Origin of the sequence: Ligilactobacillus ubinensis, from assembly GCF_024160875.1 — a bacterium.
Classification (GTDB): Bacteria; Bacillota; Bacilli; order Lactobacillales; family Lactobacillaceae; genus Ligilactobacillus; species Ligilactobacillus ubinensis.
On sequence record NZ_JAIULA010000003.1, the window covers coordinates 1 to 57671 of the forward strand.

General features: G+C 33.3%; 58 protein-coding genes and 1 riboswitch (1 of these 59 running past the window's edge). Of the genes, 7 read left to right on the plus strand and 51 right to left on the minus strand.

Annotation, left to right across the window (positions count from 1 at the left end):
• Positions 1-214: 214 nt before the first annotated feature.
• From LB941_RS01975 to LB941_RS02005, 7 genes are all read right to left on the minus strand, one after another.
• Entirely contained in the window at positions 215-1549 is a 1335-nt protein-coding gene (locus LB941_RS01975) for a dihydrolipoyl dehydrogenase family protein (protein ID WP_253359282.1), read from the minus strand.
• 118 nt (positions 1550-1667) lie between these two features.
• The gene (locus tag LB941_RS01980; protein WP_253359067.1) at positions 1668-2150 is read right to left on the minus strand and encodes a GNAT family N-acetyltransferase; all 483 of its coding nucleotides are present in this window, start codon (positions 2148-2150) and stop codon (positions 1668-1670) included.
• A 30-nt stretch (positions 2151-2180) separates the two neighbouring features.
• Positions 2181-2600, minus strand: a complete 420-nt coding sequence (locus LB941_RS01985) for a DUF3021 domain-containing protein (protein WP_253359068.1) — start codon at positions 2598-2600, stop codon at positions 2181-2183.
• 11 nt (positions 2601-2611) lie between these two features.
• On the minus strand, positions 2612-3064 hold the full coding sequence (locus LB941_RS01990; RefSeq protein WP_253359069.1) for a LytTR family DNA-binding domain-containing protein: 453 nt from the start codon (positions 3062-3064) through the stop codon (positions 2612-2614).
• 5 nt (positions 3065-3069) lie between these two features.
• Positions 3070-3930 carry an ABC transporter permease gene (locus LB941_RS01995; RefSeq protein WP_253359070.1) on the minus strand — a complete coding sequence of 287 codons (861 nt, stop codon included), beginning with the start codon at positions 3928-3930 and terminating at the stop codon, positions 3070-3072.
• Position 3931: 1 nt separating this feature from the next.
• On the minus strand, positions 3932-4804 hold the full coding sequence (locus LB941_RS02000) for an ABC transporter ATP-binding protein (protein ID WP_253359071.1): 873 nt from the start codon (positions 4802-4804) through the stop codon (positions 3932-3934).
• 201 nt (positions 4805-5005) lie between these two features.
• Positions 5006-5947 (minus strand): NmrA family NAD(P)-binding protein, encoded by a 942-nt coding sequence (locus LB941_RS02005; RefSeq protein ID WP_253359073.1) that lies wholly within the window; start codon positions 5945-5947, stop codon positions 5006-5008.
• 114 nt (positions 5948-6061) lie between these two features.
• Here LB941_RS02005 and LB941_RS02010 point away from each other — a divergent pair, with 114 nt between their 5' ends.
• Positions 6062-6973 carry a LysR family transcriptional regulator gene (locus LB941_RS02010; RefSeq protein ID WP_253359075.1) on the plus strand — a complete coding sequence of 304 codons (912 nt, stop codon included), beginning with the start codon at positions 6062-6064 and terminating at the stop codon, positions 6971-6973.
• 129 nt (positions 6974-7102) lie between these two features.
• Here LB941_RS02010 and celB read toward each other — a convergent pair whose 3' ends face one another.
• The 7 genes from celB to LB941_RS02045 form a co-directional block, all read right to left on the minus strand.
• Entirely contained in the window at positions 7103-8458 is a 1356-nt protein-coding gene (gene celB / locus LB941_RS02015) for a PTS cellobiose transporter subunit IIC (protein WP_253359076.1), read from the minus strand.
• Between the two features lie 121 nt (positions 8459-8579).
• On the minus strand, positions 8580-9644 hold the full coding sequence (locus LB941_RS02020; RefSeq protein WP_253359077.1) for a serine hydrolase domain-containing protein: 1065 nt from the start codon (positions 9642-9644) through the stop codon (positions 8580-8582).
• Between the two features lie 237 nt (positions 9645-9881).
• A complete protein-coding gene (locus LB941_RS02025; protein WP_253359078.1) occupies positions 9882-10676 on the minus strand; it encodes a Cof-type HAD-IIB family hydrolase in 795 nt (264 codons plus the stop codon).
• Between the two features lie 127 nt (positions 10677-10803).
• Complete coding sequence (gene ndk / locus LB941_RS02030) at positions 10804-11226, minus strand: nucleoside-diphosphate kinase (protein ID WP_253359079.1); 423 nt, start codon at positions 11224-11226, stop codon at positions 10804-10806.
• A 275-nt stretch (positions 11227-11501) separates the two neighbouring features.
• A complete protein-coding gene (locus LB941_RS02035; RefSeq protein ID WP_253359080.1) occupies positions 11502-12911 on the minus strand; it encodes an IS5 family transposase in 1410 nt (469 codons plus the stop codon).
• 160 nt (positions 12912-13071) lie between these two features.
• Positions 13072-13728 carry an alpha/beta hydrolase gene (locus LB941_RS02040; RefSeq protein ID WP_253359081.1) on the minus strand — a complete coding sequence of 219 codons (657 nt, stop codon included), beginning with the start codon at positions 13726-13728 and terminating at the stop codon, positions 13072-13074.
• A 144-nt stretch (positions 13729-13872) separates the two neighbouring features.
• Complete coding sequence (locus LB941_RS02045; protein WP_253359083.1) at positions 13873-14688, minus strand: undecaprenyl-diphosphate phosphatase; 816 nt, start codon at positions 14686-14688, stop codon at positions 13873-13875.
• 327 nt (positions 14689-15015) lie between these two features.
• Between LB941_RS02045 and LB941_RS02050 the strand changes: the two genes are divergently transcribed.
• On the plus strand, positions 15016-15555 hold the full coding sequence (locus tag LB941_RS02050; RefSeq protein ID WP_253359085.1) for a hypothetical protein: 540 nt from the start codon (positions 15016-15018) through the stop codon (positions 15553-15555).
• A gap of 87 nt (positions 15556-15642) precedes the next feature.
• Here LB941_RS02050 and LB941_RS02055 read toward each other — a convergent pair whose 3' ends face one another.
• From LB941_RS02055 to LB941_RS02090, 9 genes are all read right to left on the minus strand, one after another.
• Positions 15643-18174, minus strand: a complete 2532-nt coding sequence (locus tag LB941_RS02055; protein ID WP_253359087.1) for a M1 family metallopeptidase — start codon at positions 18172-18174, stop codon at positions 15643-15645.
• A gap of 123 nt (positions 18175-18297) precedes the next feature.
• The gene (locus LB941_RS02060; protein WP_253359089.1) at positions 18298-18885 is read right to left on the minus strand and encodes a DNA-3-methyladenine glycosylase; all 588 of its coding nucleotides are present in this window, start codon (positions 18883-18885) and stop codon (positions 18298-18300) included.
• Positions 18886-18960: 75 nt separating this feature from the next.
• Entirely contained in the window at positions 18961-19398 is a 438-nt protein-coding gene (locus LB941_RS02065; RefSeq protein ID WP_253359090.1) for a P-loop NTPase family protein, read from the minus strand.
• 25 nt (positions 19399-19423) lie between these two features.
• Positions 19424-19960 (minus strand): GNAT family N-acetyltransferase, encoded by a 537-nt coding sequence (locus tag LB941_RS02070; RefSeq protein WP_253359092.1) that lies wholly within the window; start codon positions 19958-19960, stop codon positions 19424-19426.
• Positions 19961-19985: 25 nt separating this feature from the next.
• On the minus strand, positions 19986-20486 hold the full coding sequence (locus LB941_RS02075; protein ID WP_253359094.1) for a GNAT family N-acetyltransferase: 501 nt from the start codon (positions 20484-20486) through the stop codon (positions 19986-19988).
• A 33-nt stretch (positions 20487-20519) separates the two neighbouring features.
• Positions 20520-21485 carry a S66 family peptidase gene (locus LB941_RS02080; RefSeq protein ID WP_253359095.1) on the minus strand — a complete coding sequence of 322 codons (966 nt, stop codon included), beginning with the start codon at positions 21483-21485 and terminating at the stop codon, positions 20520-20522.
• Between the two features lie 24 nt (positions 21486-21509).
• Entirely contained in the window at positions 21510-22004 is a 495-nt protein-coding gene (locus LB941_RS02085; protein ID WP_253359096.1) for a YbaK/EbsC family protein, read from the minus strand.
• A gap of 218 nt (positions 22005-22222) precedes the next feature.
• A complete protein-coding gene (locus LB941_RS12520) occupies positions 22223-22354 on the minus strand; it encodes a hypothetical protein (RefSeq protein ID WP_275979981.1) in 132 nt (43 codons plus the stop codon).
• A 13-nt stretch (positions 22355-22367) separates the two neighbouring features.
• Positions 22368-22619 (minus strand): GlsB/YeaQ/YmgE family stress response membrane protein, encoded by a 252-nt coding sequence (locus LB941_RS02090; RefSeq protein WP_253359097.1) that lies wholly within the window; start codon positions 22617-22619, stop codon positions 22368-22370.
• Between the two features lie 207 nt (positions 22620-22826).
• Positions 22827-22871, plus strand: a riboswitch (PreQ1 riboswitch).
• Between the two features lie 18 nt (positions 22872-22889).
• Here LB941_RS02090 and LB941_RS02095 point away from each other — a divergent pair.
• A complete protein-coding gene (locus tag LB941_RS02095; protein WP_253359098.1) occupies positions 22890-23891 on the plus strand; it encodes a nucleoside hydrolase in 1002 nt (333 codons plus the stop codon).
• Positions 23884-24447 (plus strand): ECF transporter S component, encoded by a 564-nt coding sequence (locus tag LB941_RS02100; protein ID WP_253359099.1) that lies wholly within the window; start codon positions 23884-23886, stop codon positions 24445-24447. The genes LB941_RS02095 and LB941_RS02100 overlap by 8 nt, the downstream gene beginning before the upstream one ends.
• 70 nt (positions 24448-24517) lie before the next feature.
• Here LB941_RS02100 and LB941_RS02105 read toward each other — a convergent pair whose 3' ends face one another.
• The 6 genes from LB941_RS02105 to fakB form a co-directional block, all read right to left on the minus strand.
• Positions 24518-24943, minus strand: a complete 426-nt coding sequence (locus tag LB941_RS02105; protein ID WP_253359100.1) for a universal stress protein — start codon at positions 24941-24943, stop codon at positions 24518-24520.
• 90 nt (positions 24944-25033) lie between these two features.
• Positions 25034-25444: a peptide deformylase gene (locus tag LB941_RS02110; RefSeq protein WP_253359101.1), complete on the minus strand. Its 411-nt coding sequence runs from the start codon at positions 25442-25444 to the stop codon at positions 25034-25036.
• 161 nt (positions 25445-25605) lie between these two features.
• Positions 25606-26196: a signal peptidase I gene (gene lepB, locus LB941_RS02115; RefSeq protein WP_253359103.1), complete on the minus strand. Its 591-nt coding sequence runs from the start codon at positions 26194-26196 to the stop codon at positions 25606-25608.
• A gap of 24 nt (positions 26197-26220) precedes the next feature.
• Positions 26221-26616, minus strand: a complete 396-nt coding sequence (locus LB941_RS02120; RefSeq protein ID WP_253359104.1) for a hypothetical protein — start codon at positions 26614-26616, stop codon at positions 26221-26223.
• A gap of 94 nt (positions 26617-26710) precedes the next feature.
• Positions 26711-27535 (minus strand): TIM barrel protein, encoded by an 825-nt coding sequence (locus tag LB941_RS02125; protein ID WP_253359105.1) that lies wholly within the window; start codon positions 27533-27535, stop codon positions 26711-26713.
• A 152-nt stretch (positions 27536-27687) separates the two neighbouring features.
• Complete coding sequence (gene fakB, locus LB941_RS02130) at positions 27688-28554, minus strand: DegV family protein (RefSeq protein ID WP_253359106.1); 867 nt, start codon at positions 28552-28554, stop codon at positions 27688-27690.
• Between the two features lie 237 nt (positions 28555-28791).
• On the opposite strand from fakB, the gene LB941_RS02135 reads away from it, so the two are divergent.
• Entirely contained in the window at positions 28792-30504 is a 1713-nt protein-coding gene (locus LB941_RS02135; RefSeq protein ID WP_253359107.1) for an Rqc2 family fibronectin-binding protein, read from the plus strand.
• A 180-nt stretch (positions 30505-30684) separates the two neighbouring features.
• Here the strand turns inward: LB941_RS02135 and parC are convergent, their stop codons facing one another.
• A complete protein-coding gene (gene parC / locus LB941_RS02140) occupies positions 30685-33102 on the minus strand; it encodes a DNA topoisomerase IV subunit A (protein ID WP_253359284.1) in 2418 nt (805 codons plus the stop codon).
• A 53-nt stretch (positions 33103-33155) separates the two neighbouring features.
• Positions 33156-35177 carry a DNA topoisomerase IV subunit B gene (gene parE / locus LB941_RS02145; protein WP_253359108.1) on the minus strand — a complete coding sequence of 674 codons (2022 nt, stop codon included), beginning with the start codon at positions 35175-35177 and terminating at the stop codon, positions 33156-33158.
• A 242-nt stretch (positions 35178-35419) separates the two neighbouring features.
• On the opposite strand from parE, the gene plsY reads away from it, so the two are divergent.
• The gene (gene plsY, locus LB941_RS02150) at positions 35420-36040 is read left to right on the plus strand and encodes a glycerol-3-phosphate 1-O-acyltransferase PlsY (RefSeq protein WP_253359109.1); all 621 of its coding nucleotides are present in this window, start codon (positions 35420-35422) and stop codon (positions 36038-36040) included.
• 55 nt (positions 36041-36095) lie between these two features.
• Here plsY and LB941_RS02155 read toward each other — a convergent pair whose 3' ends face one another.
• The 18 genes from LB941_RS02155 to dapB all read right to left on the minus strand — a co-directional run bounded on the left by LB941_RS02155 (position 36096) and on the right by dapB (position 55757).
• Positions 36096-36968, minus strand: a complete 873-nt coding sequence (locus tag LB941_RS02155; RefSeq protein WP_253359111.1) for an aldose 1-epimerase family protein — start codon at positions 36966-36968, stop codon at positions 36096-36098.
• A gap of 18 nt (positions 36969-36986) precedes the next feature.
• Positions 36987-38405, minus strand: a complete 1419-nt coding sequence (gene hslU, locus LB941_RS02160) for an ATP-dependent protease ATPase subunit HslU (protein WP_253359112.1) — start codon at positions 38403-38405, stop codon at positions 36987-36989.
• A gap of 13 nt (positions 38406-38418) precedes the next feature.
• Positions 38419-38961, minus strand: a complete 543-nt coding sequence (gene hslV, locus LB941_RS02165) for an ATP-dependent protease subunit HslV (protein WP_253359113.1) — start codon at positions 38959-38961, stop codon at positions 38419-38421.
• Between the two features lie 37 nt (positions 38962-38998).
• Positions 38999-39898 carry a tyrosine recombinase XerC gene (xerC, locus tag LB941_RS02170; protein WP_253359114.1) on the minus strand — a complete coding sequence of 300 codons (900 nt, stop codon included), beginning with the start codon at positions 39896-39898 and terminating at the stop codon, positions 38999-39001.
• A 239-nt stretch (positions 39899-40137) separates the two neighbouring features.
• The gene (gene trmFO, locus LB941_RS02175) at positions 40138-41448 is read right to left on the minus strand and encodes a methylenetetrahydrofolate--tRNA-(uracil(54)-C(5))-methyltransferase (FADH(2)-oxidizing) TrmFO (RefSeq protein ID WP_253359115.1); all 1311 of its coding nucleotides are present in this window, start codon (positions 41446-41448) and stop codon (positions 40138-40140) included.
• Positions 41449-41465: 17 nt separating this feature from the next.
• Complete coding sequence (topA, locus tag LB941_RS02180) at positions 41466-43592, minus strand: type I DNA topoisomerase (protein ID WP_253359116.1); 2127 nt, start codon at positions 43590-43592, stop codon at positions 41466-41468.
• A gap of 206 nt (positions 43593-43798) precedes the next feature.
• Positions 43799-44674, minus strand: coding sequence for a DNA-processing protein DprA (gene dprA / locus LB941_RS02185; RefSeq protein ID WP_253359118.1), 876 nt, complete (start codon positions 44672-44674; stop codon positions 43799-43801).
• A 63-nt stretch (positions 44675-44737) separates the two neighbouring features.
• Entirely contained in the window at positions 44738-45511 is a 774-nt protein-coding gene (rnhB, locus tag LB941_RS02190) for a ribonuclease HII (RefSeq protein WP_253359120.1), read from the minus strand.
• Positions 45504-46370, minus strand: coding sequence for a ribosome biogenesis GTPase YlqF (gene ylqF, locus LB941_RS02195; RefSeq protein WP_253359122.1), 867 nt, complete (start codon positions 46368-46370; stop codon positions 45504-45506). Before ylqF ends, rnhB begins: the two co-directional genes overlap by 8 nt.
• A gap of 188 nt (positions 46371-46558) precedes the next feature.
• Positions 46559-48019 carry a S41 family peptidase gene (locus LB941_RS02200; protein ID WP_425270480.1) on the minus strand — a complete coding sequence of 487 codons (1461 nt, stop codon included), beginning with the start codon at positions 48017-48019 and terminating at the stop codon, positions 46559-46561.
• A gap of 16 nt (positions 48020-48035) precedes the next feature.
• Positions 48036-48257 (minus strand): YozE family protein, encoded by a 222-nt coding sequence (locus tag LB941_RS02205; RefSeq protein ID WP_275979983.1) that lies wholly within the window; start codon positions 48255-48257, stop codon positions 48036-48038.
• A 10-nt stretch (positions 48258-48267) separates the two neighbouring features.
• Positions 48268-48900, minus strand: coding sequence for a YpmS family protein (locus LB941_RS02210; protein ID WP_425270481.1), 633 nt, complete (start codon positions 48898-48900; stop codon positions 48268-48270).
• Positions 48896-49825: an SGNH/GDSL hydrolase family protein gene (locus LB941_RS02215; protein ID WP_253359126.1), complete on the minus strand. Its 930-nt coding sequence runs from the start codon at positions 49823-49825 to the stop codon at positions 48896-48898. Before LB941_RS02215 ends, LB941_RS02210 begins: the two co-directional genes overlap by 5 nt.
• A 505-nt stretch (positions 49826-50330) precedes the next feature.
• Positions 50331-50840, minus strand: coding sequence for a dihydrofolate reductase (locus LB941_RS02220; RefSeq protein ID WP_253359127.1), 510 nt, complete (start codon positions 50838-50840; stop codon positions 50331-50333).
• Between the two features lie 10 nt (positions 50841-50850).
• Positions 50851-51807: a thymidylate synthase gene (locus LB941_RS02225; protein ID WP_253359128.1), complete on the minus strand. Its 957-nt coding sequence runs from the start codon at positions 51805-51807 to the stop codon at positions 50851-50853.
• 14 nt (positions 51808-51821) lie between these two features.
• Positions 51822-53711, minus strand: coding sequence for an ABC-F family ATP-binding cassette domain-containing protein (locus LB941_RS02230; protein ID WP_253359288.1), 1890 nt, complete (start codon positions 53709-53711; stop codon positions 51822-51824).
• A gap of 49 nt (positions 53712-53760) precedes the next feature.
• Positions 53761-54972, minus strand: a complete 1212-nt coding sequence (locus LB941_RS02235) for a CCA tRNA nucleotidyltransferase (protein WP_253359129.1) — start codon at positions 54970-54972, stop codon at positions 53761-53763.
• On the minus strand, positions 54969-55757 hold the full coding sequence (gene dapB, locus LB941_RS02240) for a 4-hydroxy-tetrahydrodipicolinate reductase (protein WP_253359130.1): 789 nt from the start codon (positions 55755-55757) through the stop codon (positions 54969-54971). The genes LB941_RS02235 and dapB overlap by 4 nt, the downstream gene beginning before the upstream one ends.
• Positions 55758-55967: 210 nt before the next feature.
• Here dapB and LB941_RS02245 point away from each other — a divergent pair, with 210 nt between their 5' ends.
• Positions 55968-56804, plus strand: a complete 837-nt coding sequence (locus tag LB941_RS02245; protein ID WP_253359290.1) for a YitT family protein — start codon at positions 55968-55970, stop codon at positions 56802-56804.
• Positions 56805-56911: 107 nt separating this feature from the next.
• Here the strand turns inward: LB941_RS02245 and yaaA are convergent, their stop codons facing one another.
• A complete protein-coding gene (yaaA, locus tag LB941_RS02250) occupies positions 56912-57664 on the minus strand; it encodes a peroxide stress protein YaaA (protein ID WP_253359132.1) in 753 nt (250 codons plus the stop codon).
• Positions 57664-57671, minus strand: partial view of a peroxiredoxin gene (locus LB941_RS02255; RefSeq protein WP_253359134.1) — the 3' portion only. 436 nt of this gene lie beyond the right edge of the window; the window shows 8 of its 444 coding nt (coding positions 437-444); its start codon lies off the right edge, out of view — the gene reads right to left on this strand; the stop codon is at positions 57664-57666. Before LB941_RS02255 ends, yaaA begins: the two co-directional genes overlap by 1 nt.

Sequence of the window (57671 nt, forward strand, 5' to 3'; positions counted from 1 at the left end):
GCAATTACAATTGTAACAGAGAGTTATTTCTCTTTTTTGTCTTTTTTTATTTCTACCCACAAATACTTTACACTAACGATACTTTTTATAACAATAAGAAGATAGATACTAAAAAAGTTCAGGATTTTTGTCCTGAACTCGTAAACCATAATGAAGTATGTTAATCTTAGAAGCCTATATTACGCATCTAAAGCCAAACTTTGAGTTAATTCTTTTAACGTATTTTATGCCAAGCAGAGGCACTGATTGAAGGAAAGATATGTGCTAATTGCCACATTTGTTCTTTAGTATAATTAAATACAACTGCTGGTAATAACGTATTTATTGCATCCTCTGCTTGTTCACTAAACTCAGTAGCTCCAACTAGATGTTCTTTTTCATCAAATATTAGAATACTCTCTCCGGTAGTTTGTTTATCAATTTGACGATACCAATCATTTGGAATTTTATTATGCACTAAACGCATATCTTTAGCATCTTTACTGTCAGGACTTAATCCCACTTTAGCTATGCGAGGTGAAGTATAAACAGTCGATGGAATTGCTGGATAAGTAATTGGATCAGCAGTTTGTTCACTAAACAGCTTATACAGATAATATGATTCAAACGTTGCTGTTGGTGTTAATTTAGGTTGTAATTTATCGAGTACATCGCCAGCCGCATAGATATTTTCAATGTTTGTTTGAAGATATTGATTGACTGTAATCCCCTTTTTAGTATATTTGATACCAATTTCAGCTAGATTCAAATTTTCAACATTAGCTATACGACCTGTTGCATCTAAAATCCAATCGACTGTTTTTACTTGTTCATTACCATATTGAATGGACAATTTATCTGCTACTTTTTTAAAGGACTTGATATTTGCTTCTTGAACGAATGAAATCCCTCGTTTTTGCATATCAGCTACCACTTGTTGGACAAACGGTTGATAAAAATTACGTAAAGCCACATTATGATGCATAAAAATAGTAACCTCTGCACCTACAGCATTTGCAATTGTTGCAAATTCCATACTAATATAACCAGATCCAATAATTGCAATTCTTTTAGGCAATTGTTCCAATTTCATAAAGTCATCACTAGTATGTGCTAATTCATTTCCTGGAATATTTAAGCGATTAGGTCTTAGTCCCGTGGCAATTACTATTTTTTCTGCAGTATATGCGACATTATCAACTAAAATGGTATGCTTATCTTTGAATTTGCCATAACCATGAATTAGTTTAACACCGGCATTAGTTAGTCCTGCTGCAATATTAGTAGGTAATTTTTCAATCACTTCTTGTTTATGCATGACTAATTGTGACCAATTAATTTTAATGTCACTTGAAACAATTCCTTGCATACGCTCAGCTAATCTTTGTAAAACAACCGGTGCATCTAAAGTTATTTTTGCATTACAACCCCTATTTGGACAAGTACCGCCCCATAGGCCTCCTTCAATGACAGCGACTTTTTTACCTACTGCAGCTAGTGGCCCTGCTCCATCAAAAGCAGCATGTCCACCACCTAAATATAAAACATCATAATCATAATTTGAACTCATCATTTGGCCTCCATCCATTAGAAACAACCATCTTATATAGCTGTATAGTATAACACTCAAAAAAGAAGGTAAAGTAAAACAACTTGTTCAAAGGTCAAAATGAGCAACAATTTTGAATTTATTTAAAATATTTTGTCATTTCAACAAAAGGATAGATAGAATTGTTGGCTTCTTGCATATGCCTTTTTGTTATTACAAAACCACAACGCCTATATACCGTTTGCGCACGAATATTAAATTCAGCAACATCTAAAATCAGTTTGTTAACTGGAAAGTTTTTTGTTGTATATTCGATAATTGTTTTTAGAAATTTTTCACCTAAGCCTTTACCGGTTAAGTTAGGTGCTAATCCTAAGCCAATTTCAAATACGTTAGGTGCAGTAGCAATCGATTCAAGCATAAAAAAACCTATTAACTTGTTATCTAAAGACAAAACTTGGTAGTAATTATTTTTACGTAATTGCGGGGTAACGATTTCTTCATAATCTTCTAAATCGGCTGTCATATCATAAAATGAATAAATGCCATCATAATGCCATTTGTCAGCAATAATTAAAGCATTTTCTTGAATCAATTGTTCAATTTTAAAATCTGTTTGCATAAAGATAGCCTATCCTTTCAAATGCTTGACTTAATTAGCCCTTTTTTTTTCTTTATTACGTTTTTGAATTTTTTCATTAGCTTTTCTAAGCGTTAACGACATCTTTAGTTTTACATAAAACCAAATAATTAAGTATATAAATCCAAACTCTAAGAAAAATTGTAGCGTATCTGACCAGGGAACCCAATTATTTAAATGCATTAACAAGAGCATTAATACAAAAGTACCAGTAAAGTGAATTAATAATAAAAATAAAAAGGGCATATCAATTAAATCAAAGATTACTGAAAGGATCCCCACCATTCCGCTGATAAACAGAACACTAAGAACAGTAAAACTAGTTAAATATTCCGGCTTTGAGAAAGAAAATACAATAAATAGCAAAAAAGTTGTTGCGCCAATACCAACACCTATAAAAAAACTGTTAAGAATTTCTTTTATAAATTTCATTAACTTCCCTCCTATAAACCTAAATGTTTTTCTAGATCACTAAGATATTTGCGGCTGACACTTGTGCGTAATTCGTTTTCTAAACGAGCAGTCATCGTTCCCGCAAAGTTGTCTTCTAGTGCTAGCAAATAATCTAAGTTGATGATGGCATGTTTTGAAACTTGCACAAATAATTTATCGGGTAATTTATCCATAAAGCGATATAATCGTTCTTGAATTACATAACTGGCAGTGACGGTATAGATTGTTAAACTGTCTTTTTGAACATCAGCAAGAATGATATCATTGATTTTTATTATTACTATTTTTTCAGTTGTCTTTATTGGTATAAGCTTAGCGATGTCTTCGTCAAACTTCTCAATATGAGTAAGTAACTTCTTGACTTCATCATTAAAATCTGCAGCCTTTACAGTGATATCAATATCTTTCTGTAATGAAGCATCTTGTTCAAAATGAACTTTCATTAGCATCACTCCATACGTAATTTTATTTTTTTATAAAAGCCTTCAGTACTCATAAATAGTGAGATAAGCAACAGAACAATTAATATTCCCATTAAGATCATGGCATTTTGAGAGATTGTAGTCAAATGGCCGTTCAAAACTAAACCCACGCCTAATTCTTTTTTGATTGCTAATGCTCCAGTTACGTTATTTAAACTATCGTGCATCAGCAACTGTCTATACAATGCTGCTGCATATGCTCCAGGCGTTATTTTAACCAAGTTTTGTGCAAAAGTAGGTAAGATACCAACTGGAATATAAGTTCCAACGAGAAAACCTGACATTGCACCGACAATAGATGATAATTTGCCAACTGTATCAATACTTTTCATAAAGTAAATTAGAATATAGTTTAAAACACTACCAACAAACGCTGCTAAAATTGCAATACCCAATAATTTTCCGTACAAGGCTCCGGAAATATTTAAATTGTCAATATGTTTAAAGTAGATAGCCATCACAATAAATAAAATGATTTGCATTACTGTGCCAATAATTGTTGCACTTATTATATAACTAAATTGTATCTTTGAGTTGGTTATCCCAGTTAATCTTATATCATCATAAACATTTTTTTCAATATCAGCAACCATTTGTGAAATTGAATTTAATGTGGCGGTCATGCTAGTTACTGCTAATGTACCACCAATCACCCATAAATCTAGCATTTTAGCCGGATTTTCTAACTGACTCCACGAGTGTAACATATTATTTTTTAAAAAAATGATAAATAATACAAATGAAATTAATGCTCCTAAAACTGAAAAAAAGACTCCCGCTCTTTTTCTAAAAAATAAAGTGAAATTTCGTTGTATAAGTGGTAACATTTTATTTCATCGCCTTTCCTGTCAAGTTCATGAATGCATCATTTAATGTTCCTCGATGGTATTCAAAGTGCTCAATTTTATTTTTGTTTTCTTGTAAAAAATCAATTGCAGCTAAAACTGAAATATCCGTAATTCTGATTTTTTGTTCAGTTACTTGCTCATATTTTCGATTAATGCTATCCATAAAATTATCTTCAGGATTGTAATCAATCTCTAAATAATCCTTGGTATTTTCATTTATTATTGTTTTTGCTGGTCCTTGCGCAATAATTTTTCCTTGGTCAATAACGTATACCATATTTGCATTTTCAGCCTCTTCTAAATAATGAGTTGTTAAAAAAATCGTTAAATTATTTTTTTGGCGCAAATTATCTAAAAAATTCCAGATGGCAAATCTAGTTTGAATGTCTAACCCCGTTGTTGGTTCATCTAAAAAGAGAAAATCAGGTTTAATCAGTAATGCTCGTGCAATATCTGCTCTTCTTTTTTGACCACCTGATAAAAGACCATACTGCATGTTTTCAAAAGCACTAAGCCCAAGTTCTTTGATAAGATATGCAACATCATTAAGTGTCACATTACCTTGCATTTTGGCACGAGAAATTAGATTTTCTTTAACGGTTAGAGCATCATCTAAGACACTACGTTGAAAAACAACACCTATCTTGGGCTTTTTGTTATTTGGTGAAATAAATTTAATTTCGCCAGAAGAAGGCTGCATGATACCAGTCAGCATTGAAATTGTTGTTGATTTTCCTGCCCCGTTATGGCCTAAAAAAGCAACTAAAGAATGTGTTGGGACTTCAATATTTAAATTATCAACTGCAATTTTATCATGATATTTTTTGGTTAAATTATGTGTAATTAGTTTCAAACTATGTTCCTCCAATCATTTGTATATAAGGAGCTTAGCAAATAAACTAGGGATTAGGTGCCATAATTCGACAACAGGTTTGTTAATTTATATAAGATGCAATATAGCAACTATGAATTTCAAAATAAAAAATAAGCAAGACAACAGGTTTTAACAACTTGTAATTCTTGCTTATGTAATACTACTGAATTATATTTTAAATTATCTTATCCAACTATTCCAAAGCGGTTGATATTCATACACAATATCCTCTAGTGTTTTAGGGTTATTCCCAGTTAAATCTTTAACAGTTGTAGTATTAATATTCATTTGACCTGTAGCTACACTGCCTTCGTTAGTTACCATATCGTTGCTTACTAATTTGAATGGTGCTTTACTGAAATCTCCTGAAAAATCGCGTGGAATATGAATAGAATCCATGAACTTGTAATACTCTTCAACACTTACCGGCTGATATTTTAATTCAACACCTGATTTTTTTGAAACAAAGTCGCAAATTTCTCGTTCAGAATATGCGATTGCACCAGTTACATCATAAGCAGTATTTTCACTACCTTTTCCATATAATAAAGCAGCAGCTACATCACCTGAGTCATCCTTGGGAATAAATGTCGCTTTGCCCTCACCGGCTGTTGTGCGCCAAATATTGTTAGACATAAATGCTAATTTAGGTAAATCTGTTAAATAATTATCTAAATATAAATTATTACGCATAATATTGAATTTCAAGCCAGAGTTAGTTAGATATTTTTCCGTGAATCTATGGTCATCTAATACATATTGTGTGTATTCTGGTCTATCTGCGCCTAAAAATGATGTGTATGTTAAATGAGATATGCCTGTCTTTTTGGCCGCATCAATTGCATTTTTGTGTTGTTGTTGTCTTGTTTCGCCGATTGCAATTGATGAAATCATGTATAAACGATCGCCATTTGAGAAGGTTTGTTCCATTTGCTTTGAATTATCATAATTTGCTTCAAGAACAGTAGCACCAATATGTCTAAAAAAAGCCCATCTTTCTGGTGAAACAAACTTTAAATCTGGTGTTGTAAGAATTAAATCCGATCCTGAAACATAGCGTAATATACCATTGATTACTTTTCCAACTAATTTTCCATCTGCACCTGTTACAATATATTTCATATAAAGCGCCTCCATTTATTTTATACAACTAAATTTTAACATCTACTATAGGAAAGTCTAATTGAAATGATTTATAATATATAATGATTTGTTATTGAAAGTAGGTCTTAAATTATGAATTCTAAACAACTAGAAGCATTTATTAATGTAGCTCAGTCCTTAAATTTTTCAAAGGCAGCCCAAAGAATGTTTGTTACGCAACCAACTGTATCAAATCTGATTAAAACATTAGAACAAGAGTTAGGCGTAGCGCTATTTGAAAGAACTGTTCGCAATGTGCATCTAACTCCAGCTGGTGAAACATTCTATAGTGATGCAAAAGAAATTTATACTCGTATTATTATGGCTACAGATAGAGCTAAACAAGAAAATAAAAAATTTTCAGCAAAGATTTCAATAGGATTGAGTTTAAATAGGTTTGAAAAAGATTTCTTGCCAAATTTTATAAAAAAATTTAGCCAAAAAAATGAGGAAACTCAACTTTTTTTCTATAAAGTAAAATATAAAAAAGGAATGCAAGATTTATTGGAAAGAAAAATCGATATTCTTTTGTTTAACACAAATGAAGTAATCGATAATAAAACAATAAAATCGATTACTTTATATAAAGATGATTTTGTACTACTTATTCCAAATGATACAAAATTAGCCACGCAAACGACAATAACTATCGCAGATTTGAATACTTCTACTATAATTATACCTAAAAGAACAGATAGTCATCCAGAATTAGAAGAACTACTCAAATATATTAAGCAAAAAAATGAATATGCTCACATTATTTACTGCGATGATATTCAAGTTGCTCAATTATTGGTTTCCTGTGGATTAGGTGTGTCAATTGTCCCTATCTTTGAAGTTGACAATAATAAAACAATTACCGTTATTCCATTAGACATTACTAAAATCACAAATATTAATCGAAAAATTCCATATGGAATTGCTTGGAATTCTTTTGAAAAAAGAAAAGAAATTACTAATTTTGTTAAACAATTTCAACAACACTTCAAAAAATGGAGTAATTAGAAAAAAACTGCTTTTTAGTACAAATAGCATAACCTATATACTACATAGATTATATATCTTGACTAAAGGCAGTTTTTAAGCTATTAAAATTGTAATTGGATGTCCTTATCATTCATCAAAATCAATCTTTTATTGTTCTACTTCTTCTTGTTGTTGCTCTTGTTTCAATAGTGTATTATCATAATGTTTGATAAACGGATACCATACAGCAAATGCAACTAAGGCACAAACTATAGATAATAGTCCACCTTTCCAACTAGCAGTAGCAAACAGTCCACTTAATCCAATAGGTGTTGGCCATGGTTGTTGAACTCTAATCTTAGGTACCAAATGGGTTGCAATTGCAAGATAACCGACTATCCCTGATGCAAGTGGAGCACAGATAAATGGAATGAGTAGTTGAACGTTATAAACAATTGGTAAACCAAATAGAATTGGTTCATTAATATTAAAAATTGCTGGAACAAGTTCAACCTTACCAATTTCTTTTAACTGGACAGATTTAGCACGAAAAGCAAGCCACATAGCCATTCCAAAAGTAGCTCCTGAACCACCAATGATAACAAAAGCGTTCATAGGGTCTCCTGCAAAGAAGTAAGAAGCCCCTTTTACATTAGCTGCTAAATTAGCCAAAACGATTGGTGTATAAAACGAACTTATAATTGTGGCTCCGTGAATACCAAACCACCACAAGAAATGAATTAAGAAAATAATAATTAAAAAACCCCACCACGTATTTGCAACGTTACTGATAAATGAAAATGGAATATACAGGATCTTGAAAATATCCGTACCAGCAACAATAAGTATCAAGTCAAGAAACGCAACGACTATCGCTACACAAAAACCTGGAATTAAAGAACTAAATGAATTAGCAACACCGGCTGGTACAGAATCAGGCATCTTAATTGACCAATTATGTTTAATCGTAAAACGATAAACTTGAACCGTTATCCAACCAACGACTAAACCTGTAAAAATACCTACAGCAGCAATTCTAGTTATTCCAGATGCAGAAACTGCATACCCTCCACCAATAATATTTGTCTTGCTTAATGATTGTACAACTTGAATGTTGCCACTCTTCCAAACAAGCTGTGGGACAGTAATAAACATTGCCATTAAAAACATCAACATTCCATTAAGCGGATTCAAATTAAGATGTTCCTCATCGCGGTATATTTTAGTGTAACTATACGTAAATGTACCTGCAAAAATCAAAGCCAAAATACCCATAGTTGAATTATATACGACTTGAAATAAGTTAGTAAACCGACCTAATGTATCTGCATAAAAAACAGCAAACCAGTTGAATGTAATAACCTGTGGTAAAATTTCAAGAATCAAAAAAACAGCACCAATAATTGAAAACGGAATAACACTATATCCAGCATCCATAATTGCACGTACAAATCTTGTACTAGCAAATTTTCCCGCTGCATTTGTTATTTTATCTCTAAATGAACCAGAACTTTCATCAACCATAAAGTTTTCCTCCTCGAAAATCTGTTATCTTGAATTATCAAGTCTGGACATCCAATTACATACTTATTATAAGCATTCTTTTTTATTATGACAAATATTCGATCCCTTTATAAAACAGCTATTAAAAACTGTCTTTCTTTTGTAAAATACTACTAATTTGGTCAATAATCTTCACGCCTTGGCTATCTGAGCCACCTTTATTCATCATAAACACAATATTAACATTATGCTTTCTATCACCATAATAAAAAGTATAGTATCCATTATCAGCACCTTGCGCTCTTTGACCATTCTTAAAATAATAGAATCCGCCAGAATAAAGACCGCCTCTATTTCTGGATAACTGTGCAAAGGATTCCTGTGAAAGTAAATTTCCATTTTCTAGTGCTGTAACAAATTTAAAATATTCAGTTGGCGAAGTATACAAATTTCCACAACCTAGCTCACCTGAGATTAATTTATATGAAATAGGGTGTTCTTCAATCTTATTTTGAGCATAATATGATATTGCAGCTTGCTTTTCTTGTTGCCCTATGTACTCATTAGTATCAGCCAATCCTAGTGGCTTTAAAATAGTAGTATTTAATACTTTTGAGTAAGGTTCTTTTGTGATTTTTGTTATGATTCCAGCTAAGAGCACATAGTTAGCATTTGAATAATCCCAAGTCATCTTGCCGGTAGATTTCAAATTTTTTAGTGTCCAATCAACGATACTTGAATCGCTAACCAAAACTTTATTTGGAATTGGCTCTCCCATTTCAATCCCAGAAGTATGATCTAATAATTCTCTAATTGTTATTTTACGTGCATATCGAACTTTCGGATAGTATTCACTTAATTTGGTATCCATTGTTAACAAATGTCTATCTATTAATTTTTGAATTATTACAGCTGTATATCCCTTTTCAAGTGAAGCAAGTGGATATAACGTTGAACTTGAATTTAATTTTCTTTTAGCATAGTTTGCATATCCAACCGAAATGGTTTGTATTTTTCCTAGTTTGTTATTAAAAACAACGGTTCCCCAAAGCTTGTTTTTAGTTAATAACTTTCTGATTTGCTCACTTTTTGAATTATGTACTTCATATTTTTCACTTTTTTTAATACTGGCTTTATTAATAAAGCCATATGAAAACATTAGCGCAAATGTCATTATAAACAAGCCAAACTTTTTTTGTTTAACCATCCATAGCACCTTCTTTAACCCTCTTTTTAATATTAGCAGATACTACAAAAAAACAGCTTACATAAAGTATGGCCTTTTTAAAACTGGACTAAAAGCTGTTTTTATGATTAGTATAGAAATATTTTACTTCATATAGTCTACCAACTAATTATTATATAATCTTGTACTCAAATTTAAACTTTATATTACAATAAATTAAGATTTCATCTAAATTATCACGAAATTTTGGCTTCATCTCTATATATTTAATAATTTTTCGATAATCTGTAAAACACCACTTTCATTATTTGAAGGAGCAATGTTACTTGCATGTTTTCGCATATCTTTTTTAGCATTTTGCATTACATATCCCATTCCAACATGATCTAACATTTCTAAATCATTATCGTTATCTCCGAAAGCCAATATTTCTTTTTCAGATATTTGCCAGTGCTTTTGTAAAATTTTTAATCCATTAGCTTTGTGCAATCCAGGAATTATCAAATCAATATAACCATTGCCACTTACTACAGCAGTTACTTCATCCTTAAATGTATGCTTTAAATGCCGATGATATTCACTAAATGGTGTATTTTCAACTAATAAAGCAACTTTAAAGATCATATCCTGTATATTATCAAAGTTGGGTACTTCGGATAGCTTGTGATAATAGTTTATAGCATTTTGCTTGAAGTCTAATGTTTCATTTTGTAAAACATAGGCACTTTTCTTCCCGCATATAATAGCATGTATATGCGGGTTCTCTAAAATTTCTGTATAAATTCTTTGTAGCACATCCATATTCATTGCGCCGCTAAATAATTCTTTGTTTCCTGCTACAACAAATGCTCCATTTTCTGCAACGTAACCAATCTCATCTTTAATCTTTGGGAAACAATCTTGTATTCTATATAATTGACTACCACTTGCAACTACAAAATGAATTTTTTGCGCTCGTATCTTTTCATATATTTTGGTAAAGCGCATTGTATCGTAAGTTCCTTGATCGTTTAGAAAAGTTCCATCCATGTCAACTGCTATTAGTTTTATCATACATAACCTCACATTTAATATTCATTGTTCCACTGGCATATTATATATTTTAGTTGAGCTAAAGTCCAAAAAAAATTGCCTCCGCTATTTTAGAAAGCAATTTTTAGTTTATTGTTATTTTAATATATTACATTTCTGGAAACCAAATTTTTATTTCTTTTTCAGCACATTCCTGTCCATCTGAACTATGCACAACATTTCTCAAATTGCCGTCTTCCCATTCACAACCAAAGTCACCTCTAATTGTTCCTGGAGCAGCTTCAGAAGGATTCGTTTTACCAGCCATTTTATGAAAGGCATCAATCACATTGATTCCACGCGCAACTATTGCAACAAGGGGTCCCTCTTTCATATAAGATGTAATTTCAGCAAAATAAGGTTTATCAACCTTTTCGGAATAGTGAAGCTTTAATTTTTCATCTGTTGCCATTGTTACTTTTAGTGCTTCAATGCTATACCCTTTCCGTTCAATTCTCGAAATAATTTCACCAATGTGTCCTGCTGCAACACCATCAGGTTTAACGAGAATCAGTGTTCTTTCTAACGTCATCTTCATTCCTCCAATAATTTCAGAATACATGATACAAATTTATTTTCACACTATCATTCAAAAAAAGCAAGCATCTGTCTAAAATAGAAATTACATTGATTTTCCCCCTTATATTCATAAGTTAAAGTTTATCATAAAAGTTAGTGTGCAATTATTACTACGTACCTTTGAATTTGTTTAATTTATTAAAATATATTTATCTGGCATATAATTGTGTTTTAATCTCATAAAAAAACAACTTCCTAATTAGTGGCTACTGAATTAGGCCCTTGAATTTAATCTATTTGGTTTGTTTGATAACTGATTTTTAAATAAATATCGTTAGTTTTGATGGTAAGCAAAAGTTTCCAAGAAAAAAAGCGTAAAACTGTTTCAATATTGGCCACCATAATCCCCAAATCAATTGAAACGGCGACAGTGGAGGCTGTTTTAGCGCGCACTAATCCTAGTCCGCATTTGTGCTTGATGAAGGAGAAGTATCGCTCAATTTTTCCACGACGATTTTCAGCGTCCCGGGCAGCTGCATTAGCTGCTCGCTGTTCCTCTTGAGTAATATATTTGGGCTTGCGTCCCAGTTTGGGCCCAATTATTTTAATCCCATGTTCCTTGGCAAACGCGATGTTTTCGCGGTTTCGATATAATTTATCGGCAAGAACTTCATCTGGATAGTAACCATGAACATGATGGTATCGCTCAATTACGGTTTGAAAGTCGGTACTCTCATTAAACGCATTGAAATCAACCCGTTCAATTTCAATGATGCCATTTTGAATGGAAGCATCAATCTTAGGGCCAAACTCTGTATTCTGTCGGGCTTTTCCGCGCTTGATTGGCCGCACATAGGGTTGTGCCAGACTAACAATGCGATCCTTAACTTGATGAGTCTTATTTTCATACATGAAATTCTGTTGTTCAAACAACTGTTGGATCGTCGCCAGCTTAACTAATTGACGTTCTGACAACTGACCACCTTGTTCACGAAGTTCGTGGACATAACGTAAGTCACGTCGCACATACTGCAGTTGCGCTTTAACCTGATTCCGGGTTTCTTTAGCTGAACGCCGGGGCTTTTTGGTGAAACGAACATAAGCTTTATGAGCTTCCCGCTTGTATGTTCGGGGAATCTTAGTGTTTAACTGGTGAGCCAACTCAGTAATGAACTTTTCAAGCGTTGTGCGAGCTTGGCTGAGTAGTGAATAGTCTTGCGGAAAGCGAATATTTACTGGTACGACCGTCGCATCCACGATGATTGTTTGGTCATCATCTAAAGAATGATTCAGTTGTTGTTTGGCCCAATCACCAATGATTGTTCGCAACTCAGAGCTAATGGGCGCAATTCGTTTGCGAAAGACCGTCATGGCAGAAGAACTAAAAGGTAACTCGATTTGATACTTGGGAAGTCCAATGAAGTATTGGTAAGCTGGTGTATCACGAATCGCATTAACCAGTTCAACATCCGACAGGTTAGTTGCCTGTTTAATTAATTGAGCACCAAAAAACAGGCGAAAAGGTTTTCCGGCCCGACCGACTTTTGAAGGAAAAACTGTAGTATAAACGGTTTCCAAGTTAGACCAAGGCAACTGATTGGCCAACTGAACCCACTTATTTTTAGGACTTAAAGCAACACCTAACTCTTGTCCAAAAGAATCGATTGAAAGTTGAACTGATTTAATCCGATAAACCATTTTTGGCACCCCGTTTTCTAAAAAATGCATGGGAAACAGCGAATTAACGTCATATCACATGCATTTATTATATAACTAATATGAAGTAATGGCTATTAAAATAGTTATTACAGGATTATTAAGTGCCCACTAATTAAAAAAAGTTGTTTCTGTTACTATTTTATTGTTTACTAAAGTGAAGTTTATTAGCCCATATAGCTGCATCTTGCATTACTTCTGCTGAAACGCCATGGCCAAGCTGATACTGATGAAACTCTGTGCTAAGTGCATAGTTTTCAAAGAATGTTGCTAAGTGTTGCCCAACTTGTGGTGCAAAAATGGGATCTTGCAACCCTTGAGAAATAAAAAATGTAGTTTTAATTTCGTTAGGCTTCAATTCTTTTTTAGCATTTATTTCAATAAAATCAGGTAGTCGACCACTTAATATAACAGCTGCTTGTAGCCAATTTGGATGCAAAGTGGCTAAAGTACTTGCTAGAATTGCACCTTGACTAAATCCAATAATACCTAGTGGATGCTTTTGCAAATCATTTTCTATTAAAATCTGTTTGATTTGTGCATAAATATTTTCTGCAGCCATACCAACAACTGTGGCTTCTGAGCTTTCTTTAAAATCAGGTATATAAAAAGTAAATCCGGTTTGAAAGGAAATTCCACCTTGTACATGTAATTCAATAACAGACTTACCAAATATTGGCACAAGGGGGCGTAAATCTAAATAATTAGACCCCATTCCGTGTAATGTTATGATTACAGGAATATCAGGTACAGTCTTATATTTTTCTAAACCTAGTAATTCGTACTTCAAAGTATTCATAGTTGACTCTCCCAAACTATTAATGTATTTTTCTAAAATGTAAATTTTATTATATACTTCTCTAATTCAACAGTAAAACAATATTATTCGCAACTTACATTGTTTTTGAGAAGAGTCAATTGATACAGCATACTAAATTTGCAATTAGAGAATTTTTGAAAGAACAACTCCTGCTCCCATAATGATGCAGTATAAAGAAAAAGGTCCCATGGTGTTGATTTCTTTACGATTAAACCAGTGCATTAAAAAGTAAACACTCAAAAAAGCAAAGAATCCAGCGACTACACCACCTGTTAGGGATAGACCAACTAGTCCAGCAGGATGATGTGCCACTAATTTAGGGACTTCCATTACAGCAGCACCAGCAATTACAGGTGTTGATAATAGCATAGAATATTTAGCGGATTCTTCGTTTGATAATCCCATCCAAAAACCGGCTGTCATACTGGAACCAGAACGTGAAAAGCCTGGAATTAATGCGAATGATTGAAAAACACCAACGATTATTGCTTGCCACCAAGTTAAGTCATCCATTGATTTGGTTCCCTTTTTTCTAAGACGTTCACCTAGAAAAAGTAAAATACCATTTACAATTAAAAAAGATGCTGCTAAAAAAACATTGCTAAATGCATTTGTAATTGTTTTTTCAAATATTGCGCCTAAGATAACGGCTGGAATAGTACCCCAAATGATTAGCATTAAAGATTTCCTAGAATCACGTGCATTAAAGATTGAATGAATTATTTTTATCCAATCTTTTCGAAAATATAGAAGTAATGCAATCGTTGTTCCTAAATGCATCATCACAACGAATTCTAAAAAATTATCCTTTAAAAAAGTTGGATTAAGATGCCATCCAAATAAATAGGGAATAATTACTGAATGAGCAACACTACTAATTGGGAATAGTTCTGAGATTCCTTGAACAATTGCTAGAATAATTGTTTGAAATAAAGTCATACACACAGCCTCCTTTACTGCATGCTAATTGTACTATGTTGACTTTATAAAACAGACCATTCTTACTGATTTTTAAAAATGTTTGTGCTATTTTTACTTTTATTTAGATTAAGTTAAACATTTATTATGAAAAGGTTTAATTTGGTGATTTATTAAAAAATAGTACTATTATGTATCCTTGACCTTTGATAGTAAAGTAAATATAAATATTTTTATTATTCAAGTAAGATTTTCTTCCAAGTCTCTTTGTCATAAGATAGAAATGATGTTATACTAATTAGGATAAATAATTTTATAGGTTAGATTGACATATTGGGGAGAAGCGCAATGTTACAAAATAAAGAAAATAAAAAGATGGATAACCATCTTAGCGAAAAACCACTATATAAAAAGCCTTGGTTTTGGATTTTTGTCGTTGTATTTATCTTTGGAGTTTCTCAAATTGGACGAACCGATAGTACTACTTCAACTAATAATTGGGAAACAAAAACAAGTAAAAAACTTGTTATTTCTTCTTCAAGTTCAAAAACAAGTAATAGTTCGGTAACTAAAGCTACTTCAGAATCAAATACCACAACAACTAATTCTAATGCACAAAAAGCAAAAGAATCTGGATTAATTCAAACTTCAATCGTTAACAATCAGAATACTTTTCAATATACTACATATGTTAATGATAAAGTTAATTTAAATGCCAATCATCAAACACAGGCTAATAAAAACATATCTGTATGTCCTGCTTCAAATAGCCATAATAACTGTACTGTAGTAAATCCAAACTATATTAATAATAAAAAGCAAAAAAATATGCCTATAAAGAAAAGTATCCCAGAAGTAGTTTATAAAGTCTCTCATTCGAATGAATAAGGAGCTTAAAACTCATAGTAAAAAAGCCGAGCTAGTTAGACAGCATCTTCATGCTACATAACTAGCTCGGCTTTTTAATGATTATTTTTACTTGACTTGTTTAGCAACCGCTGTATTTACGGATATTGCTTCAGCTTCTACTAAAGCAACCCGACTGCTAATAATATTGATATCCATCTGGATTTCACGTGTTAACCCAGGAGTGTTGATCTTAGGTTCAAAGAATTCTTTGAATTCTACTAATCTTTGCGCATTCTTAAAGACTCGTGCTGTTACAGTAATATAAGTTGTAAATTCCATATCACCACCAACTTTAGCTTCAAGCCAACTCCAGTTATTACGGATCCAATCCCAGGCAATTTGCTGTCCATCACTATTAGCTAAAGTACGATAATACCATGCCCTTAAATCCTGTGGTTTAATCGTATTTACATCTTCAAATTTTTCAACTAATTGACTAATCAGTTCAGAATCAGATGTACTTGTTAGTGCAGCACTTAAATCAGCTTTATAACTAGCATCAGTTGCTTTAACATACTCTAACAGTAATTGGTCAAATAGAGCCTTGTTTCCAAAGTGTTTTATTTCATTAGCTAAAACTAAAGCACGTGTTGCAGCGGGTAAATCAATTAGGTTAGCCTGCTTACCAAATATTTCATGTGCAGCGGCAATAGCTTCTTTATTTTTAGCATATAAAGCCGCACTTAAAACATAAGGCCGTGTTAACTTATCATCATCAGATTCACTTGGTGCTGATTGCCAACCTAAGCGTTTGACAGCTCTTTGACTCAATTGATCAAAGAATTTTTGTAGTTGCTTTTCTTCTATGGTATTAGGCTCAACAAATTTTTTCAAATTATTGGCTGTTTGGTATAATGCCGAATTAACAATTGAGAAATGACTATCTTTAAACTTAGACAATAAAGGTACAATCTTTGCATATGATATTTGCCGACTATCTGCTAATAAACGCAAGTCTTGCAGTAACTGCAACTGTGCTATTGCATCTAACTTTTCAATGTTATCTAAGATGTCATTCAATAAAACATCATCATATTTAACAATAAAGTGTGAATCGTTACCAACATTTATTCTAAAAGGCTTAGCATATGTTTCGCGAAGTTTTTGATAATCACCTAAAACGAGGTGCTTTTCTTGCATGATTGTTGGAACATCCGCATAATTTCCATGTAATGGGATTGGCCAACTTCTATCAGCAAGTTTTCCTTCACCAATAAAGAATTGTTCTTGCGTTAAAGTTAATTGTCCATCTTCAACAGTTACTGCAACGACTGGATAGCCTGGTTGCTCCAGCCATGAGCGCATGATAGAGCCAACATCTATTCCAGCAGCTTCACCAAGAGCTGTCCATAAATCGTCTCCAGTTGCATTTGCATATTGATGAGCAGCAAAGTAATGCTTTAATCCAGTACGTAAAGCATTATCACCAATTAAGGCGCGCACCATGACTAACATTCGAGCACCTTTAGCATAAACAATTGCACTATCAAATAAGGCATCTATCTCAGCAGGATTATTTACTTGAACATGCACTGGTTGCACTCCATCAGTTGCATCGCGTTGTAGCGCTGCTGCAACATCTGTTTCTTGAAACATTTCCCAAATTCGCCATTCAGGTTTAATTGCATCTACAGCAACATATTCCATCATATTAGCAAAACTTTCATTTAACCATAAATCGTCCCACCATTTCATCGTGACTAAATCACCAAACCATTGATGGGCAAGTTCATGAGTAATAACAGTAGCAACTAGTTTTTGTGTATCCAATGCAGTATTCTTAGGATCTAATAGCAAGTAGGCTTCTCGATATGTTACTAACCCCCAGTTTTCCATTGCTCCTGCTGAAAAATCTGGAAGAGCTAATTGCCATGAATGTGGCAATGGATATGGTGTTTGGTAGAAGTCTTCATAAAACTCAATTGCTTTTTTAGAAATTTCTAAGGCGAAATCAAGTTCATGTGCTTGATGTGCTTTAGTAGCAAAAACACCAATTTTAACGCCACTTTTAGTTGATGTTATTTTACTTTGTAGTTCACCAAATGCAAACGCTACTAAATAAGTTGACATTTTAACTGTTTTTTCAAAGTAATGAATACCTGCTTCATTTTTTATTTCAGGCATATTACTTAAAATAGTTTCTCCGGCATGTTCATCAAATTTAATTGCTAAATTAAATGTTGCCTTAGCTTCTGGTTCGTCTATACAAGGAAAAGCTTGACGTGCAAAGTTAGTTTCAAATTGAGTTCCAATAATCTGCTTTTTGACACCAGCTACTTCATAATAGGAAGGATATATTCCCATCATAGTATCTGTTAGAGGTGCTGTATAGCTAATTGTGAAGATGGTCTCACCACTTTTTGGCAATTCAATTTGTACAGCATTTGCAATATTATCTATCGTGTATGCTAATTGTTGCTCACTAGATTCAACCTGCGTAATTTTTAAATCCTTTTGATGAATTGAAATAGAGGCTTGTTTTGCAAAACCTGTAATGGTTGTCTTACCCGTTATTTTTTTTTCTTGCCGGTTAATATCTAAGAAAATATCATAATTTTCGGGTTGAAATGAATCATAAAAACGTGTTATTTCAGTCATTATATCCTCCTAAATAAAACAGAATAAAGTCATTATACAACTTTTAGTAAGTAATCTGCCATATAACAAATAAAAATAATTATTCATTAATGAATAGCTTGTTTATATTCTACATTTTTTATATTAATTTAGCCACGTTTGATCATCAGAAATAAAATTTTGCTTTGCTATTTTTGATACATGTTGATTCCCTACAACATAAAAACATAAAGGTCTATTTTTCCATGAATCTGTACATGTAACCCCTATTCTTGAGCGCGAAGCTATTTTCTTAGGAATAGATCCGATTTTTAACTGTAAATTTGAACTAATAATATCTTCACCATTAAGTTGGCGTGTTATTTCAGCCATTTTAGTTAATTTCCCTGGCCCATTTGCTATACATTTGCCACCGGGTATTTCAAGAGCTCGAATTAACACAGCTTCAGCAATATTAGCCGGCCTAGTTACAAAATTAAGCATATTATATCCATAGATTTGATATACATACCAGTGCCCTGCAGATAAATACATAGCTTCATTTTTAGGTGTTCTATGTCCTCCTGCACTATGGCTAGCACTATCTTTACTTCCTAAGTAAGCTTCCGTTTCGACTATTTTTCCTAATAGTTGGTTATTAAAAATTAATTTCATTCCTAATAAAGCTTTAGCTGTTTTTACCGTATCTGTTTGCATTATATTTTTAATTTTAGTTGGTATCTCATATTCCATTAAGCTATTCAATCCACCTTATAAACTAAATTTACATCGGTCAAAATTTTTGTATATAGATTTCCAAGAGTATTCTCAGTTAATTTTTTGGTCATTATCACTTAAGACATCATTTTCAATCCACCAATCGTTGAGAAGATCTTCTCCAAAAGAAACCGACTTTTGTTTATCATGAGCTAGCGTCATTTTAAAAGGTATATCTAAATAATAAACTAGGGCATTTGATCCAAATTTTTGACAATTTCTTTTTAACATTGAGCCATAAACATCTTTACGTAAAATACCTTCAAGAATGATAATTTGATAGTGTTTGATACCAAATCCAATTAGCGTGTCAATTAAATCAACTGCGGGAGTATTCACAGTATCATGTGCATGCAAAATTTCACGTCGCAACACATCTTGTTGTAATAACAAACATTGATGTGTCCCAAAATGTTTTTGCAAACATTTAGCTAATGTAGTCTTACCACTACTTGAATTACCTCTAATTAAAATAAAAATATTTTTCATTATTTTGCCTCGATATTGATAAGGATCATACATTATCTTTTTGCCACTCTTCACGTAAAACACCATATTTAACAGAATCAAAATATTGTCCTTGCCAATAGCGAACTTTTCTTATTTGGGCTTCTTTTTTTAATGCTAACTTTTCTGCTAAACCAAGCATCCGGTAGTTTCCAGACCATGTAGTTAATCCAATATGTGGCAAATTTGTTTTTTCAAACAATTCAGTTATCCATAAGGTTAGTGCTTGATAACCGATATTTTTATGCCAATTAGTTTGCTTATATATACAAATTCCAACATCTAGCCACTTTTCTAACTTGCCATCTTCAAAATAAGCAGAAACCATCCCCACCATTTTTCCATCTAACCAAATCACTTTTTTTAAAGGATTATTTAGATAACTATTTGGAATATTATTTTGTAAAAATTCCTTTTTATTTGGTAATTTGTCATGAAAGTATGGACCATTCCATTTAGTCCATTCTGCATTAATATCACTAAACGCTAATTCCCAAAACATTTGAGCTTCGGTTTGTGTTAATTTTTTAAGTATTATCGCCATATTGATCCTCTTTTTAAAAATGTAATTAGTTTGAAATAATTTTCCCCATGTAGTACTCATCAATATAATGTCCTTCTTGGAAAATCGAATTTCTTTTACATCCTTCAATTTCGAAACCGTTTTGTTGATATAAATGTAATGCCACTAGATTATTAACCATAACGGTTAGTTCTAATTTTGTAACTTGATTCTGAAAAACCCATTTAAACAACTCTTCAAATAATTTTTTTCCTACTCCCTGATGACGAAACTTTTTTCTAATCCCAATCACTATATAAGCAATATGCTTTATTTTTTGCATATTACTACGCGTAGCACTGATAAAACCGAGAATATTATTCTTATCTTGTGCAACTAAAATAACTCCATTTTGTTGATATGTCTCTACAATTTGTTGTTGCATTTCTAAATTAGTTGTTCGTCTTTCATCAGGGTTGAATAACATGAAGTTTGTTTCATAGTCTAACTGACGCAAAAAAGTTAAAAATGCTGTTGCTTCTGTCGCTGTTAATTTTTTTATTTCCATTACTTCTCCTAAAGTTAATCTTATATGTTTTCATTAAAAATCTGAAAATTCAACCTTCATCTTAGTCGCATTAAAAATAGCTCGTGCACCTAATGGAGTTGTTAACATTGGAATTGTATGACAACTGTCATAATTATAAATTATTGGCATAGTAGTGTCATTAAGCACTTCTTGCAAAATATCTATTGGTTGTTTTTTAGAGCCTAAATCATCAAATAATGCATGCTTGCCCAGCACGATTCCTTTTACTTTAGTGAAAATATCTGCATTTTTTAACATCGCAAAGTTTTTTTCAATTGTAGCTGCATCTTTTTCGGCATCCTCAATAAATAAAATATTATCATTTGTTAAGTCTGGGAAATATTTAGAAGCTAAAATACCATAAATTGTATTTAAATTTCCCCCTATAACTCTACCCTCTAATGTTGAACAATTAATAGCATGCCATGCATTAACTTTTTTAATTTTCTGATGTTCATATTCTTCCCAATTTGCTTGATCATCAGACCAAAATCTGGGTGCTGTTAACTCTACAACTGTATTGTATGTAGCAGAATAAACCTTGTAAAATGCTGCCCATGTTTCTTCTACAAATGATTCTGATTCTCCAAATGAAGCAACTAAGGCAGGTCCATATAAAACACGGCAAGTAGGCGCCATTTTTTTAATTGCTAATAATAACGCTGTTGTATCAGAATAACCAACAAATGTTTTGGGATGGTGCTTTAAATACTCATAATCTATATAGGGTAGAATTGAATTAGTATTGGTTCCTCCGATAGTAGACATAATTACATCAATTTCAGGATTGTAAATTAACTCATTAATTTCATTGGCACGCTGACGAATTGTTCCTGAACGATAAAAGTCACTCTTCTTTGTTAAACTGCCTGCAGTAAGAGCAACACCTTTAGCAGCTAAAAATCTTTTGGCCCGTTCAAAACGTTGTTGTGAAATTGCAGTAATTGGTGTAGAAGAACTGTAAAATCCGATATGCATAAGCTAACCTCCTATTGGTTACTTTTAGCAAGGTTCAATTAATTGTGGGACATACCCTAATCTATTCAAAACAAGATTCAAATCTTGAAAGGTGATTAGTACCGTTGCTGTATTAGTATTGGGATGAATTGGAATTGCCTCTATTTTCTTTAATTCATTGCTTAAGAGAACTTGTACTTTTTTTTCAGTATCATACATCAATGCGAGCGGTGTTACCATTCCTGAGATAACATGTAATATTGATTTTAGTTCAGGTTCTTTGGCAAACTGTAATTTCTTTTGACTAAGATTAATTTGTTGCGCTAACTTTCTAAAATCGACTCTTTTATCAGTTGTTAGATACAAAAAATAATGCTCTGTCTTTTTTTCTTTTAAAAACAAATTTTTAACTTCTGTTAATCCTGCAGGACTATTGGGATCATCCATTGTCCAAATAGCGGGATGTTCAATCAGCTGATAATTAATATGTAATTCATTTAGTAAAAAAAGTGCTTCTTGTTCTGTTGCTAGACTAGCCATTAAATCCTCCAAATTAAAGATATTTATATCTTAAATACTAAGCTAGAATGATTAGCGTTTCAACTTGAATTTTAAAATAAAATTCAAATTCTTATACATCGATATTATGTCACAAAAAAAGATTGAACTTTTTCGAGTTCAATCTTTTTTAGCGTATTTGTTCTATAGATGTTAAGCCAACTAAAGTTATCATTTTATTACAGACTCATCTTTCTTCTTCAATGTATTTTATCTTGTAGCTTATCACCAATAGTATCAATTTTTTTGGCAGTAAATATAGTCCCTCCGACTAAAACACCACTTACAATCAAAGTTGAAGCCAATGCGAATTTTAAAATTGAAGATATCATATCCACAACCCTCCTATTTATTTGCTACTCCGAAAATAAAAGAAACAACCGCTACCACAATTACCGCCCCAATGATTGACGGAATAATTGCCATTCCAGCTAAATGCGGACCCCATGAGCCTAAAATAGCTTCCCCAACAGAAGAACCAATTAAACCAGCTATTATATTTGCAATCCAGCCCATTGATTTACCTTTACTCGTAATTGCACCAGCAACCGCCCCTATAACCGCTCCTATAATTAGTACCCATAACCAATGAAACATAAAAACCACTCCTTAAATATAAAATATAAATAAATTTTACTACATTCTAATTATATAGCACGCAATATATATTTAGCAAAGATTATGCTTACTTACTTTTAAAATGCTATATGTATTCAAAAGTTCGATACCGCTAATATTATTCTGGAATGCTTTTTTATATTTGGTATACTAAAATAGTGCATTTATTTAAATCAAGTAATTTTACTTGGACTGGTTCGAAAACTTCCCAGTATAACAAACTAAGAATCTCTAAGGAGGTAAGAAATAATGAGTGCCAAACAAAAAGTAATTATTGATTGTGACCCAGGAATAGACGATAGTCTGGCGTTGCTTTTAGCTCTAAACTCGCCTGAACTGGATGTTATTGGTATAACCATCGTATGTGGTAATGTTCCTGTCAGTTTGGGTGCAGATAATGCTTTAAAAATATTACGTTTAGGCAAACGTTTGGATATTCCTGTATATATAGGAGCAAAAAAACCGCTTATTCGTGATTATATAAGTGCCCAAGACACACATGGGGTCGATGGTTTAGGTGAAACAAATATTCCTGCAGTCACAAATGTTTACGCAAAATCAGGAGCGATTGATTTTATAAATCAAAGTTTGATACAGTATCCTGATTTGACAATTATTGCAATTGGGCCTTTGACTAATATTGCAATAGCTTTAAAAAAGCAACCTACTGCTTGGAAAAGCCTAAAAAATTTTATTTCAATGGGTGGAGCATACAAGTCTTATGGAAATTGTTCCCCTGTTGCTGAATATAATTATTGGTGTGATCCAGATGCAGCAAACTATGTTTATTCATCTTTACCTTGCAAAATAACTATGGTAGGTTTAGATGTCACCCGTAAAATTGTATTAACACCGAATATTTTAGAGTATATCTGCGCGATTAATCCAAAAATGGGAAGTTTTATTCGTGCTATTACTCGTTTTTATTTCGATTTTCATTGGCAACAAGAAAAAGTTATTGGCTGTGTGATTAATGATCCACTAGCAATCGCTTATGCAATAACACCAACACTTTGTGAAGGGTTTGATGCTTATACACAAATCGAAACCATAGGTATTTCATTGGGCCAGTCCATTGTAGATGCTCAAAACATTTTTAAGCATGTTACAAACAGTCATATTTTGACAAAAGTTGATGATTTTAAATTTATGCACATGTTTTTAGAAAGAATCGCAACAGCTAAGGAGCCTGAACTAACTCAAACCTTAGCTCAAATTATGGTTAAAAAAGGACGGTCTACACATGAATAAAAAAATTATCAGCCCTAGAGTTATTACACTTGTTGGTCTTTGTATTGCCCTCAATATTGTTGGTAGTAATCTTGCGTTAATGCTAAAATTACCAATCTATTTGGATACAATAGGGACTATTCTTTCAGCCGCACTATTGGGACCACTTGGTGGTATGATTACTGGACTACTGACGGGAACTTTTGTTGGTCTCACAACCGACATGATTTCACTTTATTATATTCCTGTACAGTTAGTTATTGGTTTAGTTGCAGGATTGTTATATCGTCGTATTTTGGCTAATGACGTTAAAAATGTCTGGTGGGTTGCTTTTCTAATCTCTGTGCCTGGAACAGTTTTCAGTACTGCAATTACTTACTATCTATTTCACGGTGTTACTTCATCTGGTTCAAACATCCTAGTTCAAATTCTCGCTGGTATTGGCGTTAATAAATTTTTAGCTATTTTACTAGTTCAAGTAATCACTGACTACTGTGACCGTTTAGTTGGTGTATATACCGTTGTAGTTCTATTTAATCTTTTAAAAAATAAATTTCCGGTGAAGTTAAGCAAATAGCAATAAATCCATATAAAATAAGATTCGAAATCATATTGCAAGATTTCGAATCTTATTTATTACTGTATAATCATTTAACGACTAAAACATCACAAGCTGAATTTCGAATTACATAACTTGTGTGTGAGCCTACGACCAGTTTTTCAATATTATTCATACCAGTTTGACCAATTACAATCAGGTCAATTCCATTTTCTTTTGGAAAAGTGTCTGCTAAAATATTTTTGGCGTTACCGACTAAAACATTCTCACTTACAGTTAGCTTTTTGTCAGTTGCTTCTTTTATATACGGTTGGAGATTTTCGCGCGCATACTGTGCTTGTTCACGATAAAAGTCTTCAGATGCACCAAAAGAAATATCCATGCTACGATCACGATTGATAACCCACAATAAACTAATTTTTGCATTTAGAGCTTCTGCTAGAGAGCATCCAATTGTGAATGCTTGTTTTGCCTGCTTTGAACCATCAATACCAATTAAAATATGCTTATACATGATCATCACCCCTATAACTTTTAATGTAACACTAGTAATATTACAAATTCATTATAACATATTTCATTTATATTGTAGTCATCTTTTTATTTAAATTAATTTTCCATTACAATGATCTATTTCATGTTGGATAATTTGTGCGGTTGTACCTGCAAAAACTTGTTTTACCGTTTTGAAATTATCGTTTAAATATACTACTTCTATTTTAGAATATCTTTTAGTCTGCCTGGCTCCATCAAGAGACAAACACCCTTCTTCAGTCAAATATGGTTGAAGTTTTTTAGTGATTTTAGGATTTATCATTATTATATTAAAAACGTTTAGCGAAACAATGATGATGTTTTTCTTAACGCCAATCATATTTGCTGCCATTCCCACACAGTTCTTTTGATATGCTACTAATGTGTCTTTAAGATCTTGAATTATCGCAATATCTGCGCTCGTTGCATCCGTTGATTTTTGAGATAAGAAAAATTCATCCCGTACTATTTTACGTATCATTAACTTTCCTCTGTATTATTTAGTTAGTATAAATTCACTCTAACAGAAAAGACAATTAACGACAATCATTAATTAGAGAACGAAACAGAGTAGCAATTGGCTAATGAACTTTTATTGTAGCAACATAAAAAGAATCTAGTTTCCTAGACTCTTACATAAACTTATTTACTTGGATAAAATGAATTTATTACTTTAGTTTTAGAGTTCCAGAAGAACACTTTGGCAACACCTAGTATTTTTGTTTTTGGAACAAAGCCATAATAGCGACTATCATTCGAGACAACACGATTATCTCCTAAAACAAAATACTTTCCTTTAGGCACCGTAAAGGTTTTTCCTGTGCCTAGCGTAATGCCCTTTGCATATCTTTGTAGATTTAATGTACCCGTTGTTCGTTGTGCTTTAGTAATATAGCTTTGTGATTGATATTTACCATTTACATAAAGATCACCATTATTTTTATACTCTATTTTATCCCCGGGTAAACCAATTATCCGTTTTACATATTTAGTATTCTTGGTAACATTACCAGATACTTTATCAACACCATAGGCATCAAAAACAATAACCGCCCCACGTCTGATTTTTCCCATTTTAAACAACATTACTCGTTCATTATTTTGTAAATTCGGGTACATTGATGTCCCATCTACTCTAACCATTGAAAAAAAGAATGTTTTTATAATAACAGCAATCAATAATCCAACAACAATCGGCCATACCCAACTCAATATACTTCTTAATCTTTCCACCAGAAAAAATCCTCCTTAGTCAATCTAATGTACAGACTGCTCCATTTTCTTGACGCAATACAAATATATACCAAACACCACACAAAAAACAAGTTCATAAACGATAAACCAACTTTTTTGTGTATACATAAACGGCATTAGCATACACATAATCTCTAAGATAAGTTTTATGAAAAAATAGCTAGAGTAAAAATGGATTAGATTTTCTAACAAAGCAAACATACCTATAACAACAATCAAAACAGTTAAACAAATGATGAATGAAAAAACAGTATGCGTCTTATCAGTTATTTCTTGCGCCGAATTAACTGTATAACCTTTAAATACAAAAAGGTTAACGATAAATCGATAAATCCAATCATTAACTATATAAATAATGCCTAAAACCCCAACGGAGATGTTTAATAATTTGCTCAGCAAAATCGAGTACACTCCTTTTTAAATTCATACTCTCAATATTAAGCAGATATTAGTCAGATAAAAAGACTTTCTAGACTTCTTAAAATATTTTTAATCACAAATGAAGTTTATTTGCTAAGTTTAACAAATATTCATGACTTTGTAGCTGCTCAGTTGCATCTGTTTGATCTTTTAAAACAATTTCATAAATGCTTGTTGCGTTTGGATTTAACAATGGCAATACATTTTTCCAATCAATATTACCCTTTCCTAAAGGCAAACTATCATGCTTTTTACCCATAGAATCAACCAAATGATAGTGAACAATCTGACTTCTAAGACGTTTTAAGGATGCTAATAAATCTTTATTTGATCCATTTTGTTTAATAAAACAATGCGATGTATCAAATGCTAACCGATAATTTCTAGCTAAAATACTTCTATCTTCTTGTTTCTCACCATAATAAAAAATTGGTGAAATTGAATTTTCAAACATTATATGTTCTTGACCAAGTGCAGTAAATTTATCAAGGCGTGAAAAAGCGGCTTGCTGTGCACTATTTAAATTCGGGTATAATGCAATAAAATTATTTGTATGTCTTGAGTAGGAACCATGAACTAACACTTGAACATCGTAATCAAAAGCTAACTGCAATAAATCATTAGTGCTTTTGTCAATAAAGTAATATAGTTCTGGAAAGGTACTTTGTGGTGCGATAATTTCTGTAAACTCATTCTGATAGCGCATTGGATGATGTAGAACAATTTTATCAGTTGCTGTTGCTTTAACTTTTTCAATTGCAGCAGCTAATCGCTTTAAACCGTCTGCCGTAAAATCTTCTTCTGAAGTAAAAAATTCAAAAACATCGGGTTTATACAACAATCTATTATTAAGTTGCTCGGGTGCTACACTTGCTTTTAATCCTAAATCAATATGCATTTTATCCAATCTCCCCATTAAAAAACAATGTTTAACTTTGAGTCATAATATCTACTTGACCTCAAAAAGAGGTGAGAAAAAATATTCTCACCACTTTAAAAAATTGCAAAAACGCGTGTAACTATTGTTTCTAAATCAAAAAATAATTAAAATTATTGCTTATCAATATCACGCATCCACGCTAAGGCCAATGCTTTTTCACCTAAATGAGTACCTATTACAGGTCCAAAATAACTTATATCAACTTGACAGTCAGGATATTTCTTTTGAATTTTAGCTTGCCACTTTAAAGCAGCGTCTTCATCATTTGCATGGATAATTAAAATTCGCACCGGATAATCAATTTTAGACATAGCTTCTGAAAACAAATCTTCAACGCGCTTTAACGCACGTTTTGTAGAGCGTACTTTTTCAAAAGCAACAATTTGATGTGATTTTTCATCAAAAGTTAAAATCGGTCTAATTTTTAAAACATTCCCAATAAAAGCTGAAGCATTAGACAAGCGTCCGCCGCGTACTAAATTTTGTAAGTCGTTAACAATAAAATACTCATCAATTGTTTTACGTAATTCATCTAAATGAATTTTTATTTCATCAAGGTTAGCTCCCGCTTTCGCCATTCGCGCTGCTTCAATAACAAGATTTCCCATTAACATAACCGTAATCTGTGAATCGTAAGGCATTAGCTGTATATCGGGAAGCTGTTCTTCTAAATTATATAATGTTTGACATAAGCCTGAAATAGTACTTGCCAAATGAATACTAATTACAGCATCATATCCTTCATCTTGTAAAGATTGATATAAACTAATTAATTCACCAACTGGAGGCTGTGATGTACTTGGAAATGTTTCCGATGTTCGTAACTTAGTGTAGAATTCTTCCGTTGTAATATCCACGCCTTCATTATATACCTGACCGTCAATAATAAACGGAATCGGAACGACCCGAATCCCGTATTTCTTTACGGTTTCCTGCGGAAGGTAGGCCGTACTGTCTGTAACAACAGCAATTTTCATATACTTTTGCACCTACTTTTTTTAATTTTCACAAATATTATCATAACATACTATATTTATACATTCTAGCATGAGTACACTTCAAGTGCACTTAAATAACAGAATTCTCTTTCGATTATGAACGAAATAAAGCAAAAGTGCAAATTTAATTGCATAAAATAAGGTAAATGTTGCAATATGGCTTATTTGTTGTGGTAAAATTAAACGCAAAGACTTTTTAGAAAGCGAGTGAGAAGCATGTCCTTTGACGGATTATTTACCCATTCGATGGCAAATGAACTTAATCAAAAACTTAGTTCAGGTCGTGTTATGCGGATTTCACAACCTTTTCCAAATGAAATAATAATTACTGTTCGCGCGAATAGAAAGAACTATCCACTTTTATTGTCTGCCCATCCGATGTATGCGCGAGTTCAGATTACTAAGATTCCTTATACCAACCCACCCGTACCTACTAAATTTACAATGATGTTGCGCAAATATCTCGAAGGGGCCCGTTTGATTTCAATTAAACAACCTGAGAATGACCGTATTTTGAATTTTTATTTTTCAAATCGAAATGAATTAGGTGATCAGATGCCCCTCATTTTAAGTTCTGAAATTATGGGTAGGCATAGTAATCTCATCTTAATTAATCAGCAAAGCAATAAAATTATTGATACTATCAAACATGTTGGCATGGATCAAAATAGATACCGAACTTTACTACCTGGTTCAACTTATCGTACGCCACCTAAGCAAGATAAACAAAACCCTTTAACAACAAAAGCAGAAGATATTAATGCATTGGTTCGTCAATACCCCAATCGCGAAATCTTTGCACAACAATTAGTAAAAAGATTCCAAGGTATTGCAGCAGATAGTGCTTTATATATTGCTGATTATCTGCATATGCATTCTGTTGACACAGATACTTTAAAAAATCTATGGCAGCAATTAGATACACCGACGCCTACTTTAGTTGAACAACCGCAACTATCTTTCTCATGTTTTGCGTATTCTCAACTAGAAAACAATAGTCAGCAAACCTTCAGTTCATTAAGTGAATTATTAGACACATTCTATCGCCATAAAGCCACACGTGATCGTGTCCAGCAACAAGGAACAAAACTAATCCATACGGTTAAAGTAAATTTAAATAAGAATCGAAAAAAACTGGCTAAATTGACAAAAGAATTGCAAACGACCAATAAAGCAGATATCTACCGAGTTAAAGGCGAAATTCTTACTACCTTTTTGTATAAAATAGAACGTGGAATGCAAGAAATTACTTTGCCTAATTATTATGATAATGATAAGCCACTAAAAATTACTCTATCGAATCAACTATCACCTTCACAAAACGCTCAAAAATATTTTAAACGCTATACTAAATTACGTAATGCCGTTAAATTTATAAACGAGCAAATGGCATTAACCAAAACAGAGATTAATTATTTAGAAAATATTCAATCACAACTTGAATTAGCTACACCTAAAGATTTACCAGATATTGATCTTGAATTACGTCAAGAAGGTTATCTAAAAAAGCAGAAAGGTAAAAACACCAAACGCAAACAAAAACTTAGTCAACCTGAGCTTTTTTATGCTAGTGATGGTACAAAAATATTTGTTGGTAAAAATAATTTACAAAATGATCACCTTAGTTTAAAAAAAGCTGCAAAAAAAGACTGGTGGTTGCATGTTAAAGATTTTCCCGGCTCGCATGTAATTATAAATACGGAACATCCTAGTGAGCAAACTTTAATTGAGGCTGCATCTTTAGCCGCCTATTTTTCAAAAGAACGTTCTTCAAGCAATGTTTTAGTCGATTATGTTCAAGTGAAAAAACTACGGAAACCTAATGGTGCAAAACCTGGTTTTGTTATCTATGAGGGTCAACAAACCATTTCGGTTACTCCTTCTGTAAATTTAATCGATAGTTTAAAAAAAGACACTACCACAATCTAAAAAAGAGTTCTAGACAAATAACGTAGCAAAATGCGCCTCAATGTCTAGAACTCTTTTTATCTCTAAATATTTAGTAACAAAATATACGCTCAAAGGCAACTAGTTGTGCTTAAATCCATAATTTAAGATAAAGCTTATTAACGCTCTTTTAGCAAACCGCCTTTTGTCGCATTCTCATTTCTATTCTTTTTCGTCTGTTGAACTATTGGTTGTTTCCATCTCTAAGTTGTTCCATGTTACAGGAATCCCCTGTGTTTCAACATCTAATAGAAATGATCCATTTGAATATCTATCACCAAATGGATGATCTTTCGGAGATATATCGATTGTTTCTTGTTTATTTGTTAATAACCTGAATGTTTGATTATCATTTATTATTTGGGCTAGTATAATACGATGCGGATTACGCTTAAGTTCACGCATAATTTGAACACCACGGCGCGCTCTTGTTGTTTTCGTGACTTCACTAACTTTCATTTTCTTAAAAGCACCTCGTTGTGTTAATACACCAACGACGTCGTTTTCGCTAACTAATAATACACTTATCAAGTAATCATCACGTAAATCCATACATTTAACACCTGCAGCCTTAGCTCCATTAACAGGCACTTCACTTAAATCATATCTTAAACCATAAGCAGCATTTGTAATACAAAAGACCTGTAAGTCCTGCCTAATGTTTTCTTGATAATTAATCAAAATAACGTCATCACTATTCTTTTTTAATTTGATAAATGATGATGCTCTGGTTTTATATGTTCGCCCTGGTTTTAGTTCATTTAGTGGTGTTTGCTTAATGAACCCTTCTCGTGTTGCAAATACGAAATTACCAGTTTGCTCTAGATCCTTAAAAATATAGGCCTTTAAAACAACTTCATCAGCATCTAATCCAACTGTCTGAGATAAATGCTCCCCAGTATCTTTCCAACGCTGTTCACTTATCTCATGTACCGGACGATAAATCACATGGCCCTTATTAGTAAAGATTAAAAGATGATTTAGCGTATTCGCTGTAGTTTGAAGAATGGGATAATCTTCATCTTTAAGTCCATTTTCTGCATTACCTGAAGCATTAAATGATCTTAATGATGAACGTTTTACATAACCATCATGTGATACCAACACCATAACATCTTCTTGCGCAACGGTTACTTCTGTTTCAACTTGAATGTTCTCAATTTCTGCTTGAATTTCTGTACGACGCTGTGTAGCATAATTTTTTACAATAGTTAGTAATTCTTTTTTTATGACTTTATCTAATTCTTTTTGATTGCCTAAAATGTTCTCATATTTTTCGATATGTTCACGTAAGTCCTTAGCCTCTTCTTCTAAAGCAACGACATCCGTATTTGTTAACCGATATAATTGTAATGATACAATAGCTTCAGCTTGCTTTTGTGTAAATTGGAAACTTACTACCAAATTTTTTTGAGCATCAGCTTTATTTTTAGACCCACGAATCGTTTTAATCACTTCATCTAAAATAGAAAGCATCTTAATAAGGCCTTCTACGATGTGTGCACGCGCCTTAGCCTTATTTAAATCAAATTGTGTACGTTTAGTTGTAACATCTCTTTGATGGGCTATATAGGCTGTTAAAATCTTTTTTAGACCAACATGCTCCGGTCGTTTATTATTAATTGCTACCATGTTGAAATTATATGAAATTTGTAAATCTGTATTTTTAAGTAAGAAATTCAAGATTCCCTGTGCATTAGCATTCTTTTTCAACTCGACAACAATTCGCAAACCTTCACGATCACTTTCATCCCGAACTTCTGCAATACCTTCAACTTTTTTTAGTAAACGTAATTCATCAATGTGTTTAACTAAACTGGCTTTATTAACTTCGTAAGGAATTTCGGTAACAACAATTTGTTCCTTACCCCCGCGAAGACTTTCAATCTGGGTACGTGCTCTTAAAATTGTACGTCCCCGTCCAGTTTCATATGCTTTTTTAATTCCATCTAAGCCCTGTAATATTCCTCCAGTAGGAAAATCAGGTCCCTTGACAAAGCGCATTAGTTCAGGTAACTGCGCTTGTGGGTGCTCTAGTAAATAAATAGTAGCGTCAATCGTTTCTTTTAGATTATGGGTTGGAATTTCAGTTGCATAACCCGCTGAAATTCCAGTTGATCCATTAACTAGTAAATTAGGGAAGCGTGCTGGTAAAACCATTGGTTCATACTCAGTATCATCAAAGTTCAATACCATATCAACAGTCTTTTTATCAATATCACGTAACATTTCTGAAGCTATCTTTGATAGCCGTGCCTCAGTATATCGCATAGCAGCAGGTGGATCCCCGTCCATTGAGCCATTGTTACCGTGCATTTCAATTAAGGGTTCACGTAATTTCCAATCTTGGCTTAGTCTAACCATTGCTTCATAAATAGAACTATCACCATGCGGGTGAAAATTACCCATAACGTTACCAACGGATTTTGCTGATTTTCTAAAGGCTTTGTCATAAGTATTTCCATCCTGATTCATTGCAAAAAGAATACGCCGTTGTACTGGCTTAAGACCGTCACGGATATCTGGTAAAGCACGTTCTTGGATAATATATTTTGAATATCGGCCAAATCGTTCACCCATAACAGCTTCAAGTGAAAGTTCCTGAATATTATTATGTGTCACTTTAATACCTCCTAATCTTCAGTACTACTATCAAATAATGATGGTTGTAACACTTCGTCTTGTTTCTCTAAATCCTCATGTGCACCTTCAGCAACTGTAGTATCTAATAAACTGCCATCTTCTTCTAACGTAAATTGAACATTCTTTTCAATCCATTTTCTTCGTGGTTCAACCTTATCGCCCATCAGAGTTGTAACTCGCTTTTCAGCAACTGTTTCATCATCAATTTTTATTCGGACTAAAGTTCTCGTCTCTGGATTCATCGTTGTTTCCCACAATTGATCAGCATTCATCTCACCAAGGCCCTTAAACCTTTGGAGTGTATAACCTTTACCAATATCTTTAGCAGCATTATCTAATTCTGCATCTGTCCATGCATAGCGAATTACGTGTTTTTTCTTAACGTTTTTTTGTAATTTATACAAAGGAGGCAATGCAATATAAATCTTGCCAGCATTAATCATTGGACGCATATATTTATAAAAAAATGTCAACAACAAAGTTTGAATATGCGCACCATCAGTATCTGCATCAGTCATAATGATAACTTTGTCATAGTTAGCATCATCGATATTAAATTCTGCACCGACTCCAGCACCAATCGTATAAATCATTGTATTTATCTCTTCATTTTTTACAATATCTTGTAATTTGGCTTTTTCTGTATTTAGCACTTTACCTCTTAATGGCAAAATAGCTTGAAATTTACGATCACGTCCCTGCTTGGCTGAGCCACCCGCAGAATCCCCTTCGACTAAAAATAATTCATTTTTCTTAGCATTTTTTGATTGTGCTGGCGTTAATTTACCTGATAAGTTTCTTTCAAGTTTACGTTTCTTCTTACCTGTCCTACTCTCATCTCTTGCTTTACGAGCAGCTTCCCGTGCTTCCCGTGCCTTTAAAGATTTGCGCACTAAATCTTGTCCAAACTCACCATTTTCCATCAAATAATATGTTAGCTGTTCACTAACAACACTATCAACGATTGTTCGTGCTTCTGGAGTTCCTAATTTACCCTTTGTTTGTCCTTCGAATTGTAGTAATTCTTCTGGAATACGCACAGAAATAACCGCAGCAAGTCCTTCACGAACATCGCTACCTTCAAGATTTTTATCTTTTTCTTTTAATAAGTTAATTTTGCGTGCATAGTCATTAAATGCCTTTGTCCAGGCTGATTTCATTCCTACTTCGTGTGTCCCACCATCTTTGGTACGCACATTATTGACAAATGACATAATATTTTCTGAATAGCCATCATTATATTGAGCAGCAACCTCAACTTCCACGCCATCTTTTGTACCATCAAAATACAGTACATTTCCTAAAGTATCTTTATCTTCATTCAAATAAGCAACAAATTGTTTAATACCTTCCTCAAAATGAAAAATATCTTGCACATCATTACGTTCATCTGTCAGTGTTATTTTCACACCTTTAAGTAAAAATGCTGATTCACGTAATCTTTCAGCTAAGGTATCATAATTAAAATGTGTGGTAGAAAAAATAGTTGCATCTGGTTTAAAAGTAACTGTGGTTCCACTTTGGCGTTTTGTTTTACCTAATTTACGCAATGTACCTATTGGTTGACCACCGTCAACAAAGTCTTCTTCATACTCAATTCCATCTCTAACTGTATTAACCGTTAATTTAGATGATAAGGCATTAACAACTGAAGCACCCACCCCATGTAATCCACCTGAGGTTTTGTAATCTCCTTGTCCAAATTTTCCTCCAGCATGAAGCACTGTAAAAATAACTTCGACTGTTGGAATACCTAAAGAATGCATTCCAACAGGCATTCCTCGACCATAATCTACAACAGTGATTGATTCATCTTGATGAATTACGACATCTATTTGTTTACCGTAGCCTGATAAAGCTTCATCTACTGCATTATCTACTATCTCATAAACTAAATGATGTAATCCTTTGGCATCTGTTGAACCAATATACATCCCCGGTCGTTTTCTAACAGCTTCGAGGCCTTTTAAAACCTGTATTGAATCATCATCATAATTTGGTTTTTTTGCCATTTATAATTAACCCCTTCTATATATTAATCGGAGTAAACTCTCCCTGCATTTTTTGCAGTAATCAGTATATGATAACTTAAAAACAGCTTTAAAGTAAAGCATAACAATATAATCATAGCATTTATTCATTGAATGCTTCAACTAATTTAAAAAAATATAAAGACTAATATTAAAATTAGATTGAAGTTTATTAGCAGATAGTGCTACAATTAAACGGATAATTACTAAGGAGGTTTCATTGAGTGGATACAAAAATCTTACTCATGCTTGTTATTGGTTATTTATTAGGATCTATTCCTTCTGGTGTTTGGATTGGCAAAGCTTTCTATGGGAAAGATGTTCGCCAATATGGCAGTGGTAACATGGGCACTACAAATACTTTCCGTGTTTTGGGCAAAAAAGCAGGTACTCTTGTCTTACTTCTTGATATGTTTAAGGGAACGTTGACAGCCTGTCTGCCCCTTATGTTCCATTCAAACGCCAATATTATGCTGATTGGATTATCAGCAATTTTTGGTCATGCTTTTCCAATTTTTGCAAAATTTAAGGGTGGAAAAGCTGTGGCAACAAGTGTGGGTGTTTTATTAATTTATAATCCTCTTTTCTTTTGTATCTCATGGATAATTTTTTTATTGACACTATATATAACCAGTATGGTTAGTGTCGCAAGTATGGTAGGCTTTACAATTATTAGTATAATTTCATTATTTTTTGGTGATTGGATTTTAATCATTGTTGCATTTTCATTAACAATATTTGTATATGTTCGCCATTGGGGCAATATTGAACGAATAAAGAATGGGACAGAAAATATGGTTCCATTTGGTCTATGGTATAAAAAGCAACAGAATAAACAAAAATAATCGCAAAAAAGCTCAAAATTCGTTTAGTGTAATCCGAATTTTGAGCTTTTTTCGATTAAAAAATTTTTATTTGATATGTTTTATGGAAAGTTTCTGTAGGTGCTAATTTATTAATTGCAATTTTTTGAGTAAAATCACCTGTAGTATCTGCTGAATCAGCAACACCCCACCACGGTTCTAAGCAAACAAAACGACTGTTTTCTTTATCAGGAGACCATATTCCTACAAAAGCAGCATCTTCTGTAGTTAATGAAACACCATGATTACTGCTACTAGAAACTAATCTAACTGTAGTTGGTTTATTTTCCAAAGCATAAATTAAGGCATCATCCTTAAATGTTTCTTGTTGAACCGTTATTTGACCTTCGTCGAAAAAGCTCTCTGCTGGTTTTATCAATCCATCAATAAGCGGAATTCTCTTTCTTTTCTTGGTAGGTAATAATTCTACTCTATAATCATCAAATTTTTCATTAGTTGTTATAGGAACATTGAAAGCTGGATGTCCTCCAATTGAAAAATAGATTTCAGATGCAGACGGATTCTTGACTGTATAAGAAACCTTGATACCATCGACACACAATTCAAAAGTTAATTGTAAAATAAAGTCAAACGGATAACTCGCTTTAGTAGCTTCATTTGCTAGTAATTCTAAAATGACTTTACTTTTTGTTTTTTCTACAACAGTAAAATCCATATCACGAGCAAAGCCATGTTGGCCTAAATGATACTTTTGCTTGCCTACATAATATGCACCATTTTTGACTTTTCCTACAATTGGAAATAAAACAGGTGCTTGCCGACTCCAATATGCTGCATCTCCATACCAAATATATTCATACCCTGTCTTTTTAGAGCGCAAAGAACTTAATTCTGCACCATGCTCCTTAATCGTTGCATACAGATCTTTATTTTCTAATACGACTACCACTTTGAATTCCTCCAAACATTACAAGATATAACGACTTAAATCTTTATCTCCAGCAATCTTGCCAATTTTATCATTTACATAAGCTTCTGTAATCGTTATTTCACCCATTTGCATATCAGGTCCTTCATACAAAAGATCTTCTAATAGTTTTTCTAGAATAGTATGTAGGCGTCTAGCCCCAATATTTTCTGTTTCATGATTAACGTTATACGCAATTTCAGCAATTTTTTGGATTGCTTCAATTGTGAATGTAACTTGAATATTATCAGTCCCTATTAAAGCAATGTATTGTTTTACCAATGCATTATTAGGTTCTGTTAAAATACGTACAAAATCCTTTGCCTTCAAATCTTCTAACTCTACTCGAATTGGAAAGCGTCCCTGCAGTTCAGCTATTAAATCACTTGGTTTGGCTTCTTGAAATGCACCCGAGGCAATAAACAATATATGATCTGTTTTAATCAGACCGTATTTGGTTTTAATTTGCGAGCCTTCAACTATTGGCAAAATATCACGTTGGACACCTTCACGCGAAACTTCTCCTGCTCCTTGTTTGGATTTTGAAGTTACTTTATCTATTTCATCAATAAATATAATACCTGTATTTTCAGCACGTTTAATAGCTCCATCGGCTAAATCAGCAGAATTAACTAACTTTTCTGACTCTTCACGCACAAAAATTTCACGCGCTTCTTTTACAGTAACTGTTCTTGTAACACGTTTTTTAGGTCGCAATGCGCCCATCATCTCACCCAAATCAACGCCCATAGACCCTAGCATGTCATTTTGCGCATTAACGCTTTGAGTTGGATCATCCATTTGAATTGTGATGTTTGTATTTTCAAGCAATCCTCTGCGCAATTGTTCTTTTACACTAAGGCGCTCATTTTTAACATCATCAGTTACCTCTTCTGATTCTTCTTGCTCTTGGCTTAAATAGTCAGGAACTTTACCATTTTGTAAATCACGCATTACCTGCATAAAATTAGGTTGTTGATTCTTCTGTTCTTTTTTCTTAGCGGGAACTAACAGTTTCACTAGGCGTTTATCCGCCTGTTCAACAGCTTGCGAACGGACTGTTTTAAAAAGACTATCCTGTTCCATTTTATAAGCTATTTCAACTAAATCACGTACCATTGATTCAACATCGCGTCCAACATAGCCTACTTCTGTGAACTTTGTTGCCTCAACTTTTATAAATGGTGCCTTAACAATTTTGGCTAATCTTCGTGCAATTTCTGTTTTACCAACCCCTGTTGGCCCAATCATTAATACGTTTTTGGGCGTTACTTCTTCTTGCATATCTTCATCCAATTGCATTCGACGATAACGATTCCGTAATGCAACTGCAATTGCTTTTTTAGCCTGGTCTTGACCAATCACATATTGATTAAGTTCATTAACTATTTGTTTAGGTGTTTTATCAATTGTATTCACAAATACAGCCTCCTTAAAGTTCTTCTGCAATAACATTATGGTTAGTGAAAATATCAATATCACCAGCTATATTAATTGCTGCTTTAGCAATATCAACAGCAGACATATCTTTTACATGATTAGTAAGTGCCTTAGCTGCCGCAAGCGCGTAATTTCCTCCTGATCCAATCGCAAGGATATTATCATCTGGCTCAATTACTTCACCAGAGCCTGATACAAGGAGTAGACTATCCTTATCCATAACAATTAGTAAAGCCTCTAGTTTTTGTAAAGCTTGATCACTCCGCCATTCTTGCGCAAGTTCTACAGCAGCCCTTTGCAAATTACCACTATATTCATTTAATTTGTTTTCAAAGCGTTCTTCTAGATTGAAAGCATCTGCTACACTACCAGCAAAACCAACAACTACTTGATTGTTATAAATACGGCGAACTTTATGGGCGGTGTTTTTCATAATTATCTTTTCTCCCATAGTTACTTGTCCATCTCCTGCCATTGCACAGTGACCATTATGTCGAACTGCACATATGGTTGTTGCATGAAATGATACTGTCATCGTATCTCCTCCTCATAATTCTCTGATTTTAAATTCTTTAAGTACGCGGAAAGTACTTGCGATAATCACGTTGCAAGTGTTCTGGCGTCACGTGTGTATAAATTTGTGTTGTAGATAAACTACTATGTCCCAACAATTCTTGTACTGCTCTTAAATCAGCACCATTGCTCATAAGATGTGTCGCAAAGGTATGCCGTAATTCATGCGGATGAATTGTTGTTGTTAATGAACTTTTTTTGATGATACTATTCAAGATATAGGTTACACCTGCATTTGTCAAAGGATTCCCATAATGATTTACAAAAACATAATCATGTTGCTTTTTAAACTTAGTTAGTAACGGTGTTCGACATTCTTGAAAATATTTTTCTAATGCATGTGCACAGTATTTTCCGAAAGGAACATAGCGATCCTTAGACCCTTTACCATGTAGTAACATTGCTTTCATAGAAAAATCAATTGCATCAAGTGTCAATCCGGTACACTCACTAACACGCATGCCTGTTGCATAGAGTGTTTCTAATAATGCATTATCGCGAATGCTTAACAGATCATCACCCTTAGTTGCTTCAAAAAGCGCATTCATTTCTTTTTCATAGAAAAATCTTGGTAACGGGCGTGGATGTCGCTTTAACTGAACGTAGATAAATGGATTATTAGTTACATGCTTATTCTTCATCAAAAAGCTGTAAAAAGAACGAAGACTGGATAACATTCGCGCAATAGAAGTGGTTTTATAGGCTTGCTCATACAAATAACTCATGTATGCATGAACGTCTGTATTTGCTATAGTCGCAAAAGATTCTGCTCCGCCACTATCGTCAATAAACTGCATAAAGTTCTTTAGATCAGTTGCGTACGCAGTAACTGTGGCTAACGAATATTGTCGCTCAACCGTTAAATACTTCTTAAATTCTTCAACCCATTTTACCTCCATAACAGCTACCTCCCATCTGCCATTTTCTTATATTGGTCAACATTAGTCAAGTGATACTTGAGCTGAGTTTCTAACACAAACAAGTTCGAAACAACTGTCTCGAACCTGTTTTTCTCTAAATATTTGATAAATGCAGTTAATGTGACTAACGCCGTAATCTCCAACAAACCATACTATTTGATGGCATTAATATCGGCTAGCTTAACGACTCTTTATCTTACTTTTGCTTTAGTAATTTGTTATATATTTTTATTTTCTTTAAAAAGAGTTAATGTATCTAATGCTCGTTTGGAAAGTCGCAAATTTCGTTCACGTTTATCTCTAATTTTTTCAGTCAATCGTGGCACAATACCAAAATTGGCATTTATTGGTTGAAAATGTTTTTTATTAGCGTGTGTAATGTAATGTCCCATTGCACCAATCATTGTTTCAATCGGGAAAATAACTGGTTCTTGCCCTAAAGCCAAACGAGCCGCATTAATTCCTGCATACATTCCACTAGCAGCACTCTCTACATATCCTTCAACCCCCGTCATTTGACCCGCAAAAAAGAGATCTGACCGTTTCTTTGTTTGATATGTTTGAGTCATCATTTCAGGTGAACGCAAATAAGTATTGCGATGCATTACCCCATACCGAACAAATTGTGCTTTTTCAAGTCCAGGAATCATCGAAAAGACGCGCTTTTGTTCTCCCCATTTTAAATGAGTTTGAAAACCTACCAGATTATATAAATCTCCGACTGCATTATCTTGACGCAATTGAACAACTGCAAATGGTTCCTCCCCCGTTTTAGGATCTTCTAATCCGACTGGTTTTAAAGGTCCAAACAACATTGTCTTAGGACCACGCATTGCCATTTGTTCAATCGGCATACAACCTTCAAAAAACTTTTCGTCTTCAAAAGAATGTAATTCGGCCATTTCAGCTGACACAAGTGCTTGTTGAAATGCTGTAAATTCTGCTTTTGTCATTGGACAATTAATATATGCTGCTTCACCTTTATCATAACGTGATTTTAAATATGCTTTATTCATATCAATTGAATCTTTAGTTATAATTGGAGCAGCCGCATCATAAAAATATAAGCCACTATCGCCAGTAAAACCAACTATTGCATCTGCCAACAGATTTGATGTTAACGGCCCAGATGCAACCACCGTTAGTCCTTCTGGTAATTTCGTTACTTCTTCGTTAACAACTTCAATATTCTTATGACTTTTAATTGCATTCGTGATAGCTTTTGAAAAGGAATCTCTATCAACTGCTAAAGCACCTCCGGCAGGAACACTGTGTGCATCTGCCGCCTGCATAATTATCGAATTGAATTGGCGCATTTCTTCTTTTAATAAACCAACACCGTTTGTTAATTGATTAGCTCTGAGTGAGTTTGTACAGACTAATTCTGCAAAATTCTCCGTATGATGTGCTGGAGTTTGCTTAATCGGTCGCATTTCATATAAACGCACCTGTACACCTCGATTAGCAATTTGCCAAGCAGCTTCACTTCCTGCTAGCCCAGCTCCGATAACATTAACAGTTACTGCCATATATTGTATTCTCCGTTCTATTTTTGAATTAATTCCACGTAATCACAATTACTACATTTAACTTGCATTCCCTTTTTAGTTTTTTTGGTAATCAAAAAGTGTTTACATTTTGGACAGTCGCGTCCTACTGGCTTATCCCAAGAAATAAATTCACATTCTGGATAACGAGAACAACCATAGAAAATACGATTCTTTTTCGACTTACGTTCAATTACCTGTCCTTTATGACATTGTGGGCAAGTAACCCCGATCTCTTTAGTGATGGCTTTAGTATTGCGGCAATCAGGGAAGCGACTACATGCATAAAATTTACCAAAACGACCCAGTTTTATAACCATTGGCGCTCCACAAATTTCACAATCAATTCCAGCTGGTTCATCTTTAATCTTTATTTTAGCTAATTTTTCATCAGCTTGGTCAACTTCATTTTTAAAAGGTCCATAGAACTGATCAATGACATTAATCCATTCTTGCTTTCCTTCTTCAACACTATCTAAATCATTTTCTAGGTTAGCCGTAAATCCAACGTTCAAAATATCAGGGAAACAATCTACCATAATATTATTAACTATTTCACCTAATTCAGTTGGTTCAAATTTACGTGTGACTAACTTAACATAGTAACGTTTTTGAATAACGCTCAAAGTAGGTGCGTAAGTTGAGGGACGTCCAACTCCATTTTCTTCCAACGTTTTAATTAGTGTTGCTTCTGTATATTGAGATGGAGGCAAAGTAAAATGTTGGTTGGGTTGATTTTGAACAAGCATTACTTCATCGCCAATTACTAAATCGGGTAAAATATTATCTTTACGTTTTGATTCTTGATATACTTTTGTAAATCCTGGAAATTTCATTTGTGACCCAGTTGCACGATAATAAATATCATTTTGTTCAATATCAACACGAACCGTATCAATAATCGCTGGTTTCATTAAACTAGCAACAAAGCGACTCCAAATTAGTGTATATAATTTTAATTGATCTTTAGTCAAATATTGAGCAATGCTTTCCGGTGTACGTAAAACTGCAGATGGTCGAATCGCCTCATGAGCATCTTGCGCACCTTCACTAAGTTTAACCGCTTGTGGTTTCAAAGCCGCATATTGTTCACCATAATTTTCTCTAATAAAAGCTGACGTTTGATGCTTAGCTACATCCGAAATTCTAGTTGAATCAGTACGCATATACGTAATCAAACCAACGGTGCCGCCCTTACCTAGATTGATTCCTTCATATAACTGTTGCGCTAACATCATTGTTTTTGAAGTTTTAAATTTCAAAACATTATTAGCAGTTTGTTGCATCGTTGAGGTGGTAAATGGTTGCATTGGTTTTCGAACACGTTCACTTTTCTTAACATCTTTTATCGTAAATGGTTTTTTCTTATCTATTGGCGCTAAAACTTTTTTTACTTCGTCATTATTTGATAGTTCTAACTTTTTGCCATTGATACCATAAAAGCTAGCATTAAATTTTTTAGTCTGTTTCTTGAACTGAGCATCAATTGACCAATATTCTTCAGGTTTAAAAGCCTGTATTTCTTTTTGGCGTTTAATAATCAAATTTAGTGCAATTGATTGTACACGACCAGCAGAAAGACCCTTTTTAACCTTTGCCCATAATAATGGACTAATTGAATATCCTACTAATCGATCTAAAACGCGGCGTGCTTGTTGAGCATCAACTTTGTCCATATCAATAGCACGTGGTGTTTTAAAAGCATTCTTTACAGTATCTTTAGTAATTTCATTAAAGACTACCCGATTTTTTTCTTTTGGATCTAAGCCTAATAAGTAGGAAAGATGCCACGCAATTGCTTCTCCTTCGCGATCGGGATCAGATGCCAAATAGACATGTGCTGCTTTTTTTGCTTCTTTACGTAAATCTTTGATAATAGGACCTTTACCTCGAATTGAGATATAATGTGGCTCATAATTATTTTCCACATCAATTCCCATCTTGCTTCTTGGTAAATCACGAATATGTCCTATACTTGCCATTACCTTATAACGAGAACCTAAATATTTTTCAATTGTCTTGGCCTTTGATGGAGATTCGACAATTACTAGATTTTTACTAATTTTTCTTTTTTTACTTTTTGCTTTTGTTGTTTTCTTATTTATAGTAGTACTTTGAGTAGGCATTTTACCAACTCCTCCTCTGTAAGTAATTCAAATATCAATTCTTACTTAAAAATCCATATTATCGTATTGCATAACTACGGACTTTGTCAAGTAATACTATCATTTAAAACACACAAAATAAATAAAAATCAAAATGTAAACTAACTATGAAAGCTTTTAAATATCAGCTTTTGCTAGATTTAAAAAATATTAATAAAAATATTTTTCTAGTACCAAAAATGTAGTGATTGAAATTCCTGTAAAATATCCGTAGGTGATATAACTATTTTGGCCCCTGCTGCAATTAATTCATTACACCCTACACTTAGAGAATCACAAATTCTTCCAGGAACAGCAAGTACATTGCGATTGTTTTGCAATGCAATATTTGCTGTAATTAAACTACCACTTTTATGCTTTGCTTGCACAACTAGCAGCGTTTCACATAAACCTGCAATAATTCGATTTCGTTGTGGAAAATGGTAGCGCTTGGGCGAGCTATGTAACGGATACTCTGTTATTAAGAGTCCTTTAATTGCAACATCTTGTTGTAATCTACTATTCGTTCGTGGATAAACAACATCTAAGCCTGTACCAATAACACCTATAGTTGGCACTTGGTGAGTTAGTGTTATCGTATGCGTTAAACTATCTACACCTTGTGCTAATCCACTAATTGTTACAATATTGGTACGCAAAATAGGTGGCAACAACAACTCCAAATTCTTTCGTGCATTGACATCACATTTACGCGCTCCAACAACAGCTAATAGCGGTTGCTTTAACAAAGCAATATTTCCACGATAAAAAAGGACTGCTGGTGGTTGATAACTTTCCTGTAGTAACAACGGATAATCAGCATCTAAAATTGTAAGTACCTTACTTTGTGTAATATTTTCACGATAAATCTTTCTTAATGTTTCACTTCGTAACTGTTGGACTAAATACATAATCGTTTTACTATCTAAATGTAGTAAAGAATGTAACTCTTCTATTGTTGGAATGGTTTGATAGATTTTTAAAAATGAGGCAATACGTAATTCATTACTATTTCCTATTCCTTCACACAAATGCGTTAAAATCAAAAATGTTCGTAGCTTCAAAAAAATTCCTCCTTTAGGTGCTATATATAAATACGCAATCTAAAGAAAGAATTTTGTTTAATTTTAATTAATTATCAATGATTTTACTGGTTCAAATGATCTGCGATGGATTTCACAGATTCCTTGATTTTTTAATCCTTGTAAATGTTGCTTTGTCCCATAACCATCATTATGTTCAAACCCATATCCAGGATATAATTGAGCGTAAAAACGCATTAGATGATCTCGATACACTTTAGCGACAATACTTGCAGCGGCAACTGATGCAGATTTAGCATCTGCTTTAATTAAGCGTAGTTGTGGTAACGAAACATCGATTTGCATCGCATCAACTATTAGTTGGTTAGGTCTGTGACTTAATGTTTCAACAGCTTCTTTCATTGCAACTCTAGTAGCTTCATAAATATTTATTTCATCTATAATGCTACTATCTACAACGCCTACAGCAACAGAAACAGCTTGTTCAATAATTAAGTCATATAGTTTTTCTCGCGTTACTTCTGTAAGTTGTTTAGAATCATTGACCTCAATTAAATTAAAATCATGTGGTAAAATAACTGCAGCAGCTACTACTGGCCCAGCAAGTGGCCCACGTCCGACTTCATCTACACCCGCAACATAATTCAGCTTTTTTTCCCAAAATGAGTGTTCGATGCTCATTCTTTGTTCAAAAGCTTCTTTTCTTTCTTTTTCCCGCATTTGTTGATGCACATAACGTCGAAGTGCTATTTGTACCCCTTTACGTTTATCATGCGCAAACTCTGTAAGGTCTTCTTGTGACACCTGTGAATTGGATAATCTTTTTTTAATTTCAACAATTGTTAATTGCTTATTCACGCGTAGCCACCTTACTAGCAGCGATAGGAACTCTATCTAGAGTATAACGGCCCAATTTTTCTTTACGAATATCAAAAATCAAGCGCTCGCTACCTCGATCATAATCTTCTTTGAACCCCATCTTACGTGTTAATTCAAGCAACACTTCGACGGTTGTATCGTCAAGTTTCTCATCGCTCAAGTTATAGCGTTCTTTGAGTGCTTGCGGATTAAACTCACAAAAATGTTCAATTGCGTATAAAGCAACATCATCTTTATTAAAAAGACTATCCTTTATTGCTCCCGTTAATGCTAATTTTTTGCCAACTAAAGGATCTTCAAATTTTGGCCATAAAATTCCTGGTGTATCTAATAGTTGCAAATTCTTGCCAGCTTTTAGCCATTGTTGTGCTTTGGTAACACCCGGTTTGTTTCCGACTTGTGCGACATTTTTCTTTACTAAATGATTGAGTAATGTTGACTTACCAACATTTGGGATCCCAATACACATCACTTTAATGCGTTGATTGATAATGCCTTTTTCTTCTTTTTTAGCTAATTTTTCAGCTAATACTATGCGAATTTTCTTTTCGATTACTTTTAAACTTCCCTGCATGCTATTAATAGCAACAGCTGGTTGACCATTTTCTTCATAATAATTAACCCACTTAGCTGTTTGTTTTTGATCAGCTAAATCCATTTTAGTTAAGACAACAATACTGGGTTTATTTTCTAAAATCTTTTCTAGCTGTGGATTACGTGATGACTCGGGCAACCGTGCATCTACTAATTCTAAAACAATATCAACTAACTTTAAATTTTCTTTTACCTGGCGTAAGGCTTTAGCCATATGTCCAGGAAACCATTGAATAACTGCCATAATACCTCTCTTTTCATTTCTAATTCCAATTATATAACCCTTATTATTGTAGCAAACTTTAATCGTGAATGCGAATAGCTCTATTTTGGTAATTTTTACAGTTCTCAAATAAAAAAATTTACAGTTAGCATTTTGCTTGTCAACTGTAAATTTCTTTAATAAATATCATCTAAATTATACTTTCTAATTTAGTTAGTTAATTGCTTAAGTGCTGTTTTATAGGCATTATCTTGATTAGATAATTTGCTAGATAGCTTAGATTCCATCTTTATAACTGTTGCTTTATCTGCAGTTCCGGTACTTGTAATACCATTATCACTTTGGAATTTAGCAATGGCATCTTTCGTATCACTACCATAATATCCATTTGAAGTGCCAGTAAAATAGCCTAAATACTTCAAAATCTTTTGAATTTTCTTAACTTGTTTGGAAACTTGTCCTTCTTGATAAGACTTATCAGTATTTATCGCAGCCAGATAAGCAACACTAGGCCAATCTGATTTAATGGTTGGCTCAATTCCCTTTTTGTTAATCCAAGTTCCATTTGCAGTTAACCATTTATCAATTGTCAACTTCAATTCTGTGCCATCCTTATATTCTTGTGTGGTTTGCACGGTACCTTTACCATATGTTTTTGTACCAATTAATTTAATATTAGCTGATTCATTCAGCGCAGAAGCAAATATTTCTGAAGCACTGGCAGAACCACTATTAACTAATACTACCGTTGGTTCCGTTACTTTAAAGCCGCCTGAATAACTTTTACTTGATTTATATACTTCTGTTTCTCCATTACGTCCTTGAACTTGCATCACATTTTTGCCATATTTAACAAACATTGAAGCCATTGATATAGCTACATTCATTAAACCACCAGGATTGTCACGAACATCAATCACAAATGATTTAGCACCCTTCTTACGCAAGATCTTAATCTCTTTTTTGAATTCTTTAGCTGTATTTGTAGAGAATGTGGTTACTTTAATATAGCCAACCGTTTTGTTTTTACTATCAATATTACCATACACTGTTGATACAGGAATGGTAGCCCGTTTAACTTTCTTAGTAAAAGTTGATCCGTCGCGTTGAATTGTTAAAGTAACATATGTGCCTTTTTTGCCCCGGATTGTTGAAATAACCTTTTCTAAAGATACACCCTTAATTGACTTGCCATTGACTTTTGTGATTAAGTCTTTAGCCTTTAAGCCTGCTTTAGCTGCTGGTGTATTATCAATTGGTGCAATGACTTTAATATAATTTCCTGACTTTTGTACTTCAACCCCAATTCCAACAAAACTTCCTGAAATAGTGTCGTTCAAACTTTCCGCTTCTGATTTTGTCATATATTCAGAAAACTGATCATCTAAAGCATCTATCATTCCATTAATCGCACCATTTTGAAGCTTTTTAGCACTCGTCTTCTTATAATAATTATAATATAATGTTTCGTATATTGTTTGAATTTTCTTCATTGAAGCACTAACTGTCTGGGCTTCTTTCACTTCATTATACATATATGCATACATACCACCTGCACCAATTGCTATTGCAACTACAGCTGTAATTATTACTGCCCAAATACTAACTTTGCGATGCTCTTTTTTCGCTTTTTTATTTTCTGTAACTTCTTTTTTGTCGTCATTTTCCAACATAAAAACCTTCTCTCTAAGCCATTTTATTTAGATACTTCATCCAAGCCTCATCAAAAATAGTCATACTTGGCAGATAACTACCATTTAATTCCAAGTATTGTGAAACTTCATCATAAGACTTTGATTGTTTAGGAAAACTTTGATCATAAAATGCATTATTAGCAAATTGTGCTACTTCATCTAGACTATTAAAATCGCGCTGTGTCATTAAATATTGATAAAAAGTTTGTCGCACTTAAATCCTCCTATTTGAGTGGTACAGATACTTTGAATAAAAACTTATTAGAATTCAAATTAAATGTCTCACCTTTAACCTTAATTCCTTGCTTTTTAGTAACCTGTACCAGATTTAATGTAATTGTACTCTTCTTGTAGTTAACTGTCGCAAATTTACCCAAGTCATAATTATTTTGAACATAACGAAGAACAAAAGAAGCTGGAGCATTGAGTGAACCTACACTAACTGATTTAGCATGTAAAACGATATTTCCACGCTTATTAAGCTTTGGAGTTGAATACAGTGTAAAGGAGACACTTTGACCTAAAATCTTGGTTGTTCCCATCAAAATTGCTGACTTATCCAATAAGAAACGATACTTAATATTACTCTTCTTTTGGTTCTGTTTCAAATAATAATTTATACCTGCAGTAAGCTGTTTCTTATCAACCGAAACATCTATATCTGCACTTTTTTTTATAGTTTTAGTTTGACTTATAATTCGACTTTGATCAACACTTGGCGTAAAAACTTTATATCCAATAAATAAAACAATGGAACATATTAAAGCTAATAAAATTGCAAAAGCCCATTTCCAATAATTAATTGGTTTTTCTGATTTCTTTTTTAACAAACTTCTTTTTTTCTCTGGCACATTAATCGCTCCCCTTTAACCAGGTTTTCTTATGCTTTTTCATTACATCAAACAATCTTTGGGTCATATATTTGTATCCTCGTAAATTAGGATGAAAGTGATCTGTATTGGATAAGAAATTATTTTTTTCTTTTTGATTACTTAAAATATCTTCTAATTTAGTACTTGAAGTTGTATTAAGATTCAGTTTTGACGATGTTTTTAGTTGTGTCTTGCTTTTACCCAAATATTGTCCCTCTGATAGTTGCGCATTAACATCAACAAAATAGATATTCATATTTTTCTTTGCAATCTTTTTAGCAATTTCGTTCCATTGCGCTGTATATTTTTGCAAATCTGTTAAGGTTGGAAAATACACATAAAATGGATTATATATGCTATATAAAAATATTGGGGAGTTCTTATTATACGTCCTGATTGTTTTAATCAGTGCAGTTAGCCTTTGTTGATATTTCTCTTTAGCAGTGGGCATTACAGTAGATAATTTATTGCTAGCGAGTAATAGGAAATTATTTTGCAAAACTTGCATCATGTCGTTACCACCAACAGTCAATGTAATTACATTAGCTGTTTTAACATTTTTTTGCATACTATTTGAAGCTTCCAATCTTTTTTGAATTTGGTCACTTCGATCTCCTGTTTTCCCATAATTATAAGTAGATACTGTAGCCGCATAATTTCTTTGTATCTTCTGTTTTATCAAATAGACATAACCACCACGATTGGTGGTATCGCCTACGCCATGAGTTAATGAGTCTCCCAATGCAACAAGTTTTATTTTTTTGATTGTTGTTTTACTTTTTTGAGTCGTTTTGTTTCTGTCTACTTCCTGATGTGTTTGTGGCGAAATTATATTCATTGCTACAAAGAAAACACCGATTAAGACAACAACAACCGTAAAAAAAATAGCTCCTTCTTTAATTTTTTTCACGAAACATCTTTCCTACTTTCATTAATTCGTATTGCTAATCTTTTTAATTTTAACTCATTTTGCTTTCTTTTTACAACTTTGTTACTGAAAAAACATAAAATTTATAATTACCATCCTACTAAAAAACGACCTAATTCAAAAGAGATAAGGTCGCCACAGTCTGAACTAAAATATTGCTATGCCATAGTAACGTACATTTATACATCTATGGACTCACAATCCCAATAATATTACGGATTATTTAGTATACTCAGTTTTTAAAACCATCGATGGATATTCCAATATTAGCTATCTAAATCTGAAATAGTATTACAACTCAAAATAAACCTTTGACTTAATCATAGGAAAAAAGTAAGACAAAATTAGCAAGAAAATATCACCGAGTTGAATGTAACTAACTCCAAATATTCAAAAAAAGAAAGTCCGGAAATTTCTCCGAACTCTATACTATATTCATATTTATAAATGCTATGTAAATAAAATTAATTATTTACAGGTTACTATTTCAAATTTTTTTTCGATCATAAATTCTAAATTCATATGGAAATTTATTTTTTTCATCTATTTTACCAGAAACAACAGATGTTAAGTCAAAATTCGTATAATCTAATTCTGGCATACAAACATCGCCCATAAAATCACCAGTAATTTTAGTTTGATAGAGACGTTCAACTTTGTTTTTTAACAAAGAAAAAAGCGTGGAACCCCCTATTACAAATATATCTTCATCGTTATGCGAGCTAATCCAATCAAAAAGTTCTTCTTTTGAAGAAACAACTTCTAGCCTAGTGTCATTTTGTGCTTGCTTTTTTAACTCTTGACTATGTGTCAAAACAACATGTAAGCGTCCAGGTAAGAAATTGGGAAAACTATTAAACGTTTTTCTTCCCATAACTATTGGGTGGTTTCGCGTCACTTTTTTAAAATATGCTAAATCAGCAGGTAAATTCCATGGTAAACTCCCATTTTTTCCAATGTGATGTTCTGTATCTTCAGCCCAAATATATGATAACATTACGTTCCTCCTAGACTGCTACAGGTGCTTTAATTGCAGGCGCACTCTTATAGTTAATTAACTTGATATCTTCCATTTCAAAATCATTGATATTATTTTTATCTGGATTTAACCATAGTGTCGGTGCATCCAGTGGTGTACGCGTTAATTGTTCTTTAACTTGTTCAAAATGATTTGAGTAAATATGTGCATCGCCAAGTGTATGCACAAATTCACCAACCTCAAGGCCTGTTTCATGAGCAATCAAATGGGTTAATAAAGCATAACTAGCAATATTAAATGGGACACCCAAAAAAACATCGCCACTTCGTTGATAAAGTTGACAACTCAACTTGCCATCAACCACATAAAACTGAAATAAAGTATGACATGGTGGTAATGCACTTACCGGAACATCTTCTGGATTCCATGCGGATACAATTAATCTTCTCGAATCAGGCGTTTTTTTAATTGCATCAATTACATCTTGAATTTGATCAATGGTTTCACCAGAACGGGTTTGCCAATGACGCCATTGTGCTCCATATACATCACCGAGATTACCAAATTTCTTTGCAAAGTTGTCATCATCTACAATTTGCTCACAAAAGATTTTCTTTTGTTCTTGATATTCTTTTTTAAACTTAGCATCTGTTTGTGCACGTAATCCAAAATCAGTCATATCTGGGCCTGTGTATTCTGAACTTGTTACCCAATTCTTAAAAGCCCATTCATCCCAAATGTGATTTTTATGTTTTAATAAATACTGAATATTTGTATCACCACGCAAAAACCACAACAATTCACTCTTTATTAAACCAAAAGGAACTTTTTTGGTAGTTAATAAGGGAAATCCTTTGCTCAAATCAAAACGCATTTGATATCCAAATAGACTCTTAGTTCCTGTTCCTGTCCGATCCGTTTTTGCATGACCATGATCCAAAATATCCTGAATCAATTGTAAATAAGGTTGTTCTAAAACTGCCATTCTCTACTTCCTCTCTAATCTACGTATTGACTAAGTTCTTCCCATCGATTCATTTTATTTAATATTTGCTCATCTAAGGTATCAATTTCTTGCTGTAATTCACCTAAATGACCATAATCGGTCCCAGAAATATTATTCATTTCTAAAAGAGCGGAGTTCTTTTTAGTCTCTAGTTCATCTATCTGCGTTTCTAGTTGAGAATATTCAATTTTTTCCGCATAAGTTAATTTCGTTTTCTTAGTTTCTGCTTTAGGTACTGTACTCTTTTTTACTGTTTTCTTAGTATTTATCTGTGAAATATCATTTTTCTTTTTTTCAGCTAAATAGTCGGTAAATAAGCCTGTATAACGAATTATAGTACTATTACCTTCAAAAACTAATAAATTATCTGCCACTTTATTTAAAAAATACCGGTCATGCGAAACAGTTATCACCGTACCGTTAAATTTATCTAGATAATCTTCTAAAATAGTTAATGTGCCGATATCAAGATCATTAGTTGGTTCATCAAGTAATAAGACATTAGGTTGTTCCATTAATAACTTTAATAAGTATAACCGCCGTTTTTCACCACCAGATAAGTTGCGAATCAGTACTCCGTGCATAAAGCGTGGGAAAAGAAATTGTTCTAATAAGCTCGTCGTTGAAATACGCTCTCCATCTTTAGTAACTATGCTTTCACCAACCTCGTTTAGATAACTTATAATCCGCTTGTCTTCTGGAACACTTTCTGATTGCTGCCGATAATATGCTAATTTTACTGTTTCCCCGCGAATTATCTCACCACTATCAAGTGGCAATTCTTCGGTTAGTGCATTCAAAAAACTAGATTTCCCGGCACCATTTACACCCGTAATACCTATTCTCTGTCCTGCCTGTATAAGTAAATTAAAATCCCGTAAAATTTTATGTTTTCCTAAACTCAAACTTGCATGTTTCATTTCAAGAACTTTTTTACCTAATCTTTGTTGACCTAAATTGATATTAACATCATCATCAAATTGAACGTTGTTTAAATTCTCCTTGAGATCATTGAAACGGTTAATACGTGCTTGCTGCTTTGTCGTACGTGCTTTAGCACCTGTCCTCATCCAATCAAGTTCTTTTTTGTATAATTGCTGTTGCTTATGCTCCATCGTCAGCTGTGTTTCAACACGCTGAGCCTTTTGCTCAACAAAAGATTCATAATTTCCAGTATATTGATATAACTTTCCAAAAGACAACTCAAAAATTTGCGTTGCTACTTGATCTAAAAAATAACGATCATGCGTTACTATAAGTAATGCACCCTTATAACTTGCTAAATAATCCTCTAACCAAGCAATCGAATCAAAATCTAAATGATTCGTAGGTTCATCTAACACTAACAAATCAGGAGCTTGAATCAGCACTTGTGCTAACCCTACCCGCTTTTTTTGGCCACCTGAAAGTGTCGCAATTTTCTGATCTAAATCTGTAATGTGTAATTGTGTCAAAATTGTGCTAACTTCATTTTCCACATTCCATGCATCTTCTTGCATCATCTTTTTTTCAGCTACATCAAATAAGCTTTGAAGTTTCTCATCTTCTGGATTAGCACTATATTTTGCTAAAATCTCTTCATAGTGCCGCACGGTTTGAAACACTGGGCTAGCACCATCATACACTGCTTCAATGATAGATTTATTTTGATCTAACTGTGGGTTTTGCATAAGATAACCAATTCGATAATTATTCGGTTTAATCAAATCGCCCTTATCGGCTGGATCTATATTTGTTAAAGCATTCAATAACGTTGTTTTCCCAGAACCATTTGTGCCAATTAACCCAATTCGATCATGTTCATTAACAATAAAATTTAAGTCTTCAAATAATGTTTTCTCGCCATATGTTTTGGTTAATCCTTCAACCCGTAAAGTCTGCATCTTCTTGGTATTCACTCCTAACATTCAAATAGCTGCATTTTGTAACACACTATTTTACTATTAACTTTTGAGCATATTCCAGTAAAGCTAGTTTTTCATTGCGCACTTTTCTATTGACAACAGCTAGCTCAAGTTGGATAAGCATTTTACCAAGTTGTGGCCCTGGTTCAATGTTTAAAAACTGGCGTAACACATTGCCATCAACCACAAGATCTTTGCGACTTTTTATTGGTAATCCTTCATATGCTAACATTACAGACATACTGGTATAATCAGTAATATTTATTAATTGAACAACCCGACACGCAACTTCCAGCATATCACGTCCCGTTAAATATTGTATATATGGTGTTAACTCATTAGCTAACATCGCTTCAACTGCTTTTTTCGCTTTAGTTACATTCATTTTTAATTCTTTTGAACATTTCCAAGCGTGGACCAATTGCCCAGCCTCCTCAGCTGTTAACTCAAAACAAGTTGCAATTAACGTCCAACACTGTTCTTCATTATCTAATTTAAGATTGGGAATCGTCTTTATTTTTTCTAGTCCGGCTTCCTTTAACTCAAATAGTGGGCAATACATATAAAGTTTTGTTTTCAGAAAATCTTCAAGACCTGCTCGCGGATTTTTACCTATCAAAAGTTTAATCCATTCGACTCGAATTCGCTCAACTGAAATTTTGGATAGCAAAGCTGCATTTTGGCTAATTGCAGTCAAAGTTTCGTTATCAATTTTAAAATCTAGTTGACTAGCAAAACGGACTGTCCGCATCATGCGCAAGGCGTCTTCATGAAACCTTTCATTTGCAACTCCAACAGCACGTAGCAAATGCTTATCTAAATCTTTTAAGCCACCAAATAAATCAATAATTTCACCGTTTGTTTTTAAAGCAAGTGCATTAATCGTCAAATCTCGGCGTTTTAAATCTTCATCTAATGAACGTACAAATTGAACTTTGTCTGGCCGGCGATAATCCTGATACGTTGATTCTGTCCTAAAAGTAGTAATCTCATAGCCTGTTCCATGGTCTAATACCATAACTGTTCCATGTTCAATACCTGTATCAACTGTTTTAGAAAATAAGTTCTTTATCTCTTCAGGATAAGCACTGGTTGCAATATCAACATCATGAATTGGTAAATTTAATAATGTATCACGCACACTACCGCCAACAAAATAAGCTTCAAACCCTGCATCACGAAGTTTTTCCAAAATAGGCAGAGCATCTTTAAATGGTTGAGGTAAATTTATAATTTTCACAGGATATTTTCCAACCCAATCATTAACTCAGAGTAGTTTCTAATCTTTTCTGTTGCTACTGCAACACCTGACATAAATGAAATCCGATCAAAAGAATCTTGTCGAATAGTTAATGCTTCACCCTTACCGCCAAAAAGAACTTGTTCATGAGCTACATACCCTGGCAAACGAACTGCATGGATTCGCATTCCTTCATAATCTGCCCCACGTGCTCCTTTAAGAACTTCTTTTTCATCAGGATTTCCTTGATAATGCTCTTTACGAACTTCAGCTATTAATTTAGCCGTATTAAGTGCTGTTCCTGATGGTGCGTCTAGCTTATTATCATGGTGCATTTCAATTATTTCAACATCTGGTAAATATTTTGCTGCTTGTTGTGCAAATTGCATCAAAAGGACAGCCGAAATACCAAAATTAGGTGCAATTAACCCGCCTACTTGCTTTTTCTTTGCTAAAGTTTGTAATTCTTTAATTTGATTGTCAGTCATTCCTGTTGTTCCAATAACTGGAGAAATACCATTTTCTAAAGCAAATTTAGCATTATCAAAAACTGAAGTTGGACGAGTAAAATCAATCCAGACTTCTGGATCTGTAGTTTTAATATCTGAAAGCTGTGTATATACAGGGACGTTTGTCTCTTTGTATGCTGGGTTTTCATTCAAATTTTTTTCCGTAGCCATCGGGTCAAAAACACCCACCAATTCAAAATTCTTATGCTCTAGAACCATTTGAACAGTTGTATTTCCCATTCTACCTTTAAAACCTGCAACTAAAACTTTGACCATATTATCTCATCCTTTACGTTAATTAAGTTATTCTACATTATTTTAGCACACTTAGAACAATTGAGAAATACATTAGAAATCGCAGCTACTTCTCGCCTTTAGTATTAAAAAAATGCTATTATAGTTGCACAGTATAAAATTCAAAAAGGAGGTCAAGTTTTTTTGAGTACTATTGAAGAAAAAGAAAAAATTAGCCTTTTAGATATTTTAATGATAACAATCGGTTGCGGAATGTATGCTTTAGGCTTCGTTAAAATCAACATGGCTAATAATTTGGCAGAAGGTGGTGTCACAGGTATTGCACTAATTGTGCGTTACTGGTTCCATATTGACCCTGCCTTTTCATCATTAGCAATCAACGTTCCCCTTGTCCTAATTGGATTACGTTATTTAGGTAAGCGTGCACTTATTTACACCATTTATGGTACTGGCATTCTTTCTGTTTGGATTTGGATTTGGCAACGCCTTTCATTTAGCATTAATATTCACCACGACTTATTTATTGCCGGAATTCTTGCCGGTTTAATCGCAGGTATTGGTCTTGGATTAACTTATCGCTTTAATGGCACTACTGGTGGTGCAGATATTGTTGCTCGTATCTTTGAGAAACAACGAGGCGTGGCAATGGGAAAAACATTATTAATATTTGATACTGTTGTTTTAGCTGCTTCTTTAAGTTATGTCGATATTCGTAAAATGATGTATACTCTTTTAGCATCGTATGTTTTCTCACGAGTAATCAACTTTACTATGGAAGGTGCCTATTCTGCACGCGGTATCATTATCTTTTCCGGCGCTAACGAACAGATTGCAACTGATATTATGAGTCAAATGGACCGCGGCGTAACCTATCTTGATATAGAAGGTGGCTTTTCTAAAAAGCCAGGACGCGCTATTTATTGTGTTGTAAGTCCTAGCGAAGTTACCGCTATAAAAAGAATTGTTACTCAGCATGATAAGTATTCATTTATCTCAATCTTTGATGTTAGCGAAGTAACAGGTGAAGGTTTTACTTATCGAGCACCTAATAAAAAGAAATTGTTCTAAAATTCACTAATTAAAAAAACTCTGTCGCTGCGATTAATCCCTAGGTGACAGAGTTTTTTTGTTGGTTTAAAACATTTATTTCTATAAGTTAAAATAACTAATTATATTTAATCTTGATAATCCCGTAAAAATACATACTTGTCTAATTGTGATAATTGTTTGACAAAATGATAATTACAGCCAGTATACCCTTTTAGCTCTTCTGATTTTTCAATTTGATTTTTCGCCATAAAGCTAACCATGTCACCACGGATTTTTTTAGCTTCTGTGGCGCGTACTACAACTTTATTTGCCTTCCAAACGCCAAATACGCATGTAATAAATTCATCTTCTGGTTTTAAATACGGTGTAATTGCCTTAGAGTATTCTTTTGAGGCTAAGTTTACAACCAGCTTATTAGCAGTAAATAGCTCATTATACAGTTTTCTTCCCCAAAAATTATACAAATTTTTTGATCGGTTTATTTGAACTTTTGCTTGCATCTCTAACCGATACGGTTTTATACCATCAAACGGCCGTAATATTCCATAAAAACCCGATAAAATTCGCAAATGTTCGCTAATATAATCCAATTGCTTTTGCGTAAAAACATCTGGTGCCATTGATTGATACTGAATTCCTTCGTAAGAAAAAATAGCAGGTGTCAAGTTTTGTGTTAAATCCATATTTTGAATACGTGCATAGTTTAATTGTGCCAACTTGTCATTACATTTCCAAATACGCTTTATTTGGTCAAAGCTCAAGGCTTGAAGATATTGTAATATCTGCTCAGTATTTGCAAGATAGTTAGGTAGACTTTGACTAGCGAAATCATCTGTAGCATCTACCATTTTCTTTGCTGGTGATATGATAATTCGCATTAAACTT

Bases quoted from the DNA above. Each gene is read 5' to 3' on its own strand.
- fakB (WP_253359106.1), bottom strand. From the start codon at position 28,554: ATGAAAATTGCTGTTGTTACAGACAGTACGGCCTACCTTCCGCAGGAA.
- LB941_RS02055 (WP_253359087.1), bottom strand. From the start codon at position 18,174: ATGACTGAAATAACACGTTTTTATGATTCATTTCAACCCGAAAATTAT.
- topA (WP_253359116.1), bottom strand. From the start codon at position 43,592: ATGCCTACTCAAAGTACTACTATAAATAAGAAAACAACAAAAGCAAAA.
- LB941_RS02105 (WP_253359100.1), bottom strand. From the start codon at position 24,943: ATGTATAAGCATATTTTAATTGGTATTGATGGTTCAAAGCAGGCAAAA.
- LB941_RS02100 (WP_253359099.1), top strand. From the start codon at position 23,884: ATGAATAAAAAAATTATCAGCCCTAGAGTTATTACACTTGTTGGTCTT.
- LB941_RS02065 (WP_253359090.1), bottom strand. From the start codon at position 19,398: ATGAAAAATATTTTTATTTTAATTAGAGGTAATTCAAGTAGTGGTAAG.
- celB (WP_253359076.1), bottom strand. From the start codon at position 8,458: ATGGTTGATGAAAGTTCTGGTTCATTTAGAGATAAAATAACAAATGCA.
- trmFO (WP_253359115.1), bottom strand. From the start codon at position 41,448: ATGGCAGTAACTGTTAATGTTATCGGAGCTGGGCTAGCAGGAAGTGAA.
- LB941_RS01975 (WP_253359282.1), bottom strand. From the start codon at position 1,549: ATGAGTTCAAATTATGATTATGATGTTTTATATTTAGGTGGTGGACAT.
- LB941_RS12520 (WP_275979981.1), bottom strand. From the start codon at position 22,354: ATGATATCTTCAATTTTAAAATTCGCATTGGCTTCAACTTTGATTGTA.
- LB941_RS02245 (WP_253359290.1), top strand. From the start codon at position 55,968: ATGATAACAATCGGTTGCGGAATGTATGCTTTAGGCTTCGTTAAAATC.
- LB941_RS02225 (WP_253359128.1), bottom strand. From the start codon at position 51,807: ATGGCAGTTTTAGAACAACCTTATTTACAATTGATTCAGGATATTTTG.
- LB941_RS02095 (WP_253359098.1), top strand. From the start codon at position 22,890: ATGAGTGCCAAACAAAAAGTAATTATTGATTGTGACCCAGGAATAGAC.
- LB941_RS02050 (WP_253359085.1), top strand. From the start codon at position 15,016: ATGTTACAAAATAAAGAAAATAAAAAGATGGATAACCATCTTAGCGAA.
- LB941_RS02125 (WP_253359105.1), bottom strand. From the start codon at position 27,535: ATGCATATTGATTTAGGATTAAAAGCAAGTGTAGCACCCGAGCAACTT.
- LB941_RS02025 (WP_253359078.1), bottom strand. From the start codon at position 10,676: ATGATAAAACTAATAGCAGTTGACATGGATGGAACTTTTCTAAACGAT.
- xerC (WP_253359114.1), bottom strand. From the start codon at position 39,898: ATGGAGGTAAAATGGGTTGAAGAATTTAAGAAGTATTTAACGGTTGAG.
- LB941_RS01990 (WP_253359069.1), bottom strand. From the start codon at position 3,064: ATGAAAGTTCATTTTGAACAAGATGCTTCATTACAGAAAGATATTGAT.
- dapB (WP_253359130.1), bottom strand. From the start codon at position 55,757: ATGGTCAAAGTTTTAGTTGCAGGTTTTAAAGGTAGAATGGGAAATACA.
- yaaA (WP_253359132.1), bottom strand. From the start codon at position 57,664: ATGCGAATTATCATATCACCAGCAAAGAAAATGGTAGATGCTACAGAT.
- LB941_RS02070 (WP_253359092.1), bottom strand. From the start codon at position 19,960: ATGGCGATAATACTTAAAAAATTAACACAAACCGAAGCTCAAATGTTT.
- LB941_RS02090 (WP_253359097.1), bottom strand. From the start codon at position 22,619: ATGTTTCATTGGTTATGGGTACTAATTATAGGAGCGGTTATAGGGGCG.
- parC (WP_253359284.1), bottom strand. From the start codon at position 33,102: ATGGGTGAACGATTTGGCCGATATTCAAAATATATTATCCAAGAACGT.
- ndk (WP_253359079.1), bottom strand. From the start codon at position 11,226: ATGACGTTAGAAAGAACACTGATTCTCGTTAAACCTGATGGTGTTGCA.
- LB941_RS02020 (WP_253359077.1), bottom strand. From the start codon at position 9,644: ATGGTTAAACAAAAAAAGTTTGGCTTGTTTATAATGACATTTGCGCTA.
- LB941_RS02010 (WP_253359075.1), top strand. From the start codon at position 6,062: ATGAATTCTAAACAACTAGAAGCATTTATTAATGTAGCTCAGTCCTTA.
- LB941_RS02035 (WP_253359080.1), bottom strand. From the start codon at position 12,911: ATGGTTTATCGGATTAAATCAGTTCAACTTTCAATCGATTCTTTTGGA.
- LB941_RS01985 (WP_253359068.1), bottom strand. From the start codon at position 2,600: ATGAAATTTATAAAAGAAATTCTTAACAGTTTTTTTATAGGTGTTGGT.
- parE (WP_253359108.1), bottom strand. From the start codon at position 35,177: ATGGCAAAAAAACCAAATTATGATGATGATTCAATACAGGTTTTAAAA.
- LB941_RS02220 (WP_253359127.1), bottom strand. From the start codon at position 50,840: ATGTTATCATATATTTGGGCTGAAGATACAGAACATCACATTGGAAAA.
- LB941_RS02005 (WP_253359073.1), bottom strand. From the start codon at position 5,947: ATGAAATATATTGTAACAGGTGCAGATGGAAAATTAGTTGGAAAAGTA.
- LB941_RS02110 (WP_253359101.1), bottom strand. From the start codon at position 25,444: ATGATACGTAAAATAGTACGGGATGAATTTTTCTTATCTCAAAAATCA.
- LB941_RS02060 (WP_253359089.1), bottom strand. From the start codon at position 18,885: ATGGAATATGAGATACCAACTAAAATTAAAAATATAATGCAAACAGAT.
- LB941_RS02085 (WP_253359096.1), bottom strand. From the start codon at position 22,004: ATGGCTAGTCTAGCAACAGAACAAGAAGCACTTTTTTTACTAAATGAA.
- LB941_RS02040 (WP_253359081.1), bottom strand. From the start codon at position 13,728: ATGAATACTTTGAAGTACGAATTACTAGGTTTAGAAAAATATAAGACT.
- LB941_RS01995 (WP_253359070.1), bottom strand. From the start codon at position 3,930: ATGTTACCACTTATACAACGAAATTTCACTTTATTTTTTAGAAAAAGA.
- LB941_RS02075 (WP_253359094.1), bottom strand. From the start codon at position 20,486: ATGGAAATAAAAAAATTAACAGCGACAGAAGCAACAGCATTTTTAACT.
- ylqF (WP_253359122.1), bottom strand. From the start codon at position 46,370: ATGGCAGTTATTCAATGGTTTCCTGGACATATGGCTAAAGCCTTACGC.
- LB941_RS02230 (WP_253359288.1), bottom strand. From the start codon at position 53,711: ATGCAGACTTTACGGGTTGAAGGATTAACCAAAACATATGGCGAGAAA.
- LB941_RS02045 (WP_253359083.1), bottom strand. From the start codon at position 14,688: ATGACTTTATTTCAAACAATTATTCTAGCAATTGTTCAAGGAATCTCA.
- LB941_RS02135 (WP_253359107.1), top strand. From the start codon at position 28,792: ATGTCCTTTGACGGATTATTTACCCATTCGATGGCAAATGAACTTAAT.
- LB941_RS01980 (WP_253359067.1), bottom strand. From the start codon at position 2,150: ATGCAAACAGATTTTAAAATTGAACAATTGATTCAAGAAAATGCTTTA.
- LB941_RS02080 (WP_253359095.1), bottom strand. From the start codon at position 21,485: ATGCATATCGGATTTTACAGTTCTTCTACACCAATTACTGCAATTTCA.
- hslV (WP_253359113.1), bottom strand. From the start codon at position 38,961: ATGACAGTATCATTTCATGCAACAACCATATGTGCAGTTCGACATAAT.